Annotated in this window: 43 protein-coding genes and 1 tRNA gene (2 of these 44 cut by a window edge); 24 read left to right on the top strand and 20 right to left on the bottom strand. The window is 63.9% G+C overall.

Features of this window, described 5'->3' with window-relative positions; all coding sequences use genetic code 11:
* The 7 genes from QKE52_RS05365 to QKE52_RS05335 all read left to right on the top strand — a co-directional run.
* A protein-coding gene (locus QKE52_RS05365) for an alpha/beta hydrolase family protein (protein WP_193394656.1) crosses the window boundary here: on the top strand, positions 1-329 show its 3' portion. Its footprint begins 703 nt before the window's first position; the window shows 329 of its 1032 coding nt (coding positions 704-1032); its start codon lies off the left edge, out of view; its stop codon occupies positions 327-329.
* Between the two features lie 214 nt (positions 330-543).
* Complete coding sequence (locus QKE52_RS05360; protein WP_347948345.1) at positions 544-2538, top strand: alpha/beta hydrolase-fold protein; 1995 nt, start codon at positions 544-546, stop codon at positions 2536-2538.
* 8 nt (positions 2539-2546) lie between these two features.
* Positions 2547-3065, top strand: coding sequence for a hypothetical protein (locus QKE52_RS05355; RefSeq protein WP_347948344.1), 519 nt, complete (start codon positions 2547-2549; stop codon positions 3063-3065).
* Positions 3066-3131: 66 nt separating this feature from the next.
* On the top strand, positions 3132-4064 hold the full coding sequence (locus QKE52_RS05350) for a cutinase family protein (protein WP_049156975.1): 933 nt from the start codon (positions 3132-3134) through the stop codon (positions 4062-4064).
* Positions 4065-4189: 125 nt separating this feature from the next.
* Positions 4190-6049 (top strand): FadD32-like long-chain-fatty-acid--AMP ligase, encoded by a 1860-nt coding sequence (locus QKE52_RS05345; RefSeq protein WP_347948343.1) that lies wholly within the window; start codon positions 4190-4192, stop codon positions 6047-6049.
* Positions 6050-6262: 213 nt separating this feature from the next.
* Positions 6263-11032 (top strand): type I polyketide synthase, encoded by a 4770-nt coding sequence (locus tag QKE52_RS05340; protein ID WP_347948342.1) that lies wholly within the window; start codon positions 6263-6265, stop codon positions 11030-11032.
* On the top strand, positions 11029-12576 hold the full coding sequence (locus QKE52_RS05335; protein WP_347948341.1) for an acyl-CoA carboxylase subunit beta: 1548 nt from the start codon (positions 11029-11031) through the stop codon (positions 12574-12576). The genes QKE52_RS05340 and QKE52_RS05335 overlap by 4 nt, the downstream gene beginning before the upstream one ends.
* Positions 12577-13035: 459 nt before the next feature.
* On the opposite strand, the gene QKE52_RS05330 is transcribed toward QKE52_RS05335, so the two are convergent.
* From QKE52_RS05330 to trmB, 6 genes are all read right to left on the bottom strand, one after another.
* The gene (locus QKE52_RS05330) at positions 13036-14058 is read right to left on the bottom strand and encodes an HNH endonuclease signature motif containing protein (protein ID WP_102233452.1); all 1023 of its coding nucleotides are present in this window, start codon (positions 14056-14058) and stop codon (positions 13036-13038) included.
* Between the two features lie 144 nt (positions 14059-14202).
* Positions 14203-14550: a DUF3054 domain-containing protein gene (locus tag QKE52_RS05325; RefSeq protein WP_102233453.1), complete on the bottom strand. Its 348-nt coding sequence runs from the start codon at positions 14548-14550 to the stop codon at positions 14203-14205.
* Positions 14551-15564: a YbhN family protein gene (locus tag QKE52_RS05320; RefSeq protein WP_347948340.1), complete on the bottom strand. Its 1014-nt coding sequence runs from the start codon at positions 15562-15564 to the stop codon at positions 14551-14553.
* Positions 15561-17900 carry an MMPL family transporter gene (locus tag QKE52_RS05315; RefSeq protein ID WP_347948339.1) on the bottom strand — a complete coding sequence of 780 codons (2340 nt, stop codon included), beginning with the start codon at positions 17898-17900 and terminating at the stop codon, positions 15561-15563. The genes QKE52_RS05320 and QKE52_RS05315 overlap by 4 nt, the downstream gene beginning before the upstream one ends.
* Before the next feature lie 7 nt (positions 17901-17907).
* Positions 17908-18519, bottom strand: coding sequence for an NYN domain-containing protein (locus QKE52_RS05310; RefSeq protein ID WP_071407143.1), 612 nt, complete (start codon positions 18517-18519; stop codon positions 17908-17910).
* Positions 18519-19292, bottom strand: a complete 774-nt coding sequence (trmB, locus tag QKE52_RS05305; protein WP_070517720.1) for a tRNA (guanosine(46)-N7)-methyltransferase TrmB — start codon at positions 19290-19292, stop codon at positions 18519-18521. Before trmB ends, QKE52_RS05310 begins: the two co-directional genes overlap by 1 nt.
* Before the next feature lie 350 nt (positions 19293-19642).
* Here trmB and QKE52_RS05300 point away from each other — a divergent pair, with 350 nt between their 5' ends.
* The 5 genes from QKE52_RS05300 (at position 19643) to QKE52_RS05280 (ending at position 24793) form a co-directional block, all read left to right on the top strand.
* The gene (locus QKE52_RS05300; RefSeq protein ID WP_347948338.1) at positions 19643-21463 is read left to right on the top strand and encodes a phosphoenolpyruvate carboxykinase (GTP); all 1821 of its coding nucleotides are present in this window, start codon (positions 19643-19645) and stop codon (positions 21461-21463) included.
* Positions 21464-21603: 140 nt separating this feature from the next.
* A complete protein-coding gene (locus tag QKE52_RS05295; RefSeq protein WP_347948337.1) occupies positions 21604-22416 on the top strand; it encodes a class I SAM-dependent methyltransferase in 813 nt (270 codons plus the stop codon).
* A complete protein-coding gene (locus QKE52_RS05290) occupies positions 22413-23288 on the top strand; it encodes a hypothetical protein (RefSeq protein WP_347948336.1) in 876 nt (291 codons plus the stop codon). Before QKE52_RS05295 ends, QKE52_RS05290 begins: the two co-directional genes overlap by 4 nt.
* Before the next feature lie 9 nt (positions 23289-23297).
* A complete protein-coding gene (locus tag QKE52_RS05285; protein ID WP_347948335.1) occupies positions 23298-24035 on the top strand; it encodes an ATP-binding cassette domain-containing protein in 738 nt (245 codons plus the stop codon).
* Positions 24032-24793, top strand: coding sequence for a hypothetical protein (locus QKE52_RS05280; RefSeq protein ID WP_102233461.1), 762 nt, complete (start codon positions 24032-24034; stop codon positions 24791-24793). The genes QKE52_RS05285 and QKE52_RS05280 overlap by 4 nt, the downstream gene beginning before the upstream one ends.
* Positions 24794-24807: 14 nt before the next feature.
* Here the strand turns inward: QKE52_RS05280 and QKE52_RS05275 are convergent, their stop codons facing one another.
* The gene (locus QKE52_RS05275) at positions 24808-25563 is read right to left on the bottom strand and encodes a class I SAM-dependent methyltransferase (RefSeq protein WP_347948334.1); all 756 of its coding nucleotides are present in this window, start codon (positions 25561-25563) and stop codon (positions 24808-24810) included.
* 24 nt (positions 25564-25587) lie between these two features.
* Here QKE52_RS05275 and QKE52_RS05270 point away from each other — a divergent pair, with 24 nt between their 5' ends.
* Positions 25588-26670, top strand: a complete 1083-nt coding sequence (locus QKE52_RS05270) for a glycosyltransferase family 4 protein (RefSeq protein WP_347948333.1) — start codon at positions 25588-25590, stop codon at positions 26668-26670.
* Here QKE52_RS05270 and QKE52_RS05265 read toward each other — a convergent pair.
* Positions 26594-28090: a hypothetical protein gene (locus tag QKE52_RS05265; protein ID WP_347948332.1), complete on the bottom strand. Its 1497-nt coding sequence runs from the start codon at positions 28088-28090 to the stop codon at positions 26594-26596. The two genes, QKE52_RS05270 and QKE52_RS05265, sit on opposite strands and share 77 nt — an antisense overlap.
* Positions 28091-28102: 12 nt before the next feature.
* Entirely contained in the window at positions 28103-29077 is a 975-nt protein-coding gene (locus QKE52_RS05260; protein WP_347948331.1) for a DUF3068 domain-containing protein, read from the bottom strand.
* A gap of 53 nt (positions 29078-29130) precedes the next feature.
* Between QKE52_RS05260 and QKE52_RS05255 the strand changes: the two genes are divergently transcribed.
* Complete coding sequence (locus tag QKE52_RS05255; RefSeq protein WP_347948330.1) at positions 29131-30345, top strand: acyltransferase; 1215 nt, start codon at positions 29131-29133, stop codon at positions 30343-30345.
* 159 nt (positions 30346-30504) lie between these two features.
* Here the strand turns inward: QKE52_RS05255 and QKE52_RS05250 are convergent, their stop codons facing one another.
* The 3 genes from QKE52_RS05250 to QKE52_RS05240 are packed head-to-tail and all read right to left on the bottom strand — an operon-like array spanning position 30505 to position 34500.
* Entirely contained in the window at positions 30505-33765 is a 3261-nt protein-coding gene (locus QKE52_RS05250; RefSeq protein ID WP_347948329.1) for an alpha-(1->3)-arabinofuranosyltransferase family protein, read from the bottom strand.
* Positions 33766-33767: 2 nt separating this feature from the next.
* Positions 33768-33965 carry a DUF2613 domain-containing protein gene (locus QKE52_RS05245; protein WP_010188604.1) on the bottom strand — a complete coding sequence of 66 codons (198 nt, stop codon included), beginning with the start codon at positions 33963-33965 and terminating at the stop codon, positions 33768-33770.
* A gap of 31 nt (positions 33966-33996) precedes the next feature.
* The gene (locus QKE52_RS05240; protein WP_070517712.1) at positions 33997-34500 is read right to left on the bottom strand and encodes a universal stress protein; all 504 of its coding nucleotides are present in this window, start codon (positions 34498-34500) and stop codon (positions 33997-33999) included.
* 58 nt (positions 34501-34558) lie between these two features.
* Here QKE52_RS05240 and QKE52_RS05235 point away from each other — a divergent pair, with 58 nt between their 5' ends.
* The 7 genes from QKE52_RS05235 (at position 34559) to QKE52_RS05205 (ending at position 46744) form a co-directional block, all read left to right on the top strand.
* Positions 34559-35620 carry a glycoside hydrolase family 3 N-terminal domain-containing protein gene (locus tag QKE52_RS05235; RefSeq protein ID WP_347948328.1) on the top strand — a complete coding sequence of 354 codons (1062 nt, stop codon included), beginning with the start codon at positions 34559-34561 and terminating at the stop codon, positions 35618-35620.
* Between the two features lie 34 nt (positions 35621-35654).
* Positions 35655-37346, top strand: coding sequence for a VanW family protein (locus QKE52_RS05230; protein ID WP_347948327.1), 1692 nt, complete (start codon positions 35655-35657; stop codon positions 37344-37346).
* Between the two features lie 3 nt (positions 37347-37349).
* On the top strand, positions 37350-39134 hold the full coding sequence (locus QKE52_RS05225) for an ABC transporter ATP-binding protein (protein ID WP_347948326.1): 1785 nt from the start codon (positions 37350-37352) through the stop codon (positions 39132-39134).
* Positions 39135-39768: 634 nt separating this feature from the next.
* The gene (locus tag QKE52_RS05220; RefSeq protein WP_347948325.1) at positions 39769-41232 is read left to right on the top strand and encodes a SpaH/EbpB family LPXTG-anchored major pilin; all 1464 of its coding nucleotides are present in this window, start codon (positions 39769-39771) and stop codon (positions 41230-41232) included.
* A gap of 163 nt (positions 41233-41395) precedes the next feature.
* Entirely contained in the window at positions 41396-42334 is a 939-nt protein-coding gene (locus QKE52_RS05215) for a class C sortase (protein WP_052750529.1), read from the top strand.
* Positions 42335-42338: 4 nt separating this feature from the next.
* Entirely contained in the window at positions 42339-43241 is a 903-nt protein-coding gene (locus QKE52_RS05210) for a hypothetical protein (RefSeq protein WP_082254423.1), read from the top strand.
* A complete protein-coding gene (locus tag QKE52_RS05205) occupies positions 43241-46744 on the top strand; it encodes a prealbumin-like fold domain-containing protein (protein WP_347948324.1) in 3504 nt (1167 codons plus the stop codon). The genes QKE52_RS05210 and QKE52_RS05205 overlap by 1 nt, the downstream gene beginning before the upstream one ends.
* A gap of 78 nt (positions 46745-46822) precedes the next feature.
* Here the strand turns inward: QKE52_RS05205 and QKE52_RS05200 are convergent, their stop codons facing one another.
* From QKE52_RS05200 to QKE52_RS05190, 3 genes are all read right to left on the bottom strand, one after another.
* Positions 46823-47752, bottom strand: coding sequence for a class C sortase (locus QKE52_RS05200; RefSeq protein ID WP_347948323.1), 930 nt, complete (start codon positions 47750-47752; stop codon positions 46823-46825).
* Positions 47753-47861: 109 nt separating this feature from the next.
* Positions 47862-48050 (bottom strand): hypothetical protein, encoded by a 189-nt coding sequence (locus QKE52_RS05195; protein ID WP_347948322.1) that lies wholly within the window; start codon positions 48048-48050, stop codon positions 47862-47864.
* 47 nt (positions 48051-48097) lie between these two features.
* Positions 48098-48171 (bottom strand) — tRNA-Gly (locus tag QKE52_RS05190).
* A gap of 87 nt (positions 48172-48258) precedes the next feature.
* Here QKE52_RS05190 and dcd point away from each other — a divergent pair.
* Entirely contained in the window at positions 48259-48831 is a 573-nt protein-coding gene (gene dcd / locus QKE52_RS05185; RefSeq protein WP_347948321.1) for a dCTP deaminase, read from the top strand.
* A gap of 54 nt (positions 48832-48885) precedes the next feature.
* On the top strand, positions 48886-50220 hold the full coding sequence (locus QKE52_RS05180) for a UDP-glucose/GDP-mannose dehydrogenase family protein (protein ID WP_347948320.1): 1335 nt from the start codon (positions 48886-48888) through the stop codon (positions 50218-50220).
* Here QKE52_RS05180 and QKE52_RS05175 read toward each other — a convergent pair.
* Complete coding sequence (locus tag QKE52_RS05175; protein ID WP_347948319.1) at positions 50150-51376, bottom strand: YibE/F family protein; 1227 nt, start codon at positions 51374-51376, stop codon at positions 50150-50152. The two genes, QKE52_RS05180 and QKE52_RS05175, sit on opposite strands and share 71 nt — an antisense overlap.
* Positions 51377-51497: 121 nt before the next feature.
* Between QKE52_RS05175 and QKE52_RS05170 the strand changes: the two genes are divergently transcribed.
* Positions 51498-52865 (top strand): HNH endonuclease signature motif containing protein, encoded by a 1368-nt coding sequence (locus tag QKE52_RS05170; protein WP_347948318.1) that lies wholly within the window; start codon positions 51498-51500, stop codon positions 52863-52865.
* Positions 52866-52959: 94 nt separating this feature from the next.
* On the opposite strand, the gene QKE52_RS05165 is transcribed toward QKE52_RS05170, so the two are convergent.
* The 4 genes from QKE52_RS05165 to QKE52_RS05150 form a co-directional block, all read right to left on the bottom strand.
* Complete coding sequence (locus QKE52_RS05165; RefSeq protein WP_010188626.1) at positions 52960-54183, bottom strand: pyridoxal phosphate-dependent aminotransferase; 1224 nt, start codon at positions 54181-54183, stop codon at positions 52960-52962.
* A 10-nt stretch (positions 54184-54193) separates the two neighbouring features.
* Complete coding sequence (locus tag QKE52_RS05160) at positions 54194-54805, bottom strand: DUF1707 domain-containing protein (RefSeq protein WP_232751631.1); 612 nt, start codon at positions 54803-54805, stop codon at positions 54194-54196.
* A 13-nt stretch (positions 54806-54818) separates the two neighbouring features.
* Positions 54819-56042, bottom strand: a complete 1224-nt coding sequence (locus QKE52_RS05155; RefSeq protein WP_070510984.1) for a cation:proton antiporter — start codon at positions 56040-56042, stop codon at positions 54819-54821.
* A gap of 69 nt (positions 56043-56111) precedes the next feature.
* Positions 56112-57671, bottom strand: partial view of a heterodisulfide reductase-related iron-sulfur binding cluster gene (locus QKE52_RS05150; RefSeq protein WP_347948317.1) — the 3' portion only. 1431 nt of this gene lie beyond the right edge of the window; 1560 of the gene's 2991 nt are visible here — the last part of the coding sequence; its start codon lies beyond the right edge, outside the window; its stop codon occupies positions 56112-56114.

Raw genomic sequence — 57671 nt, 5'->3', positions numbered from 1 at the left:
CCGTCATCAACCCGAAGCGCTTCAGCAATGACCCCTTCAACCTGATCCCGGATCTGGCTGCAAACGGAACGGATGTTTACGTGTCCGCCGCTTCCGGTGTTCCAGGGCCGCTGGATCAGCAACGCTACCTGCCGCAGCACATCGCGTCCGGTATGGCGTTGGAAGCCTTCGCCAACGGCACCACCCGCCTGTGGGAGCTCAAGGCTCGGGCGATGGGTGTTCGCCTGCAGACGGATTACCCGGCCCAGGGCCTGCACAACTGGGAGCAGTTCGGTTACCAGCTGGAACGCTCCAAGCCGCAGGTGCTCAACGTTATGAACGCCTGGTAACTAGCTAGCCGCCGTGCCCTTGGGCGTGGCGGCTTTTTCATCCCGCCGCTGGGCGTGTCCCCCTACCGAAAGTCTCAAGTTAAACTTAAACTTGAGAACACACTAGACCGCTCACCACGCGTGCGGCGGCGAGTTCCGCAGGAGGGGAACCTGCGGAGCTCGCTCGCGGCACCGCGTGCCCTTATCTCGATATACCCCTTAAAAGGACTCTTCAATGCCGAACACTGCGTCATCTCAGCCTCGCCGGTCCGCTAAGGATTCCGGCCTGCGTTCCCCGTCCGCAGCCCGCAAGGGCCTGACCATCGCTGCGCTGCCCACCGCCGTGGCAGTGGGCTTTGCGTTGCTGCCTATCGCAAACGCGCAGTCCTCAAGCTCCTCGAGCGAGGGCATTACCGACCTGCTGGGAAGCTCTAACTTCTCCGATTCTTTCGCCCCGTCCAACCCGCCGCAGCGTACCCCGGTGGAGACGGAGTACCCGAAGATCGAGGGCCTGCCGGAGGGCGTGTCCGTCTCCCGCGTGGAATACCTGACCAACCGCCACCTCAAGGTCTACATCAAGTCCGCCGCCATGCCGGACAAGGAGCAGGTCGTGCAGATTCAGCTCGCGCGCGATTGGTACTCTAGCCCGGACAAGACCTTCCCGGAGGTCTGGGCCCTCGACGGCCTGCGCGCGCGTGATGATGAGTCCGGCTGGACCATCGAGACCAACATCCTGTCCCAGTACGCCGACCGCAACGTCAACCTCATCATGCCGGTCGGCGGCGAGTCCTCCTTCTACTCCGACTGGCAGAAGGAAGACAACGGCACCCACTACATGTGGGAGACCTTCCTGATGAAGGAGCTCATCCCGATCCTGGAGAAGGGCTACCGCTCCAACGGCAAGCGCGCCGTGACCGGTATCTCCATGGGTGGTACCGCCGCCATGAACCTGGCCGAGCGCAACCCCTGGGCCTTCAAGTATGTTGGCTCTTTCTCGGGTTACCTCGACACCACCACCACCGGTATGCCGGAGGCCATTACCGCCGCGCAGGCTGATGCCGGCGGATTCACCTCCACCAACATGTGGGGCGATCTCTACTCCCAGGATTGGATCGATCACGATCCGAAGCTGGGTATTGAAAACCTCAAGGACATGAAGGTCTACGTCTCCGCCGGCAACGGCAAGGACGACTACGGCCAAATCGGCTCCGTGGCGAAGGGCCAGGCCAACATGGCCGGCGTGGGCCTAGAAGCAATCTCGCGCATGTCCACCCAGACCTTCGTTGACTACGCCAAGCGCGTCGGCGTCGAGCCGGTCGTGAAGTTCCGCCCGACCGGCGTTCACAGCTGGGAATACTGGCAGTTCGAGATGACCGAGGCATGGCCCTACATCGCCGATTCTCTCGGCTTGGACAAGAGCGACCGTGGCGCGGACTGCACCCCGGTTGGCGCCATCGCTGAGGCCACCAAGTCCGGCATCATCGGCTCCTGCGTGAACAACGAGTATGACGTCGCCGAGCGCGGCAAGGCCCAGGACTTCCAGGCCGGCACCGCCTACTGGTCCCCGGAGACCGGTGCGCACGCCGTCATTGGCCGCATCGGCGCACGCTACTCCGAGCTCGGTGGCCCGACCTCCTGGTTGGGCTTCCCGAAGACCGGTGAGGAGAAGACTCCCGACGGTCGCGGACGCTACGTCCACTTCGAGCATGGCTCCATCTACTGGACCCCGGAGACCGGTGCGTGGCCAATCCCGAAGGACTTCTTCGACGCCTGGGGCAAGAACGGCTTTGAGGGCGGCGACCTCAAGTACCCGGTAGCCGAGCCGCGCAAGGTCGGCGACGGCGAGGTTCAAGAGTTCGAGGACGGCGTGCTGACCCGCAACCCGGACGGTTCCTTCCACATCGTGCACGGTGCTATCGGCGCGAAGTACAAGGAGCTGAAGGCTGCTGACTCCGAGCTGGGCTTCCCGGTGGGTGAGGAGAAGGCCGTCAACGGCGGCTTCTTCCAGGAGTTCGAGCACGGCAACATCTACTGGTCCATGGACTCCGGCGCGCACTACATCCTCAAGGGCGAGATCTTTGATGAGTGGGGCAAGCACGGCTACGAACAGGGCGAGTTCGGCTGGCCCACCGAGGATTATGCGACGATCCCGGCCGGCGGGCTGACCCAGACCTTCCAGCACGGTGTTATCCGCAAGGTCATGGGTCAGGTTCAGGCGGATAAGAAGTAGGGACGGCCATGCGATTTTTCTCCGCCCGTCCCGCTGCGACAGCCGGCGCGGCCGTGCTGCTGGCCGTCGGCACGGTGCTGACCGGCTGTGGTTCCGCCACCGTCGAGGAAGGTGAGGCCACCGAAACGTCGGTGGCGCCGCTGGAGCGCTCCTCGGGGGCGAGCGGTGAAACGTCGGCAAGCAAGGCGTCGGCCAGCTCAGCGTCGGAGTCGCCCTCCGGGCAGAGTGAGCGAGCGCAGGAAGACGAGCCGGAAGACCGCGGCGCGCGCGAGATCTCCGAAATCCCCGCGCCCGCGCCTGAACAGGGCCCGGACCAGGACTTCCTGGCCGCAGTGGCTGAGAAGGGCGTGAATATCGACGGTGTGGAAGACCAGCTGGTGGGTGCCGCGCAAGCCTCCTGCCAGGGCGATACCGTCACCGTGCCCGCGGTGGCCGGGCAGCTCATCGAGCAGGGGCGCAGTGAACTCGGCCACGAAGAACTCGTCCAGCTCATCACCGAGCAGGGCCGCGCGCTCTGCGCTCAGTAATGTGGCAGGGATTTTCCAGTCAATCCCGCACCTTCCCAAGGTAGAAACTTCTTCATGCGTAAAACCATGCGTAACACACTGACCGTCCTTGCCGTGGTCGTCCTCCTCGCCCTGATTGGCGGGGGAGCGGTTCACTTCCTCAATACCCGCGAGGAAGGGGAACAAGGAAACCTTGCGGAGCCTGCCCCCTCCCAGGAGGAGGACAACACGGCTCCCGAGCAGCCGGACTGGTGCCCGCGCGTGGAATTCATCTCCGCGCCGGGAACGTGGGAATCCGCCGCGGACGATGATCCGATCAACCCGGGCGCGAACCCGAACTCCTTCATGCTCTCGATCACGAATCCCCTGAAGGAGGCCTACGTCCCCGAGGACGTTAAGGTGTGGACGCTGCCGTACACCGCGCAGTTTAAGAACATCAACGCGCAGCACGAGATGAGCTACGACGATTCCCGCAACGAAGGCACCTCGCGCCTCGAGGGCGAGCTGACCTACATGCACGAGACCTGCCCGGACACGAAGTTCATCCTGAGCGGATTTTCGCAGGGAGCGGTCATCGCGGGTGATGTGGCGGACCGCATCGGCGGCGGCAATGGACCCATCCCCGCGGAGAGCGTGGCGGGTGTGGCCCTCATTGCGGACGGCCGGCGCCAGGACGGCGTGGGCATTAACCCGGGTGCGCACGTCGGCGGCGTGGGCGCGGAGATTGCCCTGCAGCCGGTGTCGACCTTGATTCAGGGCATCGTCCCGGGCGCCACCATGCGCGGTGCGCGCGCCAATGGCTTTGGGGAGTTGGCGGACCGCACTTTCCAAATCTGTGCGCCGAATGACTCTATTTGTGATGCGCCCCTGGACGTGAGCAACGGGCTCGAACGAGCGCGTGACCTCATCGACGCCAACGGCGTTCATGCACTGTATGCCTACAATCCGGACGTTATCGAAGGGGTCACCACCAACCAGTGGGTCACGCAGTGGGCTAAGGACACCATCGACGCGCAGTAGCGCTTGACGACGTCCCGCCCGCGCGCCATGTAACGTTCGGCACACTCCTTCTGATATTTTCAATGTCAAAAGTACGTGAAGCAGGGGTGCGCGCCCCTCTCTACCCTACGAAGGAGCTTTCCCACATGGACCTGAAAGCCTTGATCGGCCAGTTCTTCGACGACAAGGGCAACATCGCCCTGCCGCCTCACCTCACGTTGGCGGGGCTCGCCGAACACGTCTATGCCGCGGAGCAGCAGGCGGGAATCCCGGATCGCCCGGTCATGCGCCAGTGGGTCTATACCGATAATCCGGAGGGCACCCCGCGCGATATCACCCGCTCCCAGGTCAATACCCGCATCAAGGCGGTAGCAGCGCGCCTGCAGCAGGTGGGCAAGATGGGGGATCGCGTGGCCATCCTGGCGGGCAACTCCCCCGAGTACATCTTCGGCTTCCTGGGCGCGATGTACGCCGGTATGACCCCGATCCCGCTCTATGATCCGAACGAGCCCGGCCACACCGATCACCTGCGGGCGGTCTTCGGCGATGCCAACCCGTCGATCGTGCTGACCAACAACACGTCCGCTGCCGCCAACCGCGCGTACTTCTCGGACCGCCCAGCAGCCGAGCGCCCGCGCATCATCTCCATCGACTCCCTGCCGGATTCGCTGGCACAGAGCTGGGTCAACCCGCTGGAGACGGAGGAAGGCAAGGCCGCGCTTGCCGCGCTACAGACCGCGCCGCTGGATCAGCCGGCCTTCCTGCAGTACACCTCCGGTTCCACCCGCACCCCGGCCGGCGTGCTGCTGACCAACCGCAACATCATGACCAACGTGCTGCAGATCTTCACCGCGGTACAGATTAAGCTGCCGGCCCGCGTGGTTTCCTGGCTGCCGATGCACCACGACATGGGCATCATCCTGGCGGTTTTCGTGACCATCCTGGGCGTCAACCTGGAGATCATGACGCCGCGTGACTTCGTCCAGCAGCCTAAGCGCTGGATTGACCAGCTCAAGCGTCAGCCCATCGATGAGCAGCTGCAGGGAACCTACGCCGTGGTTCCCAACTTCGCCCTCGAGCTCGCCGCGCGCTACGGTGCTCCGGCGGCGGGGGAGACGCTGGACTTCAGCAACGTCGATGGCATCGTGATCGGCTCGGAGCCGGTCACGGAATCTGCGGTGAACTCCTTCTGGGAGACCTTCGGCAAGGAGGAGTATGGCCTGCGCCGTGAGACCCTGCGCCCGTCCTACGGCATGGCGGAGGCCTCGCTGATTGTGACCACCCCGCAGACTCTGGAGCGCCCGATCATTTCGCACTTCGATCGCGAGCGTCTGGCCGAGGGCGAAGCGGTCATCGTCGAAAAGTCTGCGGACTCCGTGGCCTACGCCTCCTGTGGTCAGAGCGTCGTGGCTCAGCACCTGACCATCGTGGACCCGGAGACCAAGGTCGAGTTGCCGGATGGCCGCGTGGGCGAGATCTGGCTGCATGGAGAGAACCGTGCCGCCGGCTACTTGGACCGCGCGGAAGAAACTGCCTCTACCTTCCACAACACGCTCGGCGAGCGTTTGGCGGAGGGCACCCGCGTGCCGAACGCGCCGGAGGACAACAACTGGCTGGCCACCGGTGACCTGGCGGCCATCGTGGATAACCAGGTGTACATCACCGGTCGTCTCAAGGACCTCATCGTGGTGGCTGGCCGCAACCACTACCCGCAGGACATTGAAGGCACCGTGCAGGAGGCCTCGGACCACGTGCGCGCGGACTCCATCGCGGCCTTCTCCGTGGAAGGCGGCAGCACCGAGGAGCTCGTGCTGCTCATCGAGCGCGCCGACGACGCCAACCCGGCCGATGACGCCGCTGCATCCGAGGTCATCCGCTCCGCGGTCTCCGCGAACCACGGCGTGACCCCGGCCGTCATCCAGTGGTTCAGCGCTAACGAAATCAAGCGCACCTCTTCGGGCAAGATTGCCCGCCGCGTGGCCAAGAAGAGCTACCTCGCCTCTTAAAGGCGCCGCACCCTCCAACCCCCGTTCCCCGCGTGAGCCGTGGGGGCGGGGGTTGCCGCTGCCTGTGGGTATGTCGGTTATGAGACCTAAGTTAACAAAGTGAGATAATCGTCCGATAACCCCTATAGACGCATCGATGTGCGCGCTTTTGTGCTGCGCAAAATCGACCGCATAGATAGAAAATTTTAGTCCGCGTAAGAAAGCTAGAGATTTATGACCGTTGAAGAGCTTCGTGGCTGGCTGCGCACCTGGGTTGCGCAGACCACCGGCCTGTCGGCAGAGGAAATCACGGACACCAAGCCACTGGAGAATTTCGGGCTGTCCTCGCGTGACGCAGTAGTCCTCTCCGGCGAATTAGAAAACCTCCTCAGCATCAAGCTCGAGCCCACCGTGGCCTACGAGTACCCCACCATCGCGCAGCTGGCCGAGCGTCTCGTCAACGGCGCCGCCGGCGCCCCGGCAGACAGCGCGCCGGGAGCGGCGGCACCACGCTCGGCTGCCATCGCGGGCGGGGACATCGCCGTCATCGGTTATGCCGGCCGCTTCCCGGGTACCAAGAATGTCGACGAGTTCTGGAACATGCTCGTCGAGGGCCGCGCCGGCACCGGCCCGCTGCCCGTCGGCCGCTGGTCGGAGTACTCCTCTGACCCGATTACCAGCGAGAAGATGGAGCAGCAGAACACCGACGGCGGCTACATCGAGGACATCGCTTCCTTCGACGCCGAGTTCTTCGGCCTCTCCCCGCTGGAGGCGGCCAACATGGACCCGCAGCAGCGCATTCTCCTGGAGGTGGCGTGGGAGGCCCTTGAAGACGCCGGCCTGCCCGCCAACCAGCTGCGCGGCACCGCCACCGGTGTCTACATGGGCTCCACCAACAATGACTACGGCATGCTGATTACCGCCGACCCCGCCGAGATGCACCCTTATGCGTTGACGGGCACGTCCTCGGCGATCGTGGCCAACCGCCTGTCCTATGCCTTCGATCTGCGCGGGCCTTCCCTCAACGTGGACACCGCCTGCTCCGCCTCCCTCGTGGCGGTCAACCAGGCGGTCAAGGACCTGCGCGTAGGCGCAGCTGATACGGCTCTCGCCGGCGGCGTGAACATCCTGGCCTCGCCGCACGCCTCCATCGGCTTTAGCGAGCTGGGTGTCACCTCGCCCACCAGCGCCATCCACGCCTTCTCCGACGACGCCGACGGCATCGTCCGCGCGGACGCCGCCGGTGTGCTCGTGCTCAAGCGCCTCGAAGACGCTGAACGCGACGGCGACACCATCCACGCCGTCATCAAGGGCTCCGCAGTCAACTCCGACGGCCACTCCAACGGCCTGACCGCCCCCAACCCAGACGCGCAGGTCGACGTCCTCGAGCGCGCTTACGCCGACGCCGGCATCCGCCCGCAGGACGTCGACTACGTCGAGGCCCACGGCACCGGCACCATCCTCGGTGACCCCATCGAGGCCACCGCGTTGGGGCGCGTGCTGGGCCCGGGCCGCCAACCGTATAACCCGACCCTGCTGGGCTCCGCCAAGACCAACATCGGCCACTCCGAGTCCGCGGCCGGCGTGGTGGGCCTCATCAAGGTCATCGAAGGAATGCGCCACGGCGTTATCCCGCCAAACATCAACTACGCGGGCCCCAACCGCTATATCGACTTCGACGCCGAGCACCTCGAAGTCGTCGAAGACCCGCGCGAGTGGCCCGAGTACTCCGGCCAGAAAATCGCTGGTGTCTCCGGCTTCGGCTTTGGCGGCACCAACGCCCACGTGGTACTGACCGACTACCGCGGGCTGACCCACCAGGACGCCCCGCAGGTCGCCATCGGCGAAGGCCACCCGGTGGCCCTGCCCGTTTCCGGCCTGCTGCCCTCGCGCCGCGCCGCAGCCGCAGCCGACTTAGCGGACTACATCGAAGCCGAGAACCCGAACCTGCTCTCCCTGGCCCGCACCCTCGCGCGCCGTAACCATGGGCGCTCGCGGGCGGTAGTGGTGGCGTCGTCAAGCGAAGAAGCTGTCAAGCGCCTGCGTCAGGTGTCCGAGGGAACCGTCTCCGTCGGCATCGCCGCGGCGGACTCCCCGACGGTGCACGGCCCGGTGTTCATGTACTCCGGTTTCGGCTCCCAGCACCGCAAGATGGCCAAGGACATGATTGCCCTTTCGCCGCAATTCCTCGCGCGCTTGGAGGAGCTCGACGTCGTAGTCCAGCGCGAATCCGGCTGGTCCATCCTGGAGCTGGTTCATGATGACGAGCAGACCTACAACACCGAAACCGCGCAGGTAGCCATCACCGCCATCCAGATCGCGCTGACGGACCTGCTGGCCACCTTCGGCGTGCGCCCGGCGGGTGTGATCGGCATGTCCATGGGCGAAATCGGCGCGGCCTACGCTGCGGGCGGCATTAAGGCCGAGGAGGCCATGCGCATCGCCTGCCACCGCGCGCGCCTCATGGGGGAGGGCGAGGCCTCGCTTCCCGACGATCAGCAGGGCGCCATGGCCGTCGTCGAGCTCTCCGCCGAGGAGATCGACGCTCTTCCGGGTTCCATCGAGCCCGCCGTCTACACCGGCCCCGGCATGACCACCGTGGGCGGCCCGCGCGAGGAGGTCCTCGCGCTGGTGGAGAAGCTCGACGGCGAGGGCAAGTTCGCCCGCGCGCTCAACGTTAAGGGCGCGGGCCACACCTCCGCTGTGGATCCGCTGTTGGGTGAGCTCTATGCGGAAATCGCCGGCATGGAAGCCGCTCCGCTGCACACGACGCTCTTCTCCTCCGTCGACCGCGGCAAGGTCTACCGCCCGGGTGCGGTGCTGCACGATGAGGATTACTGGATCCGCATGACCCGCAAGCCCGTCTACCTGCAGGATGCGACGGAGGCGGCGTTTGCGGCTGGGCACACGCAGATCGTGGAGATCTCCCCGAACCCGATTGCGCTCATGGGCCTGATGTCCACCGCCTTTGCCGCGGGCAAGGCGGATGCGCAGCTGCTTTACAGCCTGAAGCGCAGGATGGATCCCACCGAGTCGCTGCTGGACCTGTTGGGCAAGCTCTACGTCACGGGTACTCCGGTGGACTACACCAAGGTCTTTGGTTCCGGTGCGCTTGTCGCCGCCCCGCATACCCGCTTCCGCCGCCAGCGTTTCTGGACGAACGCTCGTCCTTCTTCTGGCGTATCCGGCCTGCCGGGAGCGCGCGTGACGCTGCCGGAGGGCGCGGTGGCGTTCTCCACGAACGCTGACCAGGCGCCGAGCGCGCTGGCCATCCTGGAGGCTGCCGCCGAGGCCGTGACCCCGGGCGCCCACATCGCGGCGAGCGAGGAGCACCTCGACCTGCCCGCGAAGGGCGAGGTCACCACGATTGTTCGCCGCACGCTGGGCGGGCTGTCGTTGGCGGTGCACTACGTGGATGGTGCGACGACCAAGCTCATCGCGGAAGGTTTTGCGTCGACGCTCAACCTTGCCGAACCCGCTGCGGCCCCGGAGCCGAGCCTGCCGCAGGCGGTGACTGCGCCGCAGTTCGCTGACCCCGATGTGGGCGCCGATGCCGTGCGCTGGGACCCGGAGAAGGAGAGCGTGGAGGAGCGCTTGGCGCTCATCGTGTCGGAGTCCATGGGCTACGACGTCTCCGATCTCCCGCGTGAGCTGCCGCTCATTGATCTCGGCCTGGATTCGCTCATGGGCATGCGCATCAAGAACCGCGTGGAGAATGACTTCCAGATTCCGCCGCTGCAGGTGCAGGCGCTTCGCGACGCCTCCCTCGCCGACGTCATCACCATGGTCGAGGAAGCCGTGTCCGAACAGCCCGGTGCTTCCGCGCAGGCGCCGGCCGACGCGGCCGCTGATGCGCCCTCCGCGGACGACAACTCCGCTGAAGACTCTTCCGCTGCGAGCGCGAAGAGCGGCGAAGGCGTCGGCGTGGCGCCGCGCGATGCCTCCGAGCGCATGGTCTTCGGCACCTGGGCCACCTTCACCGGTAAGGCCGCGGCCGGAGTGACCTCCGCGCTGCCGCAGGTCAGCGATGAGGTGGCTGAGAAGATTGCCGAGCGTCTCACCGAGCGCGCCGGCATCGAGGTCACCGCGCAACAAGTCTACGAGGCCGAAGCACTGGAGAACCTGGCGGATCTGGTCCGCGAAGGCCTGGAGACCGAGGTCGAGGGCAATATCCGTGTCCTGCGCGAGGCCGATGGCCCCGCCGTCTTCATGTTCCACCCGGCCGGCGGCACCACCGTGGTTTACCAGCCGCTGACTCGCCGCCTGCCTGCCGACGTCGCCGTCTACGGCGTGGAGCGTCTCGAGGGCAGCCTGGAGGATCGCGCCGCCGCCTACATCGAGGACATCCTGCACTACGCGCGCGGCCGTAAGGTCGTGCTCGGCGGCTGGTCCTTCGGTGGCGCGCTGGCTTATGAGGTGGCCTACCAGCTCCAGGAGCGCGCCGCCCGCGGCGAGGATGCGGCCGAGGTGGCCTTCATCGCGCTGCTGGATACCACCCAGCCGGCGCATCCGGCCCCGAAGACGCTGGAGGAAACCAAGGCCCGCTGGGGCCGCTACGCCGCCTTTGCCAAGAAGACCTACGGCCTGGACTTCGAGCCGCCCTACGAGATGCTGGAGACCGTGGGCGAAGATGCTCTCATGGCCATGCTTGCGGAATTCCTCAGCTCCACCGACGCCTCCGAGCACGGCCTGTCCGCGGGCGTGCTGGAGCACCAGCGCGCATCCTTCGTGGACAACCAGATTCTGGGCTCGCTGGATATGGGAAGGTGGGCGTCGGTAAGCGTGCCTGTCATCCTGTTCCGCTCCGAGCGCATGCATGACGGCGCCATCGAGCTCGAACCGGCGTATGCGGAGATTAACCCGGACGGCGGCTGGGGCGTTATCGTGAAGGATCTGGAGATTGTGCAGCTGCCGGGCGACCACCTGGCGGTTCCCGACGAGCCGGCTATCGGTATCGTGGGCAAGCACATGGAGGATTGGATCGAGGAGAAGATTCGGAAGTGACTAGCACCGCTGACAAGCTAGCGGACCTGCGCGAGCGCCTCGAGCGCGCCCAGGACCCCGGCAGCGAGCGCTCCCGTGCCCGCCGCGACGAGGCTGGGCGCTCGACGCCGCGCCAACGCATCGCCGCGCTTCTCGACGAAGGCTCTTTCGTCGAAACCGGCGCCCTGGGCAAGACCCCCGGTGATCCGGACGCGATTTACTCCGACGGCGTGGTCACCGGCCACGGGCGCATCAACGGCCGCCCGGTGTGCATCTACGCACACGATAAGACCGTCTATGGCGGTTCCGTGGGCGTGACCTTTGGCAAGAAGGTCACCGACATCATGGATCTGGCCATCAAGATTGGTTGCCCAGTTATCGGTATTCAGGATTCCGGTGGTGCGCGCATTCAGGACGCGGTGACGTCGCTGGCCATGTACTCGGAGATTGCCCGCCGCCAGCTGCCGCTGTCTGGCCGTAGCCCGCAGATTTCCATCATGATGGGCAAGTCCGCCGGTGGTGCGGTGTATGCGCCGGTGACCACGGACTTCATCATCGCCGTCGATGGTGAGGCGGAGATGTACGTGACGGGCCCGAACGTGATCAAGGAGGTCACGGGCGAGGAGATTTCTTCCCACGACTTGGGTTCCGCTCGCCAGCAGGAGCTCAACGGCAACGTGTCTGTCGTGGTGCCCTCGGAGGATGAGGCCTTTGACCTGGTTCGTGACTTGCTGGATCATTTGCCGCTGACCTGCTTCGACGAGTCCCCGGTCTTCGACGCACCTTCTGATGACGAGGTAGCTGAAGACACCGAGCTGGATTCCTTCATGCCGGATGACACGAACGCCGGCTACGACATGATGGACCTGCTGACGCAGCTTGGCGACGATGACGAGCTCATCGAAATCCAGGAGAACTACGCCCCCAACGTCATCACTGCCTTTGGGCGTATTGACGGCAAGGCCGTGGGTTTTGTGGCGAATAACCCGATGCATTCGGCGGGTTGTATCGATGCGGATGCCGCCGATAAGGGCGCGCGCTTTATCCGTATCTGCGATGCCTACAACATCCCGCTGGTCTTCGTGGTGGATACGCCGGGCTACCTGCCGGGCGTGGACCAGGAGAAGGCCGGTCTGATTCACCGCGGTGCGAAGTTCGCTTTTGCTGTGGTGGAGGCTACCGTGCCGAAGGTCTCGCTGATTGTGCGCAAGGCTTATGGCGGCGCCTATGCCGTGATGGGTTCGAAGAACCTGACCGGTGATATCAACTTGGCGTGGCCGACGGCCCAGATTGCCGTGATGGGCTCGGCCGCCGCCGTGGTCATGATTGCGGGCAAGCAGCTCGAGGCCGCCGAAACCCCGGAGCAGCGCGCCATGACGAAGAAGATGTTCATGGACTTCTACGACGAGACCATGACCGCACCCTATGTCGCCGCGGAGCGTGGCTACCTCGACGGCATGATTAAGCCTTCTGAGTCGCGCTTGGCCCTGCGCCGCGCGCTGCGCCAGCTTGCCGATAAGCAGGAGAAGGACCTGCCCAAGAAGCACACCATCTCCCCGCTCTAGCGTCGTCTGAGCCAGGATAGAGGCTGAAGAAGGCCTGCGGATCGCGCTGAACTTTGTTTCTCGGCGTAACGTGCGGGCCCGTTCTATCCGATAAGTTTAAGGACTAGGAATTCAATCAAAGGAGCACTTCAATGCTGTCTAGCGTTCTTGACCTCAGCGGCGACGTTATCAACCTCGTTATCATGCTGCTCAACCGCGTCGGCGTGACCATCTCTGGCTCGTCCCTGAGCTCGAAGTAGCGTTCGCGCGCACCCCTCTCCGCCACACGTGCGGCTCTCCATTGGATTGATTGCTCAGTCCAATGTGAACAGCTCACAGCGGGGAGGGTTTCTTTATGCCCTGGCTTGTGCGGCCGAGGGAGTTAGCGCGCCTTGAGAAGGCGCGGTGCGCTAAAACTCTGAATGCGGGATCGCCGAAGAGCCCCAAGGCCGCGGTGCGACTCAGGGAGTGCGGGAATTCCTACCGCAGGTCAGCCCAGACGGGGCTGGGTATCAGTACTGGTGGCCCGCCGCCGGGTGGCAGCCACGCCATCCGCCCCTCGATGCGGTCGATGTGCCCGCGATAGGTGGGCCGGGCGGGGTCATCATCATTGATCGCGTTGTGATATTTACACAGCGGGACGAGGTTGTTGATGTTGGTTGGCCCGCCATCTTGCCACCGTCTGATGTGGTGCATCTGGCATTCCGCGGCCGGTTTATTGCACCCGAGCCAGGCGCACGTCGGATGCTCCGCGCTGAGCAGGAGGCGCTGTTTGTCGCTGGCGAAGCGGCTGCCGTAATAGAGATTGACGGGTCCTTCGACGGGGTGGAAGAGCGAGACGAAGCCGCGCTCGGCAAACTGCGTGCGGAGAAACTCTGCGCCGGTCATGGTGCCGCCGTCGGTTGCCTGCAGAATGATGTCGTCACCCTCGCCGCGCACGATCGTGTCGAGCTGATCTAGGCGCACAAGAACGTGCGCATGCAGCACAGGTGTGGGCGCGCCGCCTCCTGCAAAGACTTCGTGGACCGCCTTCAGCAGGTCCGCGGAAGTGGCTTTGAGCGTGCCCACCAGATTCGCAATAGCCCGCGGGCGATCCGTGATGATGAGGCTGTGCATGCCGCCTTTTCGGCGCAGCACCCGCACTCCGGGGCTGGGCTCGGGCCTGAGCTCCGCGAGGCGCCGCTTCGCCACGCCCGCGATCTCACCCGCCGGAGTCTCGCACAGCTCCACTCTCAGGTCCCACGCCTTGCGCGAGTCCTTGACTCGCGCGACATGGCGCTCAATCTGCACCAGCGTATCCAGTGCGTGTTCAGTTTTACGCGCGCGGCGCTGCTTGGCGCTGTAGGCGGTCTGCCCGAAATAGATCCGGTGCAGGCCTTCGAGCTGCCGCGCTACGCGCGGCGTCGCACCCAGCGCGAGCATGTCATCGCGTGTGTGGCCTGCGCACAAAGAGACGACGTGCATGCCGCGAGCAAGTACCCCGAGTAAGTCCCCCAACTTCATGCCCCACACACTAAACCGGGCCGCACACCCCCGCAACCGGAGCGCTAAAAACCCAGCTCAAACAGCCACTCGCAAGGCCCCACAAGGCTGGATCCAGGTGTGTGAGGCCGACAGGTAGCAGGCCATGGAAAACTTGGTGAAGTTCTAGGCACGCGAGCGGGACGCAAAGGCCGCGATGGTTCGCCAGCCAAAGAAGAACAGCGCCGACATCACGGTGGCCACGATGAGGAAGGACCAGTGCGGCAGCCGGCCATTGACCAGCATCCACAGAGCCATGCCGCCAATAATGGCACTCAGCCACACGACGACGCCCTCCCGCCACAGGCCGCTCAGCTTCGCTGCCATGATGATGACCCAGCCCACGAGCGCGCCCACGGTCCACGGCCAGAAGGCATCGACCCAGGAGCTAAAGCTCAGGCCGCCGTGCGCCAGGCGGGCGAGGATGGCGAAGAGGACGAGCGAGATGACGTCGATAAGCGGGGCAACGCGCATTTAGGATTCCTTCCGGTTCAACGCCGCGTAAGAGAAACCATCGCGGGCGTAGTGGGCGAAGTAGATGACCCATCCAATGATAGTGATCAGCGCAAAGGAAATAAGCCGGTAGATGATGGCCGCGGAGGTGGCATGCACCGCGGTGAGGCCCGTCGCCACCAGCGGGGCGATGAGCGCGGCCTCCACCGTACCCACGCCACCCGGGGTGACCTGCGCGGAGCCAGCCAGCTTCGCCGCCAGGAAGGCCAGTGCGACGCCTGCCAGGGTGGTGTGGTCGGCGCCGGCACGCAGCCACGGAATCTCGCCGGTTACCGCCCACACCGAAGCCCACAGGGCGGCCATATCGGCCAGGCGGTGCACAAGGGAGGCCCCGGCAACCACAGCGAAGGGGCCACGCGAAAGGTGGACCTCGCCGAGGTTGCGCACCTCCTGGATCGCGCGGTCCCGCTTGGGGCCGGGCCGCAGCTTGCGCAGCCAGCGCTCAAGAGTCACCGGGTGTGAGGTCAGCCAGAAGATGCCGCCGAGTGCCGCGAGCATGAGGACAACCGTGGTGATCAACGAGCCCAAAGCCATGTCGGCGTTGAGGAAAAACACCCCGCCGAGCCCAATGAGCGCGAGGAACATCGAGCTAATGATCGAGGACAAAAACAGGAAGTAGCTACACAGCGCTACCGACGCACCCCAGCGACGCTGCACCTGGAAGGTGAGCAAAGCCGAAAAGGCAGGGCCCGCCGGCAGAGTCGTGGACCAGGCATTCGAGGCCAGCGTGATGGCGTAGGTTTCGCGCAGCGGCACCTTGACGCCGCCGGCGCCGATGAGCCGCTTCATCACCTCCGCCATGCCCGCGATGGACAGCAGCGCGAAGAACACCACCAGCACCACGGGGAAAGGTTCAGCGTGGCGCAGGGGGCGCAATCCCTCGGTGATGAAGTCGAGCTGGTCGCGGAAGAACCACGCCAGCGCGGCCAGAATCAGAAGGGAGATTATCCAGGTCAGCCAGTTCTTCTTATTCATCGACCGTCCGTGGACTTCAGGCGCTGCACCAGCTCGGAGAAGGGGATGAGCTCGGTGTCGGTGTCGGCGCTGCGGTCCCCGCGTACAGGAGCTTCGCTTGCCGACGCCTCCTCCGTCCGCACCTCAGGATCCTCCGGTGTGCCTGCCTGCTCGGTAGGCGCGGCCTCTTCATCGCTCAGCGCTGGGGTGGTGGGCGCCGGTGCAGCAGCGGATGCGGTGGCCAGGGCCGGCTCGGCAGCCGGGGCGTTGTCGCCGCCGAGGCGATGGGTTAGGCGGGTGAGGAAGCGCGGGGCCCACCAGTTGTCCTCGCGCAGCAGGTGCATGACGGCGGGGACGAGGAGCATGCGGACGATGGTGGCGTCGATAAGCAGTGCAAAAATCATGCCGAAGGCGATGTACTTCATCATCACGATGTCGGAGAAACCGAAGGCACCTGCGACCACGATCATGATGAGCGCGGCCGCCGTGATGATGCCACCGGTGTGCGCGGTGCCCGCAGCGATGGCCTCGTCCGTGGAAGCACCGCGGCGGCGGGCCTCCACCATGCGCGAAACCAGAAAGACTTCGTAGTCCGTGGACAGGCCAAAGACGATGGCGATGATGAGCACCAGAATCGGGCTCATGAGCGGGCCGGCGGTGAAGTTGAGCAGGCCGGAGCCGAGGCCGTCGACGAACATGAGCGTCAAGATGCCCAGCGTCGCACCCAGGGAAAGCAGCGTCATGATGATGGCCTTCAGCGGCAGGATGAAGCTGCCGAAGACCAGCGCCATGAGGATGAAGGTGGCCAGCACCACGTAGAGCGCCATCCAGGGCAGCGTGTCGAAGAGCGCGTCGAGGGATTCGACCTCCATGGCCGGGGTACCGCCGACATAAAGCTCCACGCCGTCGGGTGCCTCGATGTTTTCGAGCTCGTGGACGATGCGCCCGTAGTCCTCGCGGTCTTGGATGCCGGCGCCGAGGACGGTGGTGCCGTCGACAGTCGCGGTCTTCGGTCCCATCGGCTCGGTAAGGCCCTGGATGGAGCGGGCCTGCATGACGACGTCGACAAGCTGCTCATTCGTCGCATTCTTCACCACGAGCTTGACCGGCTCGGTGCGGAAGGAGGGGAACTGCTCGTTGAACTGGTCCTGCGCCACGCGCGCGTCCTGGTTGGGCGGCAGGTAGGTCTCGTTGATGCCGCCGAATTTCACGCCCAGCACCGGCAGGGTCAGCGCGATGAGCAGGGCGCAGATGGCGGTGGTCATCACACCCGCGCGGCCCATGGCCCAGCGCGGCATCCGGTACCACCACGTGTCCTCGATGCGGCGTCCGCGCCGCGAGGCCTTGCGCACGGTCCACTTATCGATGTTGTGGCCCAGCATGCCAAAGAGCGAGGGCAGCACCGTCACCGACAGCAGTGCTGCAAGCCCCACCGCAGAGATGGATCCGTAGGCCACGGATTTGAGGAAGGCCTGCGGGAAGAGGAAGAGCCCGGACAGCGATACGGCCACCATGGCGGCGGAAAAGACTACGGTCTGCCCGGCGGTGGCGGTGGTGATCGCCACGGCCTCCTTGGTATCGCGGCCCTTGTCCAGCTCCTCGCGGAAGCGTGAAACCATGAACAGGCCATAGTCGATGGCTAGACCTAAGCCCAGTAGCGTCACCACGGCCTGCGCAAACACGTTGACCTGCTGGAAGCCGGCCAGGATTGAGAGGATTCCCAGCGAGCCCAGGATGGACAGCCCGCCCACGACGAGCGGCATGAAGGCCGCGACGACGGAGCCGAAGACGATCAGCAGCAGCAGCCCGACGAGCGGCAGGGCAGCCTTCTCCGCGCGGGAGATGTCCTTGGCCATGCCCTCATCCAACGCGTCAGCCACCGCGGTGGCACCCGCTACCTGCACGGGCAGCCCGCTGGAGTGCAGGGAATCCTCGATGGCGCGGAAGTCCTTGAGCGTTTGCTCGCCGTCGCCTTTCAGCCCGATGGCGGCGAAAGCCGTGGAGTGATCCTGCGTGATGAGGTTCGGGTTGCGCTTATCAAAGTAGCTGGTGACGGAGTCGATCTGCTCCGGATACTGGGTCTGGAGCTCATCCAGGAAGGCCTTGGCCTCGGCGGCGTGGGCATCGGGGTCGTCGAAAAGCAGGATGACGTCGCCGGAATTGTCGCGGCCGAAGGTCTCCAACTCGATCTGTGCCGCGCTTGTCGACGCCGCCCCCGGGTCCTCCCAGCCCTCCTGGCTCATGCGCTCCTCAAGGCGCGTGCCGAAGCCAAAGAAGAGGCCCAGAATGAGCCCGACGATGAGGAGCGGGATGACCTTGCGGTGGGCGTAGGAAAAACGGCCCCAAGAATAAAACATGCGGCTCCTAACTGTGCTCGGGCGCGCGGTCCGGCAGCAGCGCGGACAGCGGGCGGAAAGGCTGCAGCCAGGCGCCGCCTGGAGGCAGATTATCCAGGTTAACGCGCGGCAGCGGTTCGCGGAAAACGCCCTCGATGTCTTCGAGGTCGACGAATTCGATGTCGGGGTGAGTCAGCGCCCACGACGCGTGCTCGTGGAAACCGAGCACGCAGGTGGGCAGACCGGAAGCTGAGAGCTGTTCCAGCAGGTGCTGGAAGTTTTGGCCATCGGCAGAGGCCACGATGACACCGGAGAGATCCTCGCGGTTGGCTTTGATGTATTCGACCATGTCGGGGTCGACGTCATCGTCCTCGTGCAGCTTCGGCTTGGCAAAGACGGCGAAGCCGACGTTGCGGATGGCCTCGACCCACGGGCGGATGACGTCGGCGCCGCCGGGCGTGACGTTGGTGAAGACGGCGGCTTCGGGAGTGGCGTCGTTGTCAAAGGCCAGCTCCACCAGCCAGCGGCCGATGGCGTCAAAGCGAGGGCGGTAGGCGGCAGTGGGGCGCCCGCCGAGGATGGCGCCAAGCCCCATGTCCATGTTGGGCGCATCCCACACCAATAGGTAGGTGCCGGCCATTACTTCTTCTCCCAGAGGTACTCGGTGATGACGTGTTCCTTATCCAGGCCTTTGCCCTCAAACTTGGTGATGACCTGGCGGTCGGTGAGAATGGGGCACTCCGGCCAGGGCCAGCCCTTGTAGTCGAGGGAGGGCTCGACCTCAACGAGCTCGTTAATCCACTCGGCGTAGCCGGCATGGTCGGTGGCCACGTGGAGCACGCCGCCGGGTTTCAGGCGGGAGGCGAAGAGGTTGAGGGTGCCGGATTGGATGATGCGGCGCTTGTGGTGGCGGACCTTGGGCCACGGGTCCGGGAAGAAGATACGGATGCCGTCGAGGGATTCGGGCGCAAACATGCGCATGAGAACTTCGATGCCATCGCCGCGGACCATGCGGATGTTCTCAATATCGTTGCGGACAATGGAGCCCAGCAGCTTGGCTAAGCCTGGCTTGTAAAGCTCGACGGCAACAATGTTGGTGTCCTTTTCCAACGGGGCCATCGCAGCAGTGGAGGTTCCGGTGCCGGAGCCGATTTCCACGATGGTCCTGGCGCCCTCGCGGTTGAACCAGGCGGGGATGTCGAGGGGTTCGTCGGCAAGCAGGCGTCCCAACTGAGGCCAGTGCTCCTCGAAGAGGGCGTTCTGGTTGTCGGTGAGGGTGCCGCGACGGAAGGTCACGTTGCCGAGGCGTGGGTAGTCCAAATCATTGTTGAACTCGGCGTTGAAATCCGTCTGGAGGCCGCGACCATGAGGCATCTGCGCGGCGGGATTCTGGGAGGAGTCTGCACTATTCATCAGTTGACATTGTTCCCTTAAGCAGGGGTGAGGGGCAACGTGCCGCGCCGTGGAGGGCGCCTAAGTGAAGGCCAATCAGGTCGCGGTGGGGGTAAGAGTATGGGCGTACGGGATGGGCAGTCCAAAGAAAATCCACCCCTGTGCGGGGGTATCTTTGGTGGCCGCGTGCCCTAATTCACACTTCGTTGTCCTCGGGTTAGTCGGGTTGAGCTGGGTGGATATAACCAGGGTGGGCTGTATTACACATTCTGTTATCACCAGTATCCGTACTCTGGTTGGTGAAACGTCGATAGGGGAAACCTTCGGCGATATAAAGCACCCTGGCCACACCGACCACAGGAGAATGTGAGATGACCGCAACCATTAAGGGCCTTGTAGGTGAACTGCCCACGAAGAACGAGAAGCTCATTTCGTGGATCAGCGAGAGTGTCGAGCTCTTCCAGCCGGAAGAGGTTGTCTTCGTAGACGGCTCCCAGGAGGAGGCGGACCGCCTCGCCGCTGAGCTCGTGGAGAAGGGCACCCTGATTAAGCTCAACGAGGAGAAGCGCCCGAACTCCTACCTGGCGCGCTCGAACCCGTCGGATGTCGCGCGCGTGGAGTCCCGCACCTTCATCTGCACCGAGACTGAGGAGGACGCAGGCCCGACCAATAACTGGGCCCCGCCGGCAGCCATGAAGGAAGAGATGACCGAGGCCTTCCGCGGTTCCATGAAGGGCCGCACCATGTACGTGGTGCCTTTCTGCATGGGCCCCATCAGCGACCCGGACCCCAAGCTCGGCGTTCAGCTGACTGACTCGGCTTATGTTGTCCTGTCTATGCGCATCATGACCCGCATGGGCCAGCAGGCTCTGGACAAGATTGGTGAGAACGGCGATTTTGTCCACGCTCTGCACTCCGTCGGTGCTCCGCTGGAGCCGGGCCAGGAGGACGTCGCGTGGCCGTGCAACGAGAAGAAATACATCACGCAGTTCCCGGCAACCAAGGAGATTTGGTCCTACGGCTCCGGCTACGGCGGAAACGCCATCCTGGCCAAGAAGTGCTACGCGCTGCGTATCGCTTCCGTTATGGCGAAGGAAGAGGGCTGGATGGCAGAGCACATGCTCATCCTTAAGCTCACCAACCCGGAGGGCAAGAAGTACCACATTGCGGCCGCCTTCCCGTCTGCTTGCGGCAAGACCAACCTGGCCATGATCACCCCGACCATCCCGGGCTGGAAGGCTGAGGTTGTGGGCGATGACATCGCCTGGCTGAAGCTGCGCGAGGACGGCCTGTACGCCGTCAACCCGGAGAACGGCTTCTTCGGCGTTGCGCCGGGCACCAACTACGACTCCAACCCGATTGCCATGAAGACGATGGAGCCGGGCAACACCCTGTTCACCAACGTCGCGCTGACCGACGACGGCGATGTCTGGTGGGAGGAAATGGGCGAGGCCCCGGAGCACCTCATCGACTGGCACGGCAACGATTGGACCCCGGCTTCCACCACCAAGGCTGCGCACCCGAACTCCCGCTACTGCGTGCCGATCACGCAGTGCCCGTCCGCCGCTCCGGAGTTTGATGACTGGAAGGGCGTCAAGATTGACGCCATCCTCTTCGGCGGCCGCCGCGCAGACACCGTCCCGCTGGTGACCCAGGCCTTCGACTGGAACCACGGCACCATGATCGGCGCCCTGCTCTCCTCTGGCCAGACCGCTGCCGCTGAGGGCAAGGTCGGCGCCCTGCGCCACGACCCGATGGCCATGCTGCCGTTCATGGGCTACAACGCCGGTGACTACCTGCAGCACTGGATTGACATGGGTGAAAAGGGCGGCGACCGCATGCCGGAGATCTTCCTGGTCAACTGGTTCCGCCGTGGTGAGGACCGTCGCTTCCTGTGGCCGGGCTTCGGCGAGAATTCCCGCGTGCTCAAGTGGATTGTGGACCGCATCGAGGGCAATGTCGACGCCGTCGAGACCGTTGTGGGCCACACCGCCCGCCCGGAGGATATCGACCTCACCGGCCTGGACTTCGACATCGAAGACGTCCGCGAGGCCCTTGCTGTGAACCCGGCCGATTGGGCTGGCGACATGGAAGACAACAAGGAATACCTGCACTTCTTGGGCTCCCGCGTGCCGTCTGAGGTGTGGGACCAGTTCAAGGCGCTCAAGGAGCGCGTTGAGGCTGCCTCCTAACGCCGCTTTCCGCGCCGCTGCTTTCCGACGCCCCTCCACCCAGCGGTGGCGGGGCGTCGCCGCGTTCTGGCATGTTAGGTTGGCCACAATAAGGTTAGGGTAACCTTTTAAATGGAGAAAGTCTCGCATATTCTGGGTGTATGACAACTTCTTCTTTGCCCATGCACGATCGTCCCGACTCCGAGGTTGGTGGACACTGGCTCCTCGCCCGCCTGGGAAAGAAGGTGTTGCGCCCCGGCGGGCTGGAGATGACCACCACGCTAATCGACGCCGCCGAGCTGAAAGACAAGGACGTGGTGGAGCTGGCCCCTGGACTCGGGCTCACTGCCCGCCAGATCGTGGCGGAAGGCCCGCGCAGCTACACCGGCGTGGACGAGGATCCTGATGCCGTGGCGCGCACGAAGGCCAGCCTCGCCGGCGCTTCCTCGGCTACCGTGGTGGTCAATGACGCCAAGGCCACGGGTTTGCCGGATAACAGCACGGATGTCGTCTTTGGCGAAGCCATGCTCACCATGCACGGCGAGAAGGGGAAGGCCGCGATCATGGCGGAGGCGTTCCGTATCCTGCGCCCGGGCGGCAGGTATGTCATCCATGAGCTGTGCCTGGAGCCGGACACGCTTGACGACGTCCAGAAGCTCGAGATCCGCCGCGCGCTGGCCACGTCCATCCGCGTCAACGCCCGCCCGCTGACCACAAAGGAATGGGACGGCGTGGCACGGGAGGCTGGCTTCGAGGTGACTGAGCGCCACTATGCAGATATGGCGCTGCTGCGCGCCAAGCGCAACTTGCAGGACGAGGGTGTGCTGGGCGTGGCGCGTATCGCCTTTAACGTCTTGCGCATGCCCGACGCCCGCCGCCGCGTTTTCGCGATGCGTTCGGTGTTCAACAAGTACAGCGACAACCTGCAGGCCATCGGCGTGGTGCTGACCAAGCCGGCCGCGGCTGCTCAATGAGTTTCGGTGAGAGCGGTGACGTTGCCGGCGGCGTGCCGGACGGCGTGATGGAGGCCCGCCCACGTGGGATCAGCTGGCCCACGGTTGGCGTATCTGTGGTGAGCAGTTGCGTCGCCGCTGCGCTGGTCTTGGGTTTCGGCGTGCAGCTCAGCCAAGGCAAGTGGGAACAGGCGGCAGCCCAGGGTGCCGCGATGACGCAGCCAGCCGAACCGAGCGTGCCCGTGAGCAGCGACTCCGCAGCGCCGGCGGCTGCGGCAACAACGGCACCAACAACGGCACCAACAACGGCGCCAACAACGGCGCCAACAACGGCGCCAACAACGGCGCCAACAACGGCGGCGTCCGCGGCGTCGCCAAGCGTTGCGCAGGACGCCCCCGCTGTGGCGTTGGAACCGGCACCGCAGGAGAATCAAGCGGCAGACCCAGCGCCAGAGCAGGCGGTGGATGAGACGGTGGAGGACCCCAACACCGGCTGGTACCCCAGTGGGGATTTCAGCGCGAGCTTTGCGGCTACTAACCCGGAGCCGACGCTCGATGACCTTAACGGCGTCCTGCACGCGCTCGTGGCCACGCCGGGATCCGATGCGGACAAGGCACACAACCTCGAGGCTGGGCTGCCGGGGACGGTGGTGCCGAGAACCATTTACAACCTGGGGATATTCCGTCCGCCGCTGGGCTGGAAGCGGATTAGCGGGCCACTGACGGTGGAGGGGAACACCGCGAGTGCCACGCTCAACGCGAGCTCGGCCGGGCGTCCCACGATCTCGTTGCGGGTGGAGTTCCGCTACCTCGACGGGCGCTGGAAGCTGGCCACGAACTCGCTGCGCAACGGCATCGATGCGGTGGGCCTGCCCATCGCGGGCGCGTTTTAAGGCGGCGGCGTGATTGACGTTGACAACCTGAGCCACTGGTATGGCTCGCGCCGCACAGCCGCGCCTGTGCGCGACCTTTCTTGCACCTTCGCTGATGGCCGCATCAATTACGTCGTGGGGCTTAACGGCACCGGAAAGTCGACGCTCCTCGGCTGCCTTTCCGGAAGCTTGCGCCCGCGCGGCGGCAGGGTCCTGGTGGACGGGCGGGAGCTGCGCGGTACCGACTATCCGTTGCGCCACGTGGGCAGCTACTTGAGCGCAGAAGATTTCTCACCGCAGCACACCGGCCTGCGCCACCTGCAGTGGATGTGCGCCCTCGCAGGCGCGCCGGTGGAAAAGGCGGAGGCGCTGGTGCGGGCCGTCGGGCTCGAGGAGGCCTCGCGGTGCCCCATCGGAGGTTACTCGTTGGGCATGCGCCAGCGCCTGGGGATCGCCAGCGTCTTGGCGGGAAACCCGCGCAACATTGTGCTGGATGAGCCGCTCAACGGCCTAGATATCCAGGGCGTGTGGTGGCTGCGTGAGTTGCTTGCCGCGTGGGCGGAGGAGGGTCGCTGCGTGATCGTGGCCTCGCATCACCTGCGCGAGGTGGAGGCCACGACCGAGGTTGCCGACGCCTCGGTAACCATCCTCAGCCAGGGCACGGCTCTTGCCCACGGCTCCCTTGAGGACGTCATCGCCTCCACCGGCGCCCCCGACCTCGAATCCGCCGTGGCGGCGCTGATCCCGGAGCTAGGGGCACGGGCATGAAGGCGTGGCAACGCTGGCGGATAAGCCTGCGCGCCGAGTCCGTGCGCCTGGGCGGGGCGCGCGGCCCGCTGGTGCGGGTCGCCGTGCCGCTGGGGTTTGCGCTGCCGCTGGCGGTGACCTTCGGGGTGGCAGCGGTGGCGGAGCACGTCCAGTCCGCGGGAGGCATCCTTCAGGCGCAGTCCGTGGACACTACTAATGCGGCGTATTGGCCCATCTACCTGGGCAGCATCGTGTTTGCGGCATTGGGGGCGTGGGCGCAGGCCACCGCCGGATCGCGGGTCTTGCGTGCGGCGGCGCCGTGGTCAGGGCTGGATCAGCTGGCCCGCTGGTGCTTCCTGGGCGCGCTCGCGGCGGCCGCGACACTGCTCAGCGTCAGCCTGTGCCTGCTGCTCCTGCCCACGTTCTTCCCGGTGCTCTATGGGCAGGTGAACTTCTTCGCGGGCCTGCGCATGGTGGCTCTCGGCCCGGTGTACGCGTGGCTGGCGGTGGGCTACGGTGTGGCGCTGGGCCGGCTGCTGCGCTCCCCGGCGTTGAGCATCGCGGCGCTGACGGTCTGGGCGCTCTTGGTAGAAAACGCGCTGTGGCTCATCCCCGGCGGCGCGCGCCTCACCGGCTGGCTGCCCTTCCTCAACGGCGTCTTCGCTACCGGCCAGGACGTGGCGCTATTCCCGCCTTGGGGCCGTGACGGGGCGCTGGTGTACTTCGCGGCCGTGGGCGTGGCGCTCTGGCTGGCTTCTCTGCGCAGGCGCCTCGACTAAGTCTGACTCAGCCATCAGGCGCGCAGGACGATGACCAGGTTGGAGGTCACAAACTCCCGCAGCACCGGCACCTTGGTCACCCACCAGGCCCAGGCAGGGTGGTAGCGCGGAAAGGCCGCGAGGAGCTGCGAGCCTTGCGACGTCACGCCGCGCGCCCAGTCCAGGCCTTCGCGGGCGGAGAGCGCAAAGAGCGAGGTGCCGAAAACGTTTTTCGGCGGGTGGCCGTGGCGGCGGGTATAACGGTCGCGGGCGAACTCGCCGCCCACGTAGTGCTCCCATAGGCCGGTCTCGTGTCCACCGAAGGGCCCCAGCCACACCGTGTAGCTGAGGATGACCAGCCCGCCGGGCTTGGTTACGCGCAGCATCTCCTCGCCCATGTCCCACGGGTTGGAGATGTGCTCGGCCACGTTGGAGGAATACGTGATGTCGAAGGTGCTATCCGCAAAGGGCAGGCGCGTGCCATCGCCGCGTACGGCTTGGGCCACTTCGATGCCAGCGGCGGCCATCTCGCCCACGTCGGGCTCCAGCCCCACATAGCTGGCCCCGCGCTGGGCAAAGGCGGAAGCGAAATAACCGGGCCCGCCCCCGACATCGAGTACGCGCGCGCCGGTGAGGGACAAAGAATGGTCGCGGGAGAGGGCGTCGACAAGCGCGGCGGTGTCCTCAGCCAAGCCGCCGTAAAAGACCGCGGGCGCTGACTGCTCAAAGCGGAAGGAGCGCAGCAGCCGCCAGGAGCGGCGCAGGGTGGCCAAGGCACGGGTGCGTTTCATAACCCACTAGGCTAGTTCCTCGACATGAAAATCCTTCTTTTGTGCTGGCGCGATTCCACCCACCCGCAAGGTGGCGGCTCCGAGCGCTACCTCGAGCGCGTCGGGGAATACCTCGCTGCTCAGGGCCACGAGGTGGTCTTCCGCAGCGCGCGCCACATGAACGCCGCCAAGCGCGAGCGCCGCAACGGCGTGCTTTATTCGCGCGCCGGGGCCAAGTTCAGCGTGTATCCGCGTGCGTTGTTGTGGATGCTGTTTGGTGCGCGCGGCGCTGACGTCGTGGTGGATACCCACAACGGCATTCCCTTCTTCGCGCGCCTGGCCACCCGCGCACCCGTGGTGATCCTGACGCACCACTGCCACCGCGAGCAGTGGCCGGTGGCCGGGCCCGTCCTGGCGCGGCTGGGGTGGTTCCTGGAATCTCGCGTGGTGCCCGCGCTGTATCGCGAGAACACGTGGGTGACGGTCTCGGAGGCCTCGAAGCGTGACCTGGAGAAGCTGGGGATTCACGGCGCGCACATCATCGAGAACGGCGTGGACCCCCTGCCGTCACACGTGCCTACATTGGAGCGCGAGGCCGATATCCACCTGGTGACGCTGTCACGCCTGGTGCCGCACAAGCAGATTGAGCACGCGATGGACACCGTGGCGCGGATTCCGGGCGCGCTTCTCGACGTCATCGGTTCCGGCTGGTGGGAATCCCACCTGCGCGAGTATGCGCGCGCCCACGGGGTGGAGGACCGCGTGCGCTTCCGCGGCCAGGTCACCGAGGACTATAAACATGCACTGCTCGCCCGGGCCGACGTTCACCTCATGCCGTCTCGCAAGGAAGGCTGGGGGTTGGCAGTCATGGAGGCGGCCCAACATGGAGTTCCCACGGTGGGTTATGCATTTGGCCTGCAAGACAGCGTCATCGACGGCAAGACGGGCGTGCTGGTCCACCACGAGTCCGAGTTCGCTCCGGCGGTGCGCATGCTTGTCGACGACCCCCTCCTCCGCACCCGCCTCGGCCAGGCTGCCCGCGAATTGGCGGCTACTTTTTCGTGGGAGAAGACCGGCGCGCGCTTCGAAGAGTTGCTAGAAGCGGAAGTGCGCACCAGGCGGCGCTAAGAGTCCACGGGGCGGATGCCGGTTGCGCGTTAGTGGTGGCGGCGATGCGGCCTTCCTCGACGACCGCGCCCACGCCGAGCTCCTCGAGTCGGTCGAGGTCGCGGTTGTTCCAAGCTTCGGCGGCCGCTAGGTAGCGGGGTGATGGCTCATCCACGTTTATGCCGTCGACGGTGAGCGCGCCGGAATCGAGCTTGTTGGCAGCCTTGGAGTAGGGGTCGAGGGCAATGCCCCCGTCGAGCGGCACCATGGCGGGGCGGTCGGCGAAGAAGGTGAGGCGCCCGTCGAGGTCTTCGACGAGCTTGCGGTCGATGCCCGTTTCGCGTGGGCGTAACACGGCGAGTTCCCGCGGTGCATCGGGTGCCTGGAGCAAGCAGGCGCACAGGGCGAGCGCTGCGGGAAGCTGGTGCAGGGCTCCGATTCCCGCGACGGCCAGCGGCAGGGCGAGAAAGGTGAGCTTGGAGGAATCACGCACCAGGCCCGCGCCTGGGATGTGCTCGACGGCGAAGGCGATGAGACCGGGGGCGAGTGCGCCGAGGATGGCCAGGCCCATGCCAAGAACCGCCAGGACTGCCAGCGGGCGCAGCTCGCGCCGGGGCAGGCGGGAAGCCCCCAGGACGGCGAGGGCGGCAACAGCCAGGCCTGCCAGGGCGAAGCCCTGCTCGCGGGAAGCCGGTACTGCTGCGGCATTCCAGATGCCGCCGAAACCGAGAAGCGAACCGACCGTTCCCACGTAGGCCTCCGCGCGCGGGGCGAAGGCCGCGGCTTGGGCGGCGGGGTCGCCGGGAGCGGCAGGGGCGGTGAGAACACCGCCCACGAGGCTTGGAACCAGCCACGGCAACCACAGCAAGACTGAGCCGCCAGCGAAGAGCCACCTTCTTCGCCCCTCGCGCTCACAGACAACCGCGATGAGGCCCCCGAAGAGCCCGCCGGTGGGCGTCAAGGACGCGGCCCACAGCGCTAGCCACGCCACGCGCGGGTGCGCAGCGAGGCAACCCCATGCGATCACGGGCGCCAGCCAGGCCGCGACCGCCAGCGACCACTGGCCCTGCAAGAGGCGCTCGATGACGAAAGGATTGGCCACCGCGCACGCCATCGCCGCGGCTGCTGCCCACGGGCTGAACTGTGTGCGCTGGCACGCCCATCGACCCGCCACCCACGCCGAGGCGCTCGCGGCAGCAAGGATGAAGACCCTGGCCAGCCACGCCCCGCCGAATAAGGCAAGCACCCCGTCTTGCGGTGCGTTGCGCGCGGGCAAGTCACCGGCACCGAAGGCAGAGGCGGTGAACGCCGGGTGCTCAAGCAACACCATGTCGCGCCACAGGAACTCGCCGGGCAGCACGAAGGGCCAGCACACCGCGAGCACGAGCGCCACGCCCCAGGCGCAGAGGGCGGCGCGCACCGCAAGGGATGCTCGGGACACAGTCACGGGCGCCTACGCGCTCTGCGCTGCATGGCGGCGCATGAACATCGCGGCCGCCACCGCCAACAACGCCACGCCTATGGCCTTGCCCAGCCAGCCGACGAGGCTCAAGACCTTGACCGTGTCGATGACTCCGCGAACCGAGTCGAGGCGTTCGGTGCGGGTGGAGTCGGACCAGGAGAGGGGGACGTCGAGAAGCGCGCGTTCTTGTGTGTCATCGGCGTCGACCATGGCCTGGGCCTGGCTCGCATCCGTGGCCCAGAAGATGCGCGGGTGTTCCTCCTCGTTGACGATGGTGCCGGTCGTGGGTTCGACCCACACGGTGCGGCTCACCGCGTAGAAGGGCTCGAGGATGACGTGCGATTTCGGCTTGAGGTTGTAGCGTTCCAGGGATTCGGGCGAGTAGAAATCACCCGCCGGGCCGGAGCGACGAGCATCGAGGTCGAAGACCTCCGCGAGCGAAACCGGCGCGACATCCTGGCGGAAGACGTAGGTGGGGATGCCGTCGAGCTTCTCGTCGCGCAGAAAGTCGATGGGCTCCGCGTCCTGGGTGAGTGGGTCGAAGAAAGGATAGGAACGTTGCTCCGCCCCGGCGGGGAAAAAGTAGCTGATGCCGTCGCGTTCGACCTGGTCCTCCACCTGCAGGTCAAGGGCGGGAAGCTCGATAATCTGCGTCGTGTTCGGGCCCGCCACCGGGTAGGTGGACTCGCGGTTGAGTAGGGATTCCTCGGTGATGTGCGCGACGGTGTCGCCATCCAAGGTGAGCGTGGTGGTGGATTGTGCGCGGGCCACCGAATCCTTCTCCGCAGAGGCAGTCGAGGTGTGGCGGGTGAACTCGACCCCATCCTGTTCCGCGCGGACCGTGATGTCGAGGTCCCTGGGCAGCGGGCGGGACTGGTTGTTGTACAGCGGCGGAAGGATGGACCCGAGTAGGAGGAACACCGCGGCGGCAATCGTCACCTGCGCTAGGCGGGAGCGAAGGAACACGTCAGCTCCGATCGGTCGAGGGATTCACTGCAGAAATAGTATCGTAGTGGGCCATGCGCTTTCTCCCTGAGCTCGAAGGCGTGCGTGCACTGGCAGCATTGGCAGTCGTGATCACGCACGTGTCTTTCCAGACGGCAACCGGCTGGGCCTGGGCTGAGAGGCTGGATTATGGGGTGGCGGTCTTCTTCGTGCTCAGTGGTTTCTTGCTGTGGCGCCGGCGGCACGCGCACACGGCGGGGCAGTATCTTCTTTCCCGCGTGGCGCGCTTGGCACCGCTGTATGTGGTGTGCGTGGTGGCGGTACTCGCCTTGCTTCCCGACGCCTCCCCCTTAACCCTCCCGCAAGTCATCACCAACCTGACTGGTACGCAGCTCTATATTGCCGATGGCCTGGTTCCCGGGCTTACGCAATTGTGGTCGCTGTGCGTGGAGTTCGCCTTCTATGCGGTGTTGCCGCTGTTGGCGTGGGGATTGGATAGGTTTTCTGTGCGTTGGCGGGTTGTGCTCATTGCGGTTGCTAGCGTGCTGAGTCTGTTGTGGGGCTTCCTACCCTTTGTCGCCGGTTATGAATCCGGCGATATCAACACGCAGATTTGGCCGCCGGCGTACTTTTCGTGGTTCGCGGTGGGAATGTTGGCCGCGGAGGCTGAGGCGGCTGGGGTGCGCCTGCGCGCTGGGCGCATTGTGCGGCTCGCTTGTTGGGTGGTGGCCGCGGGCTGCGTGTGGCTGGCCAGCCGCGAGTGGTTCGGCCCGCAGGGGTTGGTCCACCCGGAGCCTGGCGAGTTTGCGCGCCGCATTGCGGTGGGCGCAGTGTGCGGGGCCTGCATCGTGGTGCCGGTAGCGCTGGCGCCGCGCGAAAGCTGGCTCTCCTCCGCTGTGATGCGGGCGCTGGGCCGCTGGTCATATGGGGTTTTCATGTGGCATGTGGGGGTGCTGGCCATCGCCTTCCCGCTGTTGGGTGTGTCTGCCTTCTCGGGTGCTGCCTGGGATTTCGCGGTGGTGCTGGTCTTCACGGTGATCGTTAGCTGTGTGCTTTCTGCTGCGACCTACGTGCTTGTCGAGGTCCCCGGCCGCGACCTCATCCGCTCCCTCGTCTTTACACGCGGCCGCATCGCCGTTCCGCGTTCGTTGCCGCGCCAGGCAGATAGCCCTGCCGGCTCCGCTTCTGCGAGCTCTGCCAGTTCCGGATCCCATTCCGCTACCGTGGGCTCCGGATCCCTCGCCAGCGCCGCTGGCTCGACTGATTCCGCCGGTTCGGTGGGGTCGTAGACGCCACTTCACACATGGCATTTTCCAGAAGGCATTAGTCAAACGGTTTCCTTGCCCCCAAACAAACCTTTTACATCGCCGCAGATGGTTTCCTTGACCCCAAAGACACCTTCTGACTAATGCCTTTTGAGAGGAACCATATGCGGTGAGACTGGGTACCTAAGAGGCGCGGCGGGGTGGGAGGCAGGCGCAGGTAATAGCCGCGGCGCACAGCAGTTGCACGAGCAGGGAATCGCCGGCGTAGCCCTCTGCGGGCCAAGGTGCGCGGGCGAGCATCGCGCCCGCGGCCAAGGTGAGCGCGCCCGCCAGGTAGTCGGGGCGCAGCGTGGTCCAGCGGGTAATAGCCCACGCCGCGGCAGCGGCGGCCACACCGGGCATACCCGCGACGAGCGCCATCGTTGCCGCGATGAGCAGGGCCAGAAGGGCACGCGCCGAGGTGGACGAGTGGGCAACACAAGCGGGGGAGAGCGTTCGGGAAGCAGCGGAGGTGGCGGGGGAAGCGGAGTGAGGGCGGGGGCCGCGGGTCATGACGAGCAGGCACAGCGCGGTGGTCAGTGCGGCGAGCGCGCCGCCGAGGCCGAGGCCCACGCGGTAGGCGCGGTCAGCTGCGAAGGACATGTGGAAGGTCCCGCTAGCGCCGGCGGGAATGAGGAAAGCTTGCGTGTCCGCATCGATGGAGCGCGGTTCGAGGGCCAGCGGTTCCGAGCTGGAGGCCGGCGTCGAGGCCGGCGCTGAGTTTTGTGCCGAACCTGACGTCGAGACTGCGGCTGTGCTGGGGGAGCGCAGCTCGCCGCGCAAGCCCTTGTTGAAGGCACGGCCGGTGATGAGAAGGCGGTCGTGGTCGGCGGGCTCGATGGGCTCACCAGAGGTGAGCCGAGCAAAGTCGTGGTTGCCGCCGGAAGCGAGCGGGGTATAGCCGGCGTCGGATGGGTCGGCTTCCTGGTCAGAAGAAGCGACTGAGTTCGCAGATGATGTGGGTGAGGAAGCGGGGAGGGGATCGGGTAAGGAGGACGCGGTATCGGTCAGCGCCGCCCAGTCGCCGGTGGTGCGCAGGAGGTGCTGTCCGGCGGAGAGGTTGAGGGTGGAGTTGGGGGCGTGGGGGGAGCCGTCGATAAGCACTGTCTTCTCGCCGGAGACACGCACCGTCATGTCGCGCGGGGTAGTAAAGGAGCGGATGAGGATGTGCTCGTTGTCCTGCTGGAAGAGGAACTGCTCGGCATTGGGCGAGGTATCGGGCACGGTGACGATGCGCCGCGGGGTGGGCTGATCCACGATGGATGCTTCCGCAATTCCGGTGCGGCGCTGCGGCTCGATGCGGATCGTGGAGGCCTGCGCGCCGGGCACGCGGATATCGCGGGCGCGGTAGGCCTCCATGGTGACCGTGACCTGAGAATCGCCGTTGTGGATGGTCACCTCAGTCGTGCCGGTGGTCATTAGACGCAGCGTGGGCGAGGTCCACGTGGAGTCGGAGTGCAGCTCCAACCAACCGGAATCGCCGGGCGCTGGCCACCAGGCAGTGGAGTTTTCGCCGTCGACGGCCGCGGTAAGAGAGCGCGCCGGGTTCGCCCCGCCGAAGGCCGAGGCATCGGCGGCAGAGGACGATGCGGTGACGCGGCCATCGTGCTCCACCACCTGGGTCAGCGGGCCGGCGGAGGGGTAGTCGCGCAGCCGGTTGCGCACCGTCGATGGGTCGCTAGGGGCCAGCGGCGCGGAAACCGGGCCGGAGAGCGTGCCGTAGTTGCGGTCGCGCAGCACAGGCGTATCGGTGATGATGTCCGCGTCGGAGGCGACGAGCTCGTGAGGGCCGGAGAGGAGCGCGAGCGATTCCCCACCGCCCGCCACGCGCGGCGGATCCGCAGGAGCCAGGTTCATGGAGAGGCCGCGGTCGAAGACAACGACGTCGACCTCCCCGAAGGTGTGGACCTCGCCCGGAATATGGGTTGCAGAACCAGAAATCAGGTCGTGGCGCACCGCGACGGCCCCGATACCGAGGCGCTGCAACACATAAGGCGCGGACGCGGGATCACGGGAAATCTGTGCCATCGCACCGTCCAGGCCACGGATAGCCTCGGGCGGGATGAGGGGAACGGCGTCGCGGACGGCCCAGGGGACGTCGAGAAGCGGCTGCGCCGGCTCGTCACGCGTCCAGCCCCAGTCCTGCCGCGCAAAGGAGGCCGGGGGGTAGATGAGCACGCGCGTATCCAGCGAGTTCATGAAAGAGGCGGCTTCGTGCCAATAGGCGGGAACCTCCTCGTAGGCGCCCTTCGGCAGCAGCCGGCCTGCCCAGGCGGGGGCGGTCGCGCCCACCACCACGAGGCACACCACAAGGCCCGCTGCTTCACGACGCCCCGGGGACAACGTCCGCGGCAACCTCACCCGGGCGGCAATCGCGGCCACGCCGAGTACCAGCGGGATGCGCACCAGCGGGTCGAATTTATGCACATTGCGCAGCGCGGCCAGTGGGCCGTCGAGCGCGTCGAGGTACCACGCGGCATGCGTGCCCATAACAGTCACGCCCACTAGTAGCATGACACCCCACAGACGCGGCAGGCGGGCCAGGCCCACCAGGCCCAAGGCGGCAACGGCCACGGTGACAAGCACGAAGACCGGCTCGGTGGCCAGCTCGTTGCCGGCGACGCGCTCGGTATCCACAAAGGGCGCCCAGCTGGTAGTGCCGCGCAGGATTTCCGCCAGGTTGAGCCAGCGCGTGGTCACGCCAGCAGACTCGATGAATTCCGTAAAGGGCGGGGCATAGCGGCCCAGGATGAGCAGCGGGGTGATCCACCACGCGGACACCGCCGCGCACCCAGCGAGCCAGGCCAGGCCGGCTTTGCCCGCGCGCCGCCACAGCAGAATCAAGCCCGCTGGCAGGCAAGCGGCGAGTGTGGCCGTGGCGTTGACCGCGCCCATGCAGGCCACCGCCACCACCGAGGGCGCGGCATCCCGCCAGTCCACCCGGCCCGGCCGCAGGAAAGGAAGCAGCACCCAGGGTGCGAGCATGACCGGCCAGGTCTCCGAGGAAATCGCGCCCAGCGTGGTCAGCGTGCGCGGGGAGAGCGCGTAGAGCACTCCGCCTGTCAGCGCGGCATAGCGGGGGGCGGCGGGAAGTACCGTGTGGGTCAAGCGGAAGAAGCCCAGAAAGCCCACCGCTAAGACCAGGAACCACCAGGCGCGCTGCGCAATCCAATCCGGAAGTGGGTCCGCCACCAAGAAAAACAGGCCCTGCGGGAACAAGTAGCCATAGGCCTGGTTTTGCAGCTGGCCCAGCGTGAAAGTATCGGTATAAGCATGCAGCGCGCCGCGCAAAAAATGCCCCGGGTTGGCCACCAGATCGTGCTTGGTATCAGCAGCGGTCAGCCCCCACGGCTGCAGAAGAACCACGAGGGCTAAAAAGAAAAGCCCCCCGATGCGTGCGCGCACGCTTACTCGCGGGAGCCGTACTCCGGCCCGCCCATCACGGCGTCGGAGGCCTTGACGGAGTTATCGTTCGGCACGGCATCTGCCTGCGAGAATTGGGCAATGCCCAGGATGGTCACGACTCCCAGCGCCACGCCGACGACCGCACTGCCCAGGGCCGGGCCCAGGGTGCGCTTGTTGAGGGAATCGCTGTCGAATGCCATGGCGCCAGATTCTAGCAGCTAAAAGCTGCCTTTAGGAGTCGCTTTCTTCCGCGTCGTCCTCATCGTCGTTCTCCGGCGGCACGATGAAGACCGGCAGACCGGCGTTGCGCACGATGTACTCCGCCGTGGAATTCGTCCACAAAGAGCGGAAGCCAGTGAGGGCGCGGGTACCGGTGACGATGACGTCGATGTCGAGTTCTTGGGCGGCGTCGACAATCGCGCTCTGAATCGTCGTCACGGATTCCACCAAGTGGGCATGGCCCCGAAGTCCCAAAGTCTCCGCCTTGGCGATGCCCTGGCGGCAGATGGCGAGGGCCTCCTCGTAGGCTGGATCATCCTCCACGCTCTCCGGCGAGACCGTGGATTGGTGCAGCCCGGTGCGGCTGACGGCGCGGGCGGCCTGGCGCGCGGACGGCTCCCACGCGGTGAGGATCTCGACGTCGGTGGGGCGCAGGAGCCGCGCGGCGTACTCGAGGGCGCGGTCGGCGCGGTCGGAGCCGTCATAGGCAATGAGCATGGTCTCTCCGTTATTCATGTGGCCATCCTAACAACCAGGTGTTGCCCGCGCGGGTGCTTCAGGCACACTGGTGGGCATGAGAAAAGCAATGCCCGCCCTCTTGTTGAGTGCTAGCTGTGCGCTGAGCGCGTGTAGCGAGGAGCCCGTGCTTTCCGACGCCCCGCCCAGCGAAACCAGCGCCGCGTCCAGCGGCGTCGCGTCGGGCGACGCGGCACCACAGGATGCCGCGCCTGAGGACGTCCGCGCCCGCGCTGCCGCCAAGCTCATGCCGCCGGCGCTGAACTACGAGGATGCCCGCGCGAAGCTGGAAGCCGGCGTGGGCGGGCTTTTTATCCCGAGCTGGGCCGACCCCGAGCTGCTGAGTGATGGCCCGCGAGGAGTAAACGCTTTGCGCGAGGAGATGGGCCGTGACTTTGAAGTTTCCATCGATTTCGAGGGCGGGCGCGTGCAGCGCTTCTCCGAAATCTTGGGCGACTACCCCTCCCCGCAGGCCATGGCGGAGGGGCATAGCCCGGAGGAGGTCGAGGCCCTGGCCACAGAAATCGGGCACAGCCTGCGCGCACACGGCGTGACGGTGGACTTCGCCCCGCTGCTCGACGTGGATGGGGGAGACCTCGAGGTCGTCGGTGATCGCGCCTTCTCCACCGATCCGGAGGCTTCCGGCGAGTATGGCGCAGCCTTTGCCCGCGGGTTGCAGGCCGCAGGTGTGAAGGCCGTGTTCAAGCACTTCCCCGGCCACGGCCGCGCCTCCGGGGACACGCACCTGGGTGAGGCCGTCACCCCGCCGCTGGAAGAACTGTACGGACACGAGTTCGTGCCCTTCCATACCGCCCTCCCACAAGCCCCGGAAGCAGCCCTCATGATGGGCCACCTCGTGGTTCCCGGTCTCGGCGACGAGCCCGCCTCCCTTAACCCGCGGGCTTACCAGCTGGCCCGCGAGGAACTGGGTTTCGAAGGCACCATTTACACCGATGACCTGGGTGGAATGGCCTCCATCTCGGATAATTTTAGCGTGCCGGAGGCCGTCGCTGTGGCCCTCGCCGCCGGGGCCGATATGCCGCTGTGGTCCACCGACGAGGACATCAACGCGGTCATTGACGCGGCCGCCGACGTCGTGGCCCAGCAGGAGGGTGACTAGTAAAAACTAGCTGGCAGGCGTTAATCTCGTACACGTGAAAAAGGCAATCGGACATCGGCAGCAGCGACGCAAGGGACTGCACGTCACCCTTGGCGTGCTCGTCGGCCTCCTACTCATCGCCGGCATCGCCTATGCATGGGACGTGATGGCCAACCAGCACAAGGTTCCGCGCGCGACGTCGGTCGGCGGCGTGGATATCTCCCGCATGGAGCGCACCGCCGCGGTGTCGAAGCTGGAGCAGGAACTCGGGGACGTCGCGGCCCAGCCCGTGGAAATCCGCGCCGGGGAGAAAAGCTCGCAGCTTATCCCCCAAGACTCGGGCCTAAGCCTGAACTATCAGAAAGCCGTCGACGGCATTCCCGACGCTTCCCTGAACCCCCTCTCGCGCCTGTACAGCTTCATTAAGCCCACCCAGGAAATCCCTGTCGCCGTGGACGTCGATGAAACGCAGCTCTCCGGAGAGCTCGAGCGGGTTGGCAACGATCTGAAGATTGAGCCGGAAGACGGAAACTTGGAGCTTATCGACGGCTCCCTCAAAGAGACCAAACCCAAGCTCGGCCAGGCGGTGGAAGAGGGAGAGTTGCACGAGGGCGTCGTAAAGCACTGGCTCGACCCCGAGGGCGTAGACGTCGAGCCGATGGTGGTGGAACCACAGATTAATGAGGAGGCGATTGAGGCCATGCGCACCGGGGATGCCGCCCGCGCGCTGGATAACCCGCTCACTCTGAAGGGCGAGAACAACACCGCCGGCACCCTGCGCAAGCCGGAGATTTCCCAGTTCGTCTCCATCGCTGCCGAGGATGGCGAGCTGCGCCTCAAGGTGGACAAAGACCGCGCGCGCGAGCTCTTCCAAGAGCGCATGCAAGGCTCCGAGGTCCCCGGCACCAACGCCAAGATTTCCTTCAGCGGCAATGATAAGCAGATCACGCCCTCGGTGGATGGCTCCATTATCGACTGGGACAAGACCCTCGAGGGCTTCGAGGATCGCGTGAGCAGCGAGGACGACCGCGAATGGGACGCCGACTATAAGCCGGACCCCGCGGACTTCACCACGGAGATGGCGGAGAAGGCCACCTTCGATGAGACCGTGTCCGAGTTCTCCACCGGTGGTTTCTCCGGGGCCTCCGGAACCAATATTCGCCTAGTGGCCCAGCAGGTCAATGGTGCCGTGGTTAACCCGGGTGAGACCTTCTCCCTCAACGGCTACACCGGCCCGCGCGGTACGGCGCAGGGCTACGTGGAATCCGGCATCATCATCGACGGACACGCCGGCACGGCCGTGGGCGGCGGCATTTCCCAGTTCGCCACCACCTTGTACAACGCGGCCTACTTCGCGGGCATGGAGGATACCGCGCACACCCCGCACTCCTATTACATTTCGCGCTACCCGGCTGGCCGCGAGGCCACCGTGTACGAAGGCGCGATTGACCTGCAGTTCAAGAACACCTCGAACCATCCGGTGCGCATTGAGACCGACTTTGGCAGCGACATCACTGTGCGCTTCAAGGGCGTCAAGACTGTTGAGGTTGAGTCCATCAACAACGGGCGCTGGGCCAAGACCGAGCCGCAGCGGAAGTCGGTGAGCGAGGATTGTTCGCCCTCCTCCGGCGCGCCGGGCTTTACCACCTCCGATACCCGCGTGATCAAGGATCTGTCCGGCAAGGAAATCTCCCGGGAGACCACCACCACGGTGTACGATCCGCAGCCCATCGTTACCTGCGGTTAAGCCATGACGCGGCCGATGCACACTGCGGTGAAGGATCCGGCGGACGTCGATCAGCTGGCCCAGCACCCAGTGAAGTTTGCTCGCGTCGCCGGCCTATTCGCCGCGCACCGCGGCACGCTGCTGCTGGTGGTAGCGCTCATCATCGCCACCTCCGGGCTGACGGTGGTGCAGCCTTTCCTGGTGCGCCGCACCGTGGATGAGGCCATTCCCGAACACGACACCGCGCTGCTGCTGTGGCTCGTCGGCGGCATGCTGGCCATCACGGTGGTGTCTCAGGCCATCGGCGTCATCCAGTCCTTTCTGTCCGCGCGGGTGGGGCACACCATCATGCACGAGCTGCGCACGCAGGTCTTTGCCAACCTGCAGCGCCAATCGCTGCAGTTCTTTACCAACAACCGCGGCGGTGAGATTCAATCCCGCCTGACTAATGACATCGCGGCGATGCGCGGCATGGTGACCACCACCGCGACGTCCGTGGCTAGCAACCTCACCATGACTGTGGCCACGCTGGTGGCGATGGTGGCGCTTTCGCCCACGCTGTCGCTGTTGTCCTTGCTGGTGCTGCCACCCGCCGTGTGGCTCACCCGCCGCGCCGCCGTGCTGCGCCGCAGCCTCATGGAGAAAAACAGCCGCGCGCAGGCGACGTTGCAGCAGACCATTTCGGAGAACCTGTCCGTGTCCGGCATGCGCCTAGCGGCCACGCTGGGCGCGCAAGAGCGGGTTTATGACGGGTTTGAGACAACCTCGCGCTCGCTTATCCGCTTGGAGCTGGAATCGCAGCTGGCCGGGCGCTGGCGTATGGCGCTGACCCAAATCATTTTCGGCGTGATGCCGGCGCTAATTTACCTGGTGGCTGGTCTGCGCCCGGGGATTACGATTGGCACGCTCATCGCCTTTTCTACTCTGCAGACCCAGATTTTCCGCCCGATTACTGGGCTGCTCAACGTGGGCGCGCAGTGGGTGGCGTCCATGGCGCTGTTCAGCCGCATCTTTGAGTACTTGGACCTGGAGCCCGAGCTCGCAGAAGCCACCGAGCCCGCCCAGCTTGCCGACGCCACCCTCACCCTCCAGAACGTTTCCTACCGCTACCCCGGCACCGACACCGACGCGCTTTCCGACGTCTCCCTTTCCATCCCGGCCCACACCACTACGGCCCTGGTGGGGCATACCGGATCCGGCAAGTCCACGGTGGCCGCCCTCCTGGCGCGCCTAGCCGATCCCACCGAAGGCACCGTGCACCTAGGTGGGGTAGACCTGCGTGACATTCCACCGGCGCAGCGCGCGGCGGTCATCGGCGTGGTCTCCCAGGAGACCTACCTCATTCATGGCACCGTGCGCGAGAACCTCCTCTTCGCGCAGCCGGATGCCAGCGAGGAACAGATGTGGGCGGCGCTGCATGCCGCGCGCGTGGATGAGGTCATCGCCGCGCTTCCCGAGGGACTCGATACTCTCGTAGGCTCGCGCGGCTACCGTTTCTCCGGCGGTGAGCAGCAGCGCCTCTCGCTTGCCCGCACGCTGCTGCGCCGACCGCAGGTGCTCATCCTGGATGAGGCCACCTCGGCCCTGGACAACGAAACGGAGCGCGCTATCCAGGAAGCAGTGCTTGGTGCGGACGCCACCCGCCTGGTCATCGCGCACCGCCTGTCCACCATCCGCGATGCCGACCAGATCGTCGTCCTCGACGCCGGCCGCGTGGCCGAGCGCGGCACCCACGCTGAGCTGCTGGCCCGCGACGGCGCTTATGCGGCGCTCCTTCGTGCCGCGAAAACTACTGGTGATCGTTCTTAGAGAGCCCCGCCAAGAAACCTAGGGATGTTAGCTTTCTATCTGGAGTTTGTTAAAGACCGAGAAAATATATGGCTTCGGGATTGTCCTGAGGTACCTTCTTGCCGCGCCCCAGTGGTTGCCCATGAAGATTCACGTCTACCTGGCGATATTGACAGTGTTAATGGTTGTGCTGGTGGTTGCATGGCGCTCTTGGTAAGCGTTTCGCAGTGAGATAGTTGCCACCAATGTGCCTGGGCAAGGCTGCTAGAGCCCCCGTAAGGGGGCGGTGAGGTCGATATCACTCAAAGTGGAATGGCAGCTACCAATACCGCAGTTTAACTGCGAATATAATTATTATCTGCGCGGGGGGGGGCGATTACTTGAGAGGGCTAGCTGGTTTTATGGGAAGCGGGCATTTGTTCGATATCGCATTTCTTCTTCTAGGTATAGGGTCTAGCTATGTAATCCACAGGCTACCGTTACTTAGGCTAGGGGCCCGGGTAGGTGTCTTACCTTCTTGGGAACGTCGCTCTATGTGGGTGAAAGACTCTTAGCGATGGGCCGGGCCATGGTGTGTAAACCGTGTGGAGTGGATTGCGTACAGCTGATGAGGCGCGGTGTCTCATTACACAACTCATGTAAAGGACCTGTTTCCGTGAACAAGATCTCTCGTACCGCTCGTTCGGTCACTTTCGCAGCAGTCGTAGGCCTCTCCCTGGGAATCTCCGCTCCGGGCGCCCTGGCCGAGGAAGCACCTGCCGTTGAGCAGGGTGCCGTGAACAAGGCAAACATCGATTTCAGCAAGAAGGGTTCGATTACCCTCTACAAGAAGAAGGGTGCTGAGTCTGACACCCCCGCGACCGGTGGGGAGATGGGGAACGTACCGGGTGACCCTCTTTCTGGTGTGACTTACAAGATCACCAAGCTTGACTACGACCTGCAGAATGGTGACTGGTCGACCTTCCCGAAGTCGGCTGCAGATGTCAAGGACGAAAACAAGACTAACACGACGTTCGAGCTGACCACCGATGCTGAGGGCAAGGTAGCCTTCACTGATCTTCCGTTGGGCATCTACCTCGTTGAGGAGACCGGCGCTCCGGCTGGCATCGTTTCTGGTGCTCCGTTCATCGTGTCGGTGCCGATGGTTAACGAGGCCTCCGACGCGTGGAACTACGATGTTGTGGCCTACCCGAAGAACACGGAAACCAAGACCGAGAAGACCGTTAAGGATGCGGATAAGAACATCCAGGACGCCTACTCCTACACCATCAATGCGGATGCCCCAACCTGGGGCGAAGGCAAGAAGCTGACTGCTTTCCGTTTCGAGGATCAGCTGGACAAGCGCCTGGACTTCCAGCAGGTTACCGAGGTCAAGGCCGGCGACACCGTTCTTGAGGCCGGCGACTATTCCGTGAACAACCCCGCTGAGAACGGCAACAAGCTTGTCGTGAAGCTGACCGATGCTGGTCTTGCCAAGGTCAAGTCCGGTGACAAAATGTCCCTGACTTTCGAGGTTAAGCGCAAGGAGGTTGGCGACACCACTGAGCTGAAGAACCAGGCTGACGTCATCTTCAACAACCCGAATACCGGTAACGAGGTCACGAACAAGACCAACAAGGTCGTGACCTACCACGGCAAGCTGAAGGTTGTGAAGAAGGATGGCAAGGAGACTGGCAAGGTCCTGGAAGGCGCTGAGTTTGAGCTCTACCAGTGCACCTCGGCAGCTAACTTGGGCGCGAAGCTGACTGTCAAGGAACAGGACAAATGGACCACGGGTACCGATGGCACCATCACCATCGACGGTCTGCACGTCACGGATTTCGAGGACAACAAGGAAGCACCGGCTACGAAGAAGTTCTGTCTGAAGGAGACCAAGGCTCCGGCTGGTTATGTACTGCCGGAGAAGAACGTTACCGAGATTGACTTCACCCGCGAGAATATCGCGAAGACCGGTGAGGGCGACGATGCCATCACCCTCGTATCAGAGATTGAGAACGTCAAGCGCGACACCCCGAACCTGCCGATGACTGGTGGCGCCGGTGTGGGCATCCTGGCAGCTATCGGTGCAGCGATTGTTGCGGCAGGTGCTTGGTTCGCTCGTCGTACCGCGCGTAACTAATAGCCGGGCGTAGTTCCGGTAGCGCAGACTGTCCATGGTGGTCTGCGCTGCGGGTCGGGTAGCCAAGGTAGGCCGCCCGACCCAATGAGGGGACTGGACTAGGCGTAGATTCCGGTCCCTATCTTTATCTTTCGTTGTAATCCCGGTCGCGCTGCGCTAGCGCGTGGGGCATTGTTTTGGGTGGTGCGGGTCGTTGACTTCGGTGGTAGGCCAAGAAACTGGCAGGCGGCACAGGCGCCGTGGAGGCTTAGCTCTTCCGGCGGTAATCGTTGTCGTCGGGTTGTTGGTGATGCTGTACCCAGTGGTCTCGACCGCCTGGAACAACTGGAATGCCTCACGGGTGGCGCAAGAGTATGCGCGACTGGACAAAGAGACACCGGCGCAGGTGCAGGACTCCGTATGGGATGCTGCGCATGCGTACAACGAGGAGCATACGTCGGGTCCGATCTTGGATCCGTGGCTGAACCGTATCGGTGTGGATAATCCCGATTATGAGGCTTACCTGGAACAGTTGGGTGAGACCGAAGCGATGGCCCGCCTCGTGTTCCCAGCAATAGACGTCGATCTGCCGGTGTTTCATGGCACTGCGGACAAAACACTGCAGCGTGGGTTAGGGCACTTGTATGGCTCTGATTTGCCGGTAGGAGGAGCAGGAACTCATTCCGTCATCACCGGGCACACGGGTCTATCAAATTCGACGATGTTTGATCACCTCAATTCGGCCGCTAAGGGCGATGCATTCTATATCCAGGTTGCTGGCCATAAAATGAAGTATGTTGTAGATGACATACAAGTGGTTCTGCCGAGTGAGGTAGATAGTCTGCGGCCAGTCGCCAATAAGGATTACGTCACGTTGATTACGTGCACCCCGTACGGGATCAATACGCATCGCTTGTTGGTGCGTGGCCATCAGGTGGCCTTAGAGCCGGGGGAAGAAACGTTGTTTGAAGGCTCCCATGGCCCGGGCTGGCAGTGGTGGATGTTTGTGCTGCTAGCTGCGGTGATTGTTATTGGTTGTTGGCTAGTTTGGTGGCTGCGGCGCCAGAAGGCGGCTACCGGGGTGCAAGAAGTAATTAATAAGGAAAGTAGCGTGCGGGAGTAAAGCGATGAAGAGGTTGACAAATGCATGGTCGGCCCGAGTGGTTGCCGTCGGAGTAGCGTGTGCGGTTGCGTTCGCAGGGCCGGGCACGGTTGCTGCGGAAGCGGTGCAGGTTGCCGGGCAGCAGTCCACTGGTTCGGAGCGCACTATGGCTACGGATACGGTGACAGTGCGGCTTACACAAGGTAATCCGAATGACGATGGTCATGCGCCTGCGGGAAAGATTCAGGGAGTTACGATTCGTCTGGCCCGGCTTGCCGGCTTGGACCCGACCAACGCTGACGACGCAGCCCGCGTACGGAACGCGAATCTCGACGAGGTTCGTGATTGGCGCACTGATATGCACGCGGAGAAAGTCACCGATGCCAATGGAGAGGTGACGTTTGGTGGTCTTGCCAATGGTTTCTATGTGGTGACGTCGACGGCCCCGGATGACTCCTACCGGGAGATTAGTCCGTTTGTGGTGGTGGTTCCGTTCCACACAGTGGTGGACAATCCGAACCCAGTGCCAGGAGTGATTGTGGCCAAGACCCACAAGCCGGGTGAAACGCCGACGCCGCCGACGACCCCCACGGCCCCGACAACCCCGAATACTCCATCGACAACCTCGAGTACTCCGCGGACAACGCCAAAGTTTCCGCCGGTGTTCCCTCCGTTGATTCCCCCGGTACCACCGACAAAGCCAGGAGAGACTCCGCACGAGCCTGGGACAACGCCACCTAACAACCCGGAATCTGGTACAAACACAACTTCAGATTCCCCGAACCGTTCGCAAGGGAATGGAGGCTCATTGGCAATGACCGGTGCAGAAGTACTCGGTGTGGTGGCCGGAGCGTTGGCATTGATTGCTACCGGTTTCGTGATGATTGCTTTTAGCCGCAGGAAGAATTCAGAAAGCGAGGGACGCTAATGTCCTGGACAGATACTCACTCGGCCGAGCCGGTAGTGTACCGCTGGCGCGTCTTAGCGGCGTTCATTGCTGCACTGGCTCTCATTGTTGGTGTTGCTGCACCGGCTGCTCTGCCCGGCATCATTGGTGCTGTCGCTGAAGCACAAACCACGGCCCTGCGCGCTGAGCTCGATTCTGCAGACCAGCTGAGCCTGACTGCTGGCGACTCCGCAACGTTTGAAGGCCACGTTATTGACGCCGGAACCGTGGAGGACTTGGAGTTCACTGTTGAGACTGCAGGACTAGAGTTCGACGGCTCGGCCTACACACTGACTATCGACGGCGAAGTGATCCCCGTCCGCGAAGGAGACAACCTCGTTGTAAAATCGACCAGCTCTTCAGTGACTTTCCGCATCACTGGCCTTTCTACTGACGTGCCAGCGGGAGCAGCTTTCTCATTGAAGACCCCGGCGGTCGCAGAGGATTCCGAACTGAGCGGGATATCCGTCGATGCGCGTGGAGTAGCCGAGGAGACTACCAGCACGTCATCACCTGAATCCAGCGAAGCCTTAGAAGCCCCTTCGGAGGTGACTGAGCCGCTTGATATTGCTGACGTTGACGCGGCCCCAGCCCGTCTGATGGCGGCGCCGAACATTACCCCGTACGCTGCAGGCGACCGCACCATCACGATGGTAAACGATGGATACGTGCTCAAGGGAAGCCGCTATATCCCGAACTTTAAGATTCCGGCCGATGAGCTTTTTGGCGGCCAGCTGTCCATTCCGCAAGGCACGGTGGTTACCCTCAAATCCAGCGTTAACAGTTATTTATCGACTAACCCTGATGACCTGACGATCTATTACACCGGTGCCAACGGAGGTTGGTATGAGGCGAAGGTGACCTACAAAAGGATTAGCGCCAAGGAATACCAAGTCACCCTGCCGCAGATTACTATTGGTGGCACCGCACAGATTCAGTTTAAGGGTGTTCACCGCGGGCCAGCCAATACAGTGTTTACAGCTTCCTTCACCGTTCCTGCGAAAGAGGAGTGCCAAGATCCGGTTACAAGCAGACAGCCAAAGCGCGATCTCACCCCAGCTGAATTTGCCGACGGTAGCCCTGTCTACGTTGTAACCAGTGAACCTAAGGATCTTCGCCGAGACACTTCCATTCTGAGCCGTCAAGTCAACCAAGGCCGAGACTTTCGCCAGGTGGGAGAGTCCACTCCCTGGGTGTACAATGCTCTAGCCTTTGATTCGAGTGATAACTGGCTCTATGCGGTGAGCCAGAGTCGCGGCCGAAATGGTGATCCTTGCTACCCGGCAGGAAATCTCCTTCAGATCAATCCGGCAACCGGTGAAGTATATAATCTTGGGCCTATTTTAAAGGCCGGAAGTACCGGTACCCCGTTTGAAACGAGCGGCGACCGGGATGTCCTCAACGCTGGCGTGTACACCAGCGAGGGATTCTTTGTGGGCAACACGTCCACTTCTGGTAGCCGTCACCTTTATAAGGTCGACGTCGGCAAAGTCACTGCTAAACGCGTGTTCGGAAACCAGAAGTCTTTTTCGGAGGACTGGGCGGTGCTCCCGCAGGCCCAGAAGTATATGTGGGGTTTCCAGAGTAAGGCTGAGGCAGGCGACAAGCTTATCCTTGAACGCATTGACACACAGACCGGCGACATCAGGACCTGGGATCTCACCGGCATCAAGACCTTCGATGGGCGCACGATCTCGAACCCCTCTGCTTCTTGGGGCAAGGCGTGGACCTACTCCAATGGAAACCTGGGCTTTGGCTCGGGTAGTGCGAATGCGAATCAGCTGGGCTTTGAGCTAAAGATCACCAACCCAGATGATGATAGCCCGAAGTTCGAGCTGGTCAACATAATGAACAACCTGCCTGCTTCATTTAACACGGACGCGGCCTCCGACCTAGTTCCGCCACCGCCAGGGCTGCAATCAAACATTGCGGTGAAGAAGCAACGCTCGGAGACCAAGGTGGTAAACGGCGAGGTGCGTACTTTCTGGACCATCTCCGTGGAAAACACCACGGATAACACCAGTTCGGGCGGCACATTCTGGGAATACCTACCAACGGATACTCACTATGGAGTGAACGCTTCCGGTCCCACTGCGAAATTCGAGGGATTTGGAGCAGGATCTACCGAGGTCAACGGTCAAAAGCCCGGGCCTGATCAGATTGCGCCGGGAACTGGTATTTATGCAGGCATGATTGTCCCATCCGGAGCGGACGGTGAGTCCCGATACATGATGGGCTATGTTGGTACTCTTCCAGGGCACGCGAAGGTAGAGTATGTCGTCTCTGCGCCGGTGCGAACAGATGAATACGGGAACCTCAAGACGGTATGTAGTCCGAACAAGGTTGCTTTCCAGGCTACGGACGGGGAGTCTAGCCCGGCTGAAGATGACAACGTCGCTACTGAAGCCTGTTTCAATAAGGTTGCCGTCGACAGCACACCGCAACCTGTTCCTGGTGCAGCGAATGAATATACCGCGAAGTACAACGTCGTAGTTGAGGCACCGGACGCACCTGGCTTCGACACCAACGACGTGATCTACGGCAAGCTCACGGACACCCCGAGGTTTGTTGGTGCTGCCACGGTTACTGGGGCCACTGTGATCTTCAAGGACGAGTTCAACAAGACCAGCCAGCCGCGTGCGTACCAAGGTGCCGGCCCCTTTGAGCTCAACAAGAATGACACTCCGAAGATCATTAAACCCAAGGGTGTTGACGGAAGCACTGGGCAGCACGTCTACGAGGTGACGGTGCGTTTCAAGCTGGATCGTTCAAAGCTGGACAGCACCTCTGTACCCGCCGGGTACCCGAGCCAACCTGCAGGAAACACCCGCTGCTACACCAAGGATGGCCTGCACGAGCCCAACTTTGGACTCATGAACGAGGCAGAAATAGGCGGCTGGAAGGATACTGACTGTATCCCGCTGGAGACCAAGGAAACTATGGACGTCCTGCTCGAAAAGGCGAGCTATAATCCGGACAACCCGGACGAGATCCAAACCGACGGGTTGCTTGGCGGCGCGCAGTTCACCGTCCACCGCGGTGATGCCAAAGGAAACCTGACGTTAAACCCAGATGGCAGCGTCAACACTGATGCTAACCCTGAGGTGAAGCAGTCCACGACCACCACCACAGGCCGCGTCAAGCTCGAAGGCTTGGACGCCCCTGGCGTGTACTACCTGATCGAGACCAAGGCGCCGAATGGCTACAACCTGCTGCCCGCGCCGATCAAGTTCTCGACGGAATGGGATAAGGATGGCAATGCAGTCCTCAAGGTACTTTCCGGTGGTCCCGCGATCACCGGTAACAGGTGCGCTGAGTCCGACACTCCCGCGAACTGTGTGAAGAAGGTCGGCATCCTTCAGGTCGCCGACACCACCAAGGGAACACTGCCCAAGACCGGTGGTGAGGGCGTGGGCCTGTGGGCTCTCGCTGGGGCCGCGATTATCGCGGCAGGGTGCCTTGCTTTGCGACGTCGCCCGGCATAGAACCAGCGCCTGCAGCTACTTTTAGAAAAGGCCCGCTCTTCCAGGGAAGGGCGGGCCTTATTTCATTTTTATTGGCGGTTAGGACTCTTGCGGGTCGTCCTCAAGCGCGGCGTCCTTGGCGTTGCTGACATATTTGCGCCACCAGTAGATGAGCAGAAGCACGATGATGGCAGCGGCAGCCAGGATGGCCCACATCCACCACTGCCAGTGAACACCCGAGCTGTTGAATGCGGCCTCGTCTTCCGGATCCATCGGCACGCGGTGGCCGGTGACGAGCAAGCGATGGGTGTTAACCCCGTAGGGGGTACAAGTAATGAGCGTAACGATGTCTTGGCCCGGTACGCGGTGGAGCGAGCTGGTGTCTGCTGGCTCGACGACCCGAATATCGTGCACCTCGTACTTGAGCTTCTCGCCGCCGGCGGCGATGTAGAAAGCATCACCCTTCTTGACCTTGGTGAGATTGTCCCACAGCGTGGCGTTCTGTAGACCTGTGTGGGCAGAGAGTGCTGCGTGCCGGCCCTCGCCGTCGCCTATTCCGCCGACGGGTAGGTCCGTGCCGTAGAGGTGGCCCGCACCGCGGGAGAGTGCCTTCTCCGACGTGCCGTGATAAATAGGCAGATCAGAATCGATGGAAGGGATGACGATGCGGCCCATGGCATCGGTCTCAGACAATACCGACAGGTACTGGCGGTATCGCTGGTACTCGGGGGAGTCTTCGTCATCGGTGGTGGTCCAAGCGTCGTCGATGCTGATCTGGCCCAACCCGGCGTTGTAGGCTTGTGCTTCCTCCCACGCGGTGTGCAGAACCTCAGGCGGGGCTTGTTTTTCGAGCTTCGCGTACTCTTCCGCGGCGCGGGACTGGTTGTAGTTGTTCCATTGCGTGGCTACGACGGGGTAGAGCAGGACGCCAAGGCCGACGAGAATCAGGAGTAACGCAATGATGGCGTTGGGGTTGACGCCCTTTTTCTTGGGTGCGTCGGTGTTTTCCGCTGGTTCGTGCTTGCCCATTGTGTCCTGCCTGTGTGGGGTCTGTTGCGGCGCGTCCTGGTATTGACGTGGGGGTAGTTTTTGAATCTCAGGCTAGGGACGATGTAGCTCTGAGAGAAAACGTGTCTGTCTAGTCGCCGATAACAAAGCACAGGGCTTCATACCGATTCAGAGTTTCCTCGTCGATGGCCAAGATTTGATCAACCGTGCGCTGTTCGCGGAGCTCATCGATTGTGCGGGGCGCAAGATCTTGAAGTACATGCTCACGCTCAGCGCGAAGCTCCGCTGTGGTTTTGGGCGTGAAGATAGGGGCTGTCATGGTCCATCCTGTAGGTATGAAATTAGTCCATGAAATGGGAAAACGCGTGGAGCCGACGACGGGAATCGAACCCGCGCCAGCAGCTTGGGAAGCTGCAGTTCTACCATTAAACTACGTCGGCGCAATGCAGATTGTGCATCGTCGTAAAGCTTAGCACCGCCGCCGCCCGAGGCCATAAAAGGCCCAGTGGGGAGGTAGACTATGAGCCGTGCTTCTTTCTGATCGTGATATCCGTGCCGCCATTGCCGCTGATGCTCCCGAGAATTTGAGCATCGAGCCTTTCGACGCCGAGATGGTCCAGCCTTCCTCCATCGATGTGCGCTTGGACAAGTTCTTCCGCGTGTTTAATAACTCGCGCTACACGCATATCGACCCCAAGCAGGAGATGCCGGACCTCACCAGCGAGGTGGAGGTGGCCGAGGGCGATGCCTTCGTGCTGCACCCCGGTGAGTTTGTGCTGGGCGCCACGCTGGAGAAGTTCACTCTGCCGGCCAACCTGGCGGGCCGTTTGGAGGGCAAGTCCTCGCTGGGCCGCTTGGGCCTGCTAACGCACTCCACGGCGGGCTTCATCGATCCGGGTTTCTCTGGACACATCACCTTGGAGCTGTCTAATACCGCGAACCTACCCATTTCACTGTGGCCGGGGATGAAGGTGGGCCAGCTGGCGATCTTTAAGATGTCCTCGCCGGCGGAGGCGCCGTATGGCTCCGGCGCTCTGGGCTCGAAGTACCAAGGCCAGCGCGGGCCAACACCGTCGAAGTCCTATCTGAACTTCCGCTAAACATTCTGTACCTCGTCGGGCAAGCAGGCACAGGAGCGCCTAAAATAGCCGGTTATGCGTATGACTGTTATTGGTACCGGCTACCTAGGTGCGACACATGCCGCCTGTATGGCGGAGCTCGGCCACGAGGTACTCGGTGTAGATGTTGATGAAAAGAAAATTGAAGCTCTGAAGGGCGGCCGCGTGCCGTTCTACGAGCCTGGCCTGCCGGAGGTACTCGAGCGCAACATCGAGGCCGGCCGTTTGGATTTTTCCACCAGCTATGATGAAGCCGCGGAATTCGCCAACGTGCACTTCCTCGGTGTCGGCACCCCGCAGGCACACGGCTCCTATGCCGCGGATCTCACCTACGTGGAGTCCGTCATCACGGAGCTCGTACCGCGCCTTAAGGGCGAGCACATCATCTTCGGCAAATCCACCGTCCCGGTAGGCACTGCGGCGCGGCTGCAGGAGATGGCCGATGAACTGGCCCCAGAGGGCACCAGCGTGGAGATTGCCTGGAACCCGGAGTTCCTCCGCGAGGGCTACGCCGTCAAGGACACCATCACCCCGGACCGCATCGTCCTCGGCGCCGGCGAATTCGCCGAAAGCAACGCCGAAGCGGTCGCCCGCGAAGTCTATGCCCAGCCGCTGGCACAGAACACCCCGTTCATCGTGACGGACCTGCAGACCGCCGAGCTGGTCAAGGTCTCCGCTAACGCCTTCTTGGCCACCAAGATTTCCTTCATCAACGCCGTGTCTGAAATCTGCGAGATTGCCGGTGCGGACGTGGTAAAGCTTGCCGACGCCATCGGCTACGACGAGCGCATCGGCCGCAAATTCCTCGGCGCGGGCTTAGGCTTCGGCGGCGGCTGCCTGCCCAAGGACATCCGCGCCTTCATGGCGCGCGCCGGCGAGCTGGGTGCGGACCAGGCCCTGACCTTCCTGCGCGAGGTCGACGCCATCAACATGCGCCGGCGTGACCGCGTCGTGGACCTGGCCAAGCAGGCTTTCGACGGCTCCCTCCTCGGCCACCGCGTTACCGTGTTGGGCTGCGCTTTCAAGCCCAGCTCCGATGACGTCCGCGATTCGCCAGCGCTTTCCGTGGCCGGTTCGCTCTCCCTGGCCGGTGCTGCCGTCACGGTCTATGACCCACAAGGTATGGAGAACGCCAAGAAGGTGTTCCCGACGTTGAACTACGCGGCGTCGGCAAGCGCGGCACTCAAGGACACCGAGCTGGTCATCCTCGCCACCGAGTGGCAGGAATTCCGCGACCTCGACCCGGCGGAAGCCGGTGAGCTCGTGGCCCGCCGCCACATCATCGACGGCCGCAACGTGCTCAGCGTCGATGCTTGGCGCGCTGCGGGCTGGACCGTCGAGGCGCTTGGTCGCGTCCTTCCGGCACAGTAAACGCCGCAATCACGGTGGTCAGCGGCACCGCGAGTGTCAAGGCCATCGCGCCCAGCAGGGAACGCAGAACCTCCGTAGCGACGAGGTCGCTGGAGAGGATCTGCAGGGCTGGGCGCTGCGCCGCCGTAATGAGCATGAGTAGGGGCAGGGCCGCGCCGGTATAGGTCAGCACGATGGTGTACACCATGGATGCGATATGGTCGCGGCCCACCTTCATGGCTGAGGTAAAGAGCGTGCCGGGCCGGGCGGCCGGATCGGCGGCGTGCAGCTCGCGCACGGTGGAGGCCTGCGCCACCGCGATATCGTTGAGGCTGCCGAGCGCACCGATGATGAACCCACACAGCAGCACGCCCACGACGGAAACCCCCGGCATGTAGAGCAGCAGCTTGAGGTTATCCTCCGAGCTTGAGCCTGTTAACGCCGTGCTGCTTATCGACGCCCACCCCAACGCCCCCGACAACGCCAGCGCCACCAATGCGCCGCCCAGGGCGGAGGCGGATTTCCAGTTCACGCCGTGCACGAGAGGAACGGCGAGGAAAAGGATAGCCGCGCAGGTAACGAGCGCCAGCGGCAGCGCGGAATGGCCCTCGATGAGGGAGGGGATGAGGTAGAAGAACACGATGGCCAAACTGATACCCAGGCCCAGCAGCGCGCGCAGCCCATGCCAGGCTGCGAAGGCGATGATGATGACGGCGGCGATTACCGCCCACAAGCCAAGGTTGCCGGCGCGCTGGAAATCGGCGAAGGCATAGGTGCCGTCGCTGGAGACGGTCAGAATTATCTCGTCACCGGGGTGGAGGGTCGGGTCGCTGGCCACGCCATAGAATACGAGCTGCGTTTTGCGGCCTGCGTCTGCGCCGGAGGTCAGGTCAATGAGGGCGCGGGTGCAGGAGGTGTCGTCGCCCTCGGCGGGGATGAGCGGGGCCTCATCGAAGGCGCGGCCCGTGTGGGGGTCGGAGCACAGGTGGTTATCCACGGTCTCCACGGTGCCTTCGACCTGTGGATGGTTGAGGGCGTAGGTGGTGGAAAAGTCCGGGCTGGTGTGCTCGGTGAGCGCGCTGGTGGGGCGGAGGATGAACAGTCCCGCGAGGGTTGCGAGGGCCGTGATGGCAAGAAGTCCGAGGAGCCCCGTGCGCCACGGGCTGAGGTTAGTCATGCCTACTATTGTGAATGAGTTCCATAATAAAGAAAAGTATTGCTGACGCGATCAACAAGTTATCCACAGGCTGGCAGCGGTGCCATTGTGTGGTGTGGGTGGGGCGTTTAGCGTGGCTGGCATGAACCTAGTGGAAGCGCATCTTCGCAGCCAGGCGGCGGGCATTGAGCTCGTCGCCGGCATTGCGGGGCTGAGCTTCGAGCAGCTGCGGGCGTGGGGTCCGGAGTCTGTGGCGCGTTCCTTGCTGGCGCTTTTCGACGTCTACTTTGCCCCCACCTCCTTCACCCGCAAACAGGCGCGTGCCGTTTCGGCCGCCCGCGCCAATGGGCACGACCTGCCCACGCTGCTGCTCATTGAACGCTTCGCAGGAAGGTTGAAGAAGCAGCGTGAGGCGTGGGATCTGCGCATTGAGCTGTGCGGCATTGCTGGCGATGAAAAGGCCGTGGCCCGCTATGCGCGCAAGCGCATTCGTGAGCTCAACCCGCCGCCCGCGCCGAAGCCGGGCGTGACAATTCGCCGCGGCAAGGAGCTGTCGAAGCTCACGCTCACGGCCCCGGCCGCGCTCATCGAGGACTTGCGCCCCAATATCGATGAAAACGATCCGGTGGGTTCCTTTACCGCCGCGTTTCGCGAGGGCCGCCTCGCCCGCCCCGTGGCCCAGACCCTCGCCGTCATGGAGCTTCCCGAGTACGCCACAATCTTGGGCCGTTTAGGTGATCCCTCCACCCCGCGCCCCGACTCCGCCGCGCCCGCTGCTGACGGCACGCCTCCTACCCAGCCCGCCACCACATCTACCCCTCGCCCCGACTCCACGGGTGCCATGCCTCCCACCGAGTCCGCCGCCGCATCTAGTGCTTCTGACGAGCCTGCCATCGATGAGACATCCGGCCACGACACCGGCGACCCCGCGGCGCCGGACCTCGGGGATATCGTGATTCAGCTCTCCAACGGTGCGAAAATCACCGGCCAAGAGCTCATCGAGCGGGAGCTCGCCGAAGAAGGCCTCGTCATGCTTGTCGACCGTGTCAAAGGCCCCGTCGAACTCCACCGCACCCAGCGCGTTGCCTCGGAGAAACAGCGCATCATGGCCAGCGGTGAGCAACCTACCTGTGCCTGGGACCGGTGCCTGTGCGGCGCCGATTACTCTCAGATACACCACATCACAGAATGGCGAAAAGGCGGCGAAACGAACCCCGAAAACCTCACCCCGCTGTGCAAGTACCACAACGCCATCAACGGCCTGCCGGGCCGGGGTCGTATCGTGCGCGAAAACGGCAAGATTAAATGGGTGCCGGCTGGCCCCCGCGATCCGCGGGAACCGGCGCATCCGCACCGCGCGCCGCGCGCCCAGCGCATCCGTGAAAACCGTCAAGAAACAGTAAGCACCGTTGCGAGCCCTAGCACAAGCCGTCGCGCCCAGACCGCAAAGCCGGCCGAATCACGGACATCCACACGTTCCGAGCCGGGAAGCCCCGCCCCGCCGGACTGATAACACCGGCCGGTGAGGGATTCTGCATGCACGTTTGTGTTGTGCTTTCTTTGCGCCGTGGGCCCTATCGCGCGAAGTTCAGGTATCGGCTGTGCTACTGGCGGTAGCTCACCAGGAAGTTGCCGAGTCGCTCAATCGCGTTCTCCAGCTGCGAGGCCCACGGCAGCGTGACCACGCGGAAATGATCCGGCGTGGGCCAGTTAAAGCCGGTGCCTTGCACCATGAGGATTTTCTCGGCGCGCAGGATGTCGAGCATGAGCTTCGAGTCATCGTGAATCTCATAGACCTCTGGGTCCAAGCGCGGGAAGCAGTACAGCGCGCCCATCGGTTTCACCACGGACACGCCGGGAATCTCGTTGAGCTTCTCGTAGGCAATGTTGCGCTGTTTGAGCAAGCGCCCGCCCTCACCGGTGAGTTCATAAATGGACTGTCTTCCGCCCAGCGCGACCTGAATCGCGTGCTGCGCCGGCACATTCGGGCACAGGCGCGTGCCCGCCAACAAATCCAAGCCCTCGATGAAACCACGCGCATGGGACTTCGGGCCTGTCAGCACCATCCAACCGGCACGGTAGCCGGCCACGCGGTAGGCCTTCGACAAGCCGTTAAACGTAATCGTCAGCAAATCCGGCGCCAGCGAGGCAATCGAAATGTGCTTCGCACCGTCATACAGAATGCGGTCATAAATCTCATCCGCCAGAATCAGCAGGTTATACTCGCGCGCCACATCCACGATTTTCTGCAGGGTCTCACGCGAGTACACGGCACCCGTCGGGTTATTCGGATTAATGACCACAATGGCCTTGGTCTTCTCCGTTACTTTCGCGCGAATATCTTCAATGGACGGATTCCAATCATCCTCCTCATCGCACAAATAGTGCACCGGCGTGCCACCCGCCAGCGACGTCGCCGCCGTCCACAGGGGGTAGTCAGGGGCGGGGATGAGAACCTCGTCGCCGTCGTCAAGCAGCGCCTGTGTCACCATCGAAATCAGCTCGGAGACGCCGTTGCCCAAGTACACGTCATTGACGTCGAAGCTGGGGAAATCCTCCAGCTCATAGCGGGTCACAATCGCGCGCCGCGCCGGGATAATACCCTTCGACGTGGAGTAGCCCTGCGAGGTCGGCAGCGCCGCAATCATGTCGCGCATGATGACATCCGGCGCATCGAAACCAAACACCGCCGGGTTGCCGGTGTTGAGCTTCAGAATGCTGTGCCCGTCGAGCTCCATGCGCTCGGCTTCCGTGGAAACCTCGCCGCGAATATCGTAGGCAACGCCCTGTAGTTTGGTGGATTGATCAAAAATCCGGTTGTGAGTCATGCCGGATATGTTACTTCTGGTTCCACTCTTTCAGCTTGCGTTTGGCAAGATTCATCGCATCCCCGGTAATTTCACTTGCTTGGCGACGCCTCTCCGCCCACTGCGCCTGCTCCAACGCCCGCATCTGCGCGCGTTCTTCGGCGCCGGCGGCCTTGAGCTCGCGCATGCGCTGGCGCTCAATCTGCCGCGCTGAGGGCTGGTGCCAAGACTCCGGGCCCACCTTGGCCACGTACAGCATGATCCACAACGCGGGGATGAGGAAAAGTAGGCCGGTGCCGGTGAGTGCGGCGGTGGCGCCGGACAGGGTGCCGAAGGATGCGATCGCTCCGAAAAGGAGCCCGAGGGAGCCAACCAGTGCGGTGGCCAAGCGGGGTTTCCGGGTTGACTGGTAGGCGCGCGCGACGTCGCCCTGGGAGTAAATCTTCAGCTCGCTGCTGGCCTTGGTGGGGATATCCATGAAGACTTCTGCCAGCTCGCGGCGGGTAGTGGCGCGCATGACGGCGTCGGTGCGGTCCTCAAACTCATCCATGGTCAGACGGCCTTCACCCAGCGCCTGGGCGAGGTCGTTGACGGCGTCGGTCCGTTCGGCGTCGGAAAGCCGCATGCTGAAGGGATTAGTCACGCCCTATATTCTATCAGCCCTTTTCTTCCGCCTTTTCGCGCACGAGGCCGGAGAGGAACGGGAAGATTGCGACGGTGAGGGCACCGCCGGCGATGAAGATCGAGGCCATTTCTGTATCGACGATGCCCGAACCCACCGCAAGCGTCATCACCGCCACGATGATGGGCAGGCCGGTCGCCGCGTAAAGGGCCACCTGGATGCGCTCGCGGGTGGTTTCGACGTCGGAGCCGGTCTGGTGGATGTTCTCGCGCAGGAACACCGGCAGGCCGCGGGTGACCAAGATGAGCAGCGGAATGCCGAGGACCTTGAGGGGTTCGTCCACGATGACTTTCCAGTCAATCGCCATGCCAGAGACCACGAAGAAGACGGGGATGAGCATGGAATAAAACACCACGTCGAGGCGGTTCTCCAAGCCCTTATGAAACTCGTCGGGCACGATGCGGTTCAAGATGATGCCCGCCGCGAAGGCACCCAGCACGATATCGAGCTCAAAGACCGCCGTGACCGCCATGAGAATCGCCAGAATCAAAATGATGAGGCGCATGATGGTTTGGTTAGTGGAGCCCGCCCCGGAGATGAATGCTTCCTTGAACCACGGCATGAGGGTGGTTATGGCAAAAGGCATGACAGCGACAGCCACGGCAATCGCGATGAAAGCGAGAAGAATCAGCATCGTTGCCCAGGTGGAGCGCGTTCCCAAAAGGAGCGCCATCGCGGTAATCGGCGCGACCTCACCGATGGCGCCGTGGATGACCACGGAATCGCCTACCCGCGTGCCAAGCAGCTTGTCCTGTTTGAGCATCGGCGTGATGGTGCCCAGGGCCGTCGACGTCAAAGCAATTGCCATGACGATGGCGCCGGGGATGTCGTCCATGAGGAAGTAGGCACCAACACCACACACCACCATGCAGATGAGCCAGGTGGAGAGCCCCGTCGCGGCTTCTTTCGACTTCAGGGTGGCGAGGTCAATTTCAAAGCCCGCAAGCAGGAACAGCGCGCCAACGCCGAGTTCCTTGAGCATCCCGATGCCGGGGTCCTCATTTGCTAGGTCCAACATCGATGGGCCGATGAGCATGCCGAAGAAAATCAGCAGCGCCACGGCCGGCATCTTCTTGCCCAGGGCATGAGACACCAACGGCGCCAGCAGCGCCACCGCCATAATCCATGCGAAGGACACCAGCGAGTTGGTGTAGTTGGTCTCGCCCGAGGCGAGGACGTAGGTCACGTCAGATTGCATGGAGTAGAGCGTACCTGTGCGATATAAAGCTCGCCTACCCTGCGCGGCGGTGGTGTGGCGGACGTCGCACTAGTCCTCGCTTTCCGACGCCCCCGGAGCCTTCGGCGGGGTAGTTGGCGCGGACGGGGCCTGCGGTACGGACCCCGTGTTTGGCGCACTCGGCGCCGCTGGAGCGCTGGGCGTAGGCGGTGCTGAAGGGGCGGCTGGTGCCTGAGGCGTCGTTGGCGTGCTCGGGGCGGCGGGAACGCTTGGTGCTGCGGGCGCTTGCGGTGCGTTTGGTGCAGCGGGAGCACCGGGAACGTTTGACGCTGGGGCCGCCGGTGCACCGGGAGTGCTTGGCGTTGTTGCAGCCTTGGGTGCCGCCGGTGCAGTCGGTACAGCTGCAGCGTTTGGCGTGCCTGGTGCCGCAGGAGCGCTGGGCGTAGGCGGTGCTGAAGGGGCGGCTGGTGCCTGCGGTACAGAGGCTGCGTTCGGTGCCGGAGTGTGTGCAGATGGAGCTGCGGGTGCGTCTGGCACGGACGGTGCGGTAGGTGCTTTGGGAGCACTCGGCGCTGTAGGAGCGGTTGGAGCTCCTGCGACATGTGGCGCAGCTGGGGCCTGCGGTGCACTGGGATCCGTTGGAGCAGATGGACTCTGTGGTGCACTGGGAGCAGAGGGCGCTTGTGGCGCAGATGGAGTCGAGGGTGCTGCAGGCGTGTTCGGCGCGCTGGGGGCAGTCGGCGTTGATGGTGCCTGCGGTGCAGCGGATGGAGCCGTTGGCGCGCTCGGCGCGGCAGGTGCTTGCGGTGCGCTCGGCGCGGCAGGAGGCGTTGACGCTGCCTGTGGTGCGCTGGGCGCGGCGGGTGCTTGCGGTGCGCTCGGCGCAGACGGAGCTGCGGGCGCGCTGGGGGCAGTCGGAGGTGTCGGCGCCGCAGACGTACTTGGTGCAGCGGTGGGGGCCTGCGGAGAGCTTGTTGGGGCAGATTCCGCAGCGAGTGTTTCCGGGGAAGGTGCGGTGGAATCTTCCACGGGCAGGCGGCGGGGAGTGTCGAGGAAGGCCTTCTCGCGCGGGGCGGGAAGGTCGCCGGAGGGGGCAATGGCGTCGCGAAGCATGAGCGCCACATCGCTGACCTGTGTCTGCGGCGCGATGGACTTCACGCCACCCGTCAGCATGACATTGCAGAACGGGCAGCCCGTCGCAATCTGCTCGGCACCGGTCGCCACGGCCTGCTCCGAGCGGAACTCGTTAACCCGTCGCCCCAAGTTTTCTTCCATGAACATGCGCGCACCACCGGCGCCGCAGCAAAAGGCTTCGTCGCGGTTGTGGTCCATCTCCGCCAGCGAAGCACCGGTCGCCTCGACGAGCTCACGCGGCGGGTCGAAGACCTTGTTGTGGCGACCCAGGAAGCACGGGTCGTGATACGTGACGGGTCGGCGGTTCTCCGGGGAACGCGGCACGGGAACAAGCAACTTCTCCCGCACCAAACGGTTGAGCAGCTGCGTGTGATGCAAAACGTCGAAGTGGCCGTCGAAATCCGGGTACTCGTTGCGAATCGTGTTGAAGCAGTGCGGGCACGTCGTGATGATTTTGCGTTGGCCTTTGGGGACGCCGGCGAAGGCGTCGTTAAGCGTGGCGACGTTCTGCTCCGC

Source organism: Corynebacterium sp. c25Ua_47 (assembly GCF_039907205.1).
In the GTDB taxonomy this organism is placed as follows: Bacteria; Actinomycetota; Actinomycetes; order Mycobacteriales; family Mycobacteriaceae; genus Corynebacterium; species Corynebacterium hiratae.
The sequence above is the reverse complement of the archived record's forward strand: the minus strand, read 5'-3'. Positions and strand labels throughout refer to the sequence as shown.

Bases quoted from the DNA above. Each gene is read 5' to 3' on its own strand.
- QKE52_RS05155 (WP_070510984.1), bottom strand. From the start codon at position 56,042: ATGCAATCTGACGTGACCTACGTCCTCGCCTCGGGCGAGACCAACTAC.
- QKE52_RS05310 (WP_071407143.1), bottom strand. From the start codon at position 18,519: ATGGCCGGCACCTACCTATTGGTGTGGGATGCGCCCAACATGGACATG.
- QKE52_RS05240 (WP_070517712.1), bottom strand. From the start codon at position 34,500: ATGAATAACGGAGAGACCATGCTCATTGCCTATGACGGCTCCGACCGC.
- trmB (WP_070517720.1), bottom strand. From the start codon at position 19,292: ATGAATAGTGCAGACTCCTCCCAGAATCCCGCCGCGCAGATGCCTCAT.
- QKE52_RS05275 (WP_347948334.1), bottom strand. From the start codon at position 25,563: ATGAAACGCACCCGTGCCTTGGCCACCCTGCGCCGCTCCTGGCGGCTG.
- QKE52_RS05175 (WP_347948319.1), bottom strand. From the start codon at position 51,376: ATGACTAACCTCAGCCCGTGGCGCACGGGGCTCCTCGGACTTCTTGCC.
- QKE52_RS05345 (WP_347948343.1), top strand. From the start codon at position 4,190: ATGGACCTGAAAGCCTTGATCGGCCAGTTCTTCGACGACAAGGGCAAC.
- QKE52_RS05315 (WP_347948339.1), bottom strand. From the start codon at position 17,900: ATGTTTTATTCTTGGGGCCGTTTTTCCTACGCCCACCGCAAGGTCATC.
- QKE52_RS05200 (WP_347948323.1), bottom strand. From the start codon at position 47,752: ATGGGCAAGCACGAACCAGCGGAAAACACCGACGCACCCAAGAAAAAG.
- QKE52_RS05350 (WP_049156975.1), top strand. From the start codon at position 3,132: ATGCGTAACACACTGACCGTCCTTGCCGTGGTCGTCCTCCTCGCCCTG.
- QKE52_RS05300 (WP_347948338.1), top strand. From the start codon at position 19,643: ATGACCGCAACCATTAAGGGCCTTGTAGGTGAACTGCCCACGAAGAAC.
- QKE52_RS05295 (WP_347948337.1), top strand. From the start codon at position 21,604: ATGACAACTTCTTCTTTGCCCATGCACGATCGTCCCGACTCCGAGGTT.
- QKE52_RS05180 (WP_347948320.1), top strand. From the start codon at position 48,886: ATGCGTATGACTGTTATTGGTACCGGCTACCTAGGTGCGACACATGCC.
- QKE52_RS05225 (WP_347948326.1), top strand. From the start codon at position 37,350: ATGACGCGGCCGATGCACACTGCGGTGAAGGATCCGGCGGACGTCGAT.
- QKE52_RS05280 (WP_102233461.1), top strand. From the start codon at position 24,032: ATGAAGGCGTGGCAACGCTGGCGGATAAGCCTGCGCGCCGAGTCCGTG.
- QKE52_RS05235 (WP_347948328.1), top strand. From the start codon at position 34,559: ATGAGAAAAGCAATGCCCGCCCTCTTGTTGAGTGCTAGCTGTGCGCTG.
- QKE52_RS05320 (WP_347948340.1), bottom strand. From the start codon at position 15,564: ATGAATAAGAAGAACTGGCTGACCTGGATAATCTCCCTTCTGATTCTG.
- QKE52_RS05245 (WP_010188604.1), bottom strand. From the start codon at position 33,965: ATGGCATTCGACAGCGATTCCCTCAACAAGCGCACCCTGGGCCCGGCC.
- QKE52_RS05270 (WP_347948333.1), top strand. From the start codon at position 25,588: ATGAAAATCCTTCTTTTGTGCTGGCGCGATTCCACCCACCCGCAAGGT.
- QKE52_RS05170 (WP_347948318.1), top strand. From the start codon at position 51,498: ATGAACCTAGTGGAAGCGCATCTTCGCAGCCAGGCGGCGGGCATTGAG.
- QKE52_RS05290 (WP_347948336.1), top strand. From the start codon at position 22,413: ATGAGTTTCGGTGAGAGCGGTGACGTTGCCGGCGGCGTGCCGGACGGC.
- QKE52_RS05195 (WP_347948322.1), bottom strand. From the start codon at position 48,050: ATGACAGCCCCTATCTTCACGCCCAAAACCACAGCGGAGCTTCGCGCT.
- QKE52_RS05210 (WP_082254423.1), top strand. From the start codon at position 42,339: ATGAAGAGGTTGACAAATGCATGGTCGGCCCGAGTGGTTGCCGTCGGA.
- QKE52_RS05325 (WP_102233453.1), bottom strand. From the start codon at position 14,550: ATGCGCGTTGCCCCGCTTATCGACGTCATCTCGCTCGTCCTCTTCGCC.
- QKE52_RS05255 (WP_347948330.1), top strand. From the start codon at position 29,131: ATGCGCTTTCTCCCTGAGCTCGAAGGCGTGCGTGCACTGGCAGCATTG.
- QKE52_RS05340 (WP_347948342.1), top strand. From the start codon at position 6,263: ATGACCGTTGAAGAGCTTCGTGGCTGGCTGCGCACCTGGGTTGCGCAG.
- QKE52_RS05330 (WP_102233452.1), bottom strand. From the start codon at position 14,058: ATGAAGTTGGGGGACTTACTCGGGGTACTTGCTCGCGGCATGCACGTC.
- QKE52_RS05360 (WP_347948345.1), top strand. From the start codon at position 544: ATGCCGAACACTGCGTCATCTCAGCCTCGCCGGTCCGCTAAGGATTCC.
- QKE52_RS05205 (WP_347948324.1), top strand. From the start codon at position 43,241: ATGTCCTGGACAGATACTCACTCGGCCGAGCCGGTAGTGTACCGCTGG.
- QKE52_RS05165 (WP_010188626.1), bottom strand. From the start codon at position 54,183: ATGACTCACAACCGGATTTTTGATCAATCCACCAAACTACAGGGCGTT.
- QKE52_RS05355 (WP_347948344.1), top strand. From the start codon at position 2,547: ATGCGATTTTTCTCCGCCCGTCCCGCTGCGACAGCCGGCGCGGCCGTG.